We start from the raw sequence: 57671 nt of genomic DNA on the forward strand, positions 1-57671 counted from the left end.
CCTAAAATAAAAATTGACGTTTCACGTTGTTTGTTTCGTTTAGTTTTCAAAGTTCAACATCGCGTTTCAGCGACTTTTATAATATAACACAGTATATTATTTTCGTCAACAAGTTTTTTCGATAACTTGTATCTCTCATTTGCTGACTCTGCCTATTATATAGACTTTCCCATCTCTATGCAAGTATTATTCTAAAAAAAATAAGAGAGGGAAAATCCCCACTCTTATTCTTCAGAAGCCTCTTCGCTTCCATCTTCTTCTTCATCTTTTTGCGCTTTTGCTACTGTTGCTACTTCTTGTTCATTTTCCAAACGGATTAATCGTACACCTTGCGTATTACGACCCATTTGAGAAATTTGATCAACTGGCATACGGATAATAATACCCGCAGCTGTAATTAGCATAATATCTTCTTCGCCAGTTACAGACTTAACTGCTACTAATTTACCGTTTTTATCTGTGATATTACATGTTTTTAAACCTTTACCACCGCGACTTTGTAGACGATATTCATCAACCGGTGTACGTTTTCCGTAACCATTTTTGGTTACAATTAAAACGTTCATATCCTCTTCAACAATTTCCATACCTACAACTTGGTCTTCATCACCTAGTGTAATAGCTTTTACACCTGCCGCATTACGTCCCATTGAACGAACATCTTGCTCATTGAAACGGATTAACATACCGTTACTTGTTCCAACAATAATATCCTTATCACCAGATGTTAAGCGTACAGAGATTACTTCGTCCTCTTCACGAAGGGAAATTGCAATTAAACCATTCGTACGTATATTGGCAAATGACGAAAGAGGCGTTCTCTTAGAAATACCTTGTTTTGTTGTGAAGAATAAGAATTGATCATCACCAAATTCACGGATTGGAATAATAGCGTTAACCCACTCACCTTTATCTACTCCTAACAAATTAATAATTGGTATACCTTTTGCCGTACGGCTATACTCTGGAATTTCATATCCTTTTGTACGGTATACTTTACCTTTGTTTGTGAAGAATAGAATATGATCATGTGTAGACGTTGTCAATAAATGCTCAACAAAGTCATCATCATTCGTACCCATTCCTTGTACACCACGTCCCCCACGGTTCTGTGTTTTGTACGTAGAAGCTGGTAACCTTTTGATATAACCATTATGAGTAAGTGTGATAGCTATATTTTGCTCTGGGATTAAATCCTCGTCTTCAATTGATTCCATACCACCAATTGTAATTTCTGTTCTTCTTTTATCATTAAAGCGTTCTTTTACTTCTATTAATTCTTCACGAATAATTTCAAGAACCTTTTCTTCATCCGCTAAGATGGCCTTTAATTCAGCAATTAACTTCATTAGGTCTTGATATTCTTGTTCAATTTTTTCACGTTCTAGTCCTGTTAAGCGTTGCAGACGCATATCTAAAATTGCTTGCGCTTGTTTTTCACTTAAACCGAAACGTTCCATCAATCCTTGTTTTGCAATATCAGCAGTCTTTGAACTACGAATTAAAGTAATTACTTCATCAAGGTGATCTAATGCAATTCGTAACCCCTCTAAAATATGAGCCCGAGCTTCCGCTTTCTCTAATTCATAAGCAGTACGCCTACGAATAACTACCTGTTGATGCTCTAAATAATAATATAAAGTTTGTTTTAAGTTTAATACTTGTGGCTCCCCATTCACGAGCGATAACATATTAATACCGAAGCTTGTTTGAAGCGCCGTATGTTTATATAAATTATTTAATAGTACGTTTGCATTTGCATCACGGCGTACTTCCATGACAATACGCATACCATTTCGATCTGACTCATCGCGTAAATCTGTAATACCTTCGATTTTTTTATCGCGAACTAACTCTGCAATTTTTTCAATTAATCGAGCTTTATTCACTTGATAAGGCAGCTCTGTTACAATAATTGCTTGTTTTCCATTTGCCTTTTCTTCAATTTCAACTTTAGCACGAAGTATAATAGAACCGCGACCTGTTTCATACGCTCTTCGAATTCCACTTCTCCCTAAGATTAGACCCGCCGTTGGAAAATCTGGTCCCGGAATAAATTCCATTAATTCCGCAATAGTAATGTCAGGATTATGACTCAATGCTAGCACGCCATCAATTACTTCTCCAAGTTGATGAGGCGGAATATTTGTTGCCATACCAACCGCGATACCTGTCGTACCGTTTACTAATAAGTTAGGAAAGCGTGCTGGTAATACAATTGGTTCTCTTTCAGAACCATCATAGTTATCTTGATAGTCAATTGTATTCTTTGTAATATCACGTATTAATTCCATGGAGATTTTAGACATTCTTGCTTCTGTATAACGCATCGCTGCCGCCGAATCACCATCAACAGAACCGAAGTTACCATGTCCATCAACAAGCATATAACGTTGACTAAAATCTTGTGCCATACGTACCATTGTTTCGTAAACGGCTGAATCACCATGCGGGTGATACTTACCAATTACTTCACCAACAATACGCGCTGATTTTTTATATGCTTTATCAGCAGTAATCCCTAAATCATTCATTGCGTATAAAACCCTGCGATGCACAGGTTTTAACCCATCACGAACATCTGGTAGTGCACGAGATACGATAACACTCATTGCGTAATCTAAAAATGAGGTACGCATTTCATGACTAATATTAATTTCTCGAATTCGTGCTTGTTGTTGATTGTCTGACATCAACGAGCACCTCCTCTTACATTTCCGTTACATATACATTGATTTATATGTAGAAGACAGGAATGCTTAGATTCCTGTCATTACTTACTTAAATATCAAGGTTTTTCACGTATTTTGCATTTTCTTGGATAAAATTACGGCGTGGCTCTACTTTATCACCCATTAAAATTTCAAACGTTTCATCTGCTTCAATTGCATCTTGCAGAGAAACTTGAAGTAATGAACGTACTTCTGGATCCATTGTCGTTTCCCATAATTGAGTCGGATTCATTTCCCCAAGACCTTTGTAACGCTGAATACCAGGTTTTGGCTGAGCTGGTAACTCTGCTAATATCTTTTCAAGCTCTTTATCGTTATAAGCATATTGAATTTTTTTCCCTTGTTGCACTTTAAACAATGGTGGTTGTGCAATATATATATAACCATGTTCAATGATTTGACGCATATAACGATAGAAGAACGTTAATAATAGAGTACGAATATGCGCACCATCAACATCGGCATCGGTCATAATAATAACTTTATGATAGCGGGCTTTTTCAATATCAAAATCCCCACCGATATTTGTACCAATCGCTGTGATAATCGTACGTACTTCATCATTAGATAAAATCTTATCTAAGCGTGCCTTTTCAACGTTAATAATTTTACCCTTAAGTGGTAAAATCGCTTGAAAGTGGCGATCGCGTCCTTGTTTTGCAGAACCTCCTGCAGAATCTCCCTCTACGATGTAAATTTCACTAATCGAAGGATCTTTAGAAGAACAGTCTGCAAGCTTCCCTGGCAAACTAGATACTTCCAGCGCACTCTTTCGACGCGTTAATTCACGTGCCTTCTTCGCTGCTACACGTGCACGTGCCGCCATTGTTCCTTTATCCACAATCTTACGAGCAACATTTGGATTCTCAAGTAAAAACTTTTCGAACGCTTCTGAGAAAACAGACTCTGTAATCGTTCTCGCTTCACTATTTCCAAGTTTTGTTTTCGTTTGTCCCTCAAACTGTGGATTCGGATGTTTGATGGAAACAATCGCTGTTAGTCCTTCACGTACATCTTCACCTGTTAGGTTACTATCAGCATCTTTTAAGATGTTATTTTTTCGTCCATAATCATTTATTACACGCGTTAGGGCCGTCTTGAAACCAACCTCATGTGTACCGCCTTCATACGTATGAATATTATTCGTAAATGAATAAATATTGTTTGTATAACCTTCGTTATATTGAAGAGAAACTTCAACTTGAATTCCATCTTTCGAACCCTCTACATATACAGGTTCTTCATGAATCGGTTGCTTCGAGCGGTTTAAATGCTCAACATAAGATTTAATTCCACCTTCATAATGGAACTCTTTCTTCTGCTTATTTTCGCGTTTATCTTCAATTATTAATTTAATATTACGATTTAAAAATGCTAGTTCACGCATACGTGTTGCTAATGTATCAAAATCGTATTCCGTAGTTTCTTTAAAAATTTCTGGATCTGGCTTAAAACGAGTTATTGTTCCTGTATGATCTGTTTCACCAATTACCTTTAAATCTGCGGCTGGGATACCTCGTTCATACTTTTGATAATGAATTTTACCTTCACGATGTACAAATACTTCTAACTCTGTTGATAGAGCATTTACAACAGATGCACCCACACCATGTAAACCACCGGAAACTTTATAACCGCCACCGCCAAATTTACCACCTGCGTGGAGTACAGTCATAATAACCTCTACAGCAGGACGTCCCATTTTTTCTTGTATACCAACTGGAATACCACGACCATCATCCGTCACACGAATACTATTATCTTCTTCGATGCTAACATTAATTTCATCACAGTATCCTGCTAACGCTTCATCAATACTATTATCTACAATTTCCCATACAAGGTGATGAAGACCCTTCCCACTTGTAGATCCAATATACATACCTGGTCGTTTTCGAACTGCTTCCAGTCCCTCAAGTACCTGTATTTGACTTTCATCATATGAATTTTCCTGCATTTGCTTTTGTTCCATTGACACAAAGATCACCTACTTTTCCATTTAAACAGAAATTATGTTCTGTCTATTTCACAATCTACCGTGCCGTTCGTTACATGAATTGTTTTCGCTTGCTTTAACGTTTCGTGTTCAATTCCGTCGACACTCGTCGTTGTCACAAATGTTTGCACTTTTCCTTGAATTGTATTTAAAAGATGTGATTGACGATAATCATCTAACTCTGATAATACATCATCTAATAAGAGGATTGGATATTCTCTAACCTCTGAATAAATCAATTCAATTTCAGCTAACTTTAGGGAAAGTGCGGTTGTTCGTTGTTGCCCTTGTGAACCAAAGACCTGAACATTTTTATCATTAACGAAGAATTGTAAATCGTCACGATGAGGACCAATTAAAGTTGTACCACGAAAAATTTCACGTTGTTTCACAGATTGAAAACTTTCATAGTATACTTCTTTTATTTTCGACAAATCCATTGATTCTGATACATCTACGCTCGGTCTATAGACTATTTCTAGTTCCTCTAATCCTCTACTAATGCCGCGATGGATTGGAGCAGCCCATTCTTGTAATAAATGCAGAAACTCAAAACGTTTTTGCAAAATTTTCGCACCATGTTCAATGAGTTGCAGTGTAAATACATCCAACATCGTTTCCTCATTTTTACTATTCCCTTGCATTTTTTTTAGCAAGTGATTTCGCTGCGTGAGCACTTTTTGATATTGACTTAACTCATACAAATAGACAGGAGCTATTTGTCCAAGTTCCATATCTAAAAAGCGTCTTCGTACTTGAGGGCTTCCTTTTACAAGATTTAAATCTTCTGGGGCAAACATAACAACATTCATTTCACCAATATATTGGCTTAACCTTTGTTGTTCTAGTTGATTTAATTTTGCCTTCTTCCCTTTTTTAGAAATATTTAATTCTAAAGACAAGGAACTGTTTCGCTTTTGTAATCTACCTTTTATTTTACCATAATCCTCATCCCACCGGATAAGTTCACGATCGTTCGAAGTTCGATGAGACTTGGCCATCGCTAATACATAAATAGCTTCCATCAAATTCGTTTTCCCTTGAGCATTTTCACCAATAATTACATTCACTTTATCCTCAAAGGAGAGATCCAGATATTCATAATTGCGATAATTTTTTAATTGTAATTCTTTAATATACAAAGGGCTCCCCCTTTATGCTTGAACTTGAAATGTTCCGTTCCCCGGAATTTCAACAATATCATTTGCATATAACTTTCGGCCTCTTCTATTTTCAAGCTCTTGATTGACATACACTTCGTACTCTTGTAAGAACCATTTAACAGCACCGCCTGTATCAATTACATCAGCTAACTTTAAAAATTGTCCCAGTGTAATGTACTCAGTTGAAATCTTAATACGTTTCATAAAATCGCTCACTTTCTGAAAGTGTTCATTCTTTCATTGTACTAAATAAACCTGCATTAGGAAAGTAATACCCCGAAAATCAAATAAGGGCCACTAGCATATTCAAACTAGTAACCCTCACTCTCGCTTAGTAAGTACGAACTGGTAAAATTAATTGGATGATAGAATCATCATTTACTGTACGAATTAAGAATGGTCTCATCGCTCCAGTAAAACTAATTTTAATTTCTGTACTGTCTAACGCTTTTAATGCATCCATCATATATTTTGCACTAAAGGAGATTTTTAATTCTTCCCCTTCTATTTTTTCACATTGAACTTCCTCTACTACTTTTCCGATTTCTGGTGAATTTGAAGAAAGTTCTAGCATTTGTTGTTCTAATGTCGATAATTTTACAACATTATTGCGACCATCCCTTGCTAGTAAAGAAGCACGATCAATTGCTTGTAAAAACTCTTTTGTATTTACAAATATGTCGGTTTTACTTTCTGCCGGAATTAAACGTGTTGTATCCGGGTAATTCCCTTCTAACAACCTTGAGAAGAATAATAAATGTTTAGTTCGGAATAATACTTGATACTCCGTAATGACAATATCCACCATTTCTTCAGACTCATCTAGAATTTTGCTCAATTCATTTAAACTTTTACCAGGGATAACAACATTCGCTTGAAATTCATCAGAAATTGTATGACCTTCAATCTTTGCTTTACGAAGTGCTAACCTGTGACTATCTGTTGCAATACAAGTCAATTTGCTGTTATATACTTTCCAGTTTACACCTGTCAAGATCGGACGAGTTTCAGAACTTGAAACCGCAAATACAGTTTGACGAATCATATGTTTTAGTAAATCTGTCGGGATTTTAAATACATGATGTTCTTCAATTTGCGGTAATAATGGGTATTCAGCGGCATCTAAACCATTTAGATTAAACTCTGACTTTCCAGATTTTATTTTTGTCATAAAATGATTTTCCACAGAGATTTCTACTGTTTCTTTTGGTAATTTTTTTACGATCTCACTAAAATATTTTGCTTGTAAAACAATGCTCCCCGATTGTGCAATTTCAACAATTTCTTTTCCATTTTCTTCAACTGGAATAAAAGATTCAATCGAAATATCAGCATCGCTTCCTGTTAATGTAACACCTTCTTCAGTTGCTACAACTTTAATTCCTGTAAGTATGGGAATAGTTGTACGAGAGGAAACTGCCTTCATTACATCTTGTACACTTCTTACAAGATAGTCTTTTTGAATTGTAAAACGCATAGCGAAAACCTCCGGCAAGTATAAGATTTTATTTATTTAATAAATATAAAAAAATAGTAGTAATAGTAATAGGGCTTGTGGATATGTGGATAACTCCATTTAGAGACGGAAAAACAGTCTATCTACATGTGGATAGACTGTGTGTAAAACAAGGGAAGTTATTCACACTATTCAGCTACTACTTTAAAATATCATTGATTTCCTCAACTTGTTTTTGTAGTTGTGTATCAGTTTTTAATAGTTTTGAAATTTTTTCGTGCGCATGGATGACTGTTGTGTGATCACGTCCACCAAATTCTTCACCAATTTTAGGTAAAGATGAATCTGTTAACTCACGTGATAGATACATTGCAATTTGGCGAGGGAATGCGACTGATTTTGTGCGTTTTTTTGCTTTAAAGTCTTCTAGTTTAACTTGAAAAACATCTCCAACGGCTTTTTGAATATCATAAATAGAAATAATCTTTGGTTTAGAATTTGGAATAATATCTTTAAGTGCTTCGGCAGCTAAATCCGCATTAATATCTTTATTAATTAAAGATGAATAAGCAACAACTCGAATAAGTGCACCTTCTAGTTCACGAATGTTCGAGTCGATTTGATTTGCGATATAGAGCATGACTTCATTTGGGATATCAAGGCCTTCTGCTTTCGCTTTTTTTCGTAAAATCGCAATTCTCGTCTCTAAATCTGGCGGTGTAATATCTGTAATAAGTCCCCACTCAAAACGGGAGCGAAGGCGATCTTCTAATGTCGGGATCTCTTTTGGCGGTCGGTCGCTTGAGATTACAATTTGCTTGCTTTCTTCATGTAGCGCATTAAATGTATGGAAGAACTCTTCTTGTGTTTGTTCTTTTCCAGCAAGAAATTGAATATCATCTATAAGCAAGACATCGACATTACGGTATTTATTACGAAAATCGACAGCTTTATTATCACGAATAGAGTTAATAAATTCATTTGTAAATTTTTCTGATGACAGATAAACAACCTTAGCATTCGGATTATGTTCAATGACATAATGACCAATTGCATGCATTAAGTGTGTTTTTCCAAGCCCGACTCCCCCATAAATAAATAGCGGGTTATATGCTTTTGCCGGTGCTTCAGCAACTGCTAATGAAGCTGCATGAGCAAAACGGTTCCCAGAGCCAATAACAAATGTATCAAACGTGTATTTTGGATTTAACATGCTCTGTGGTAAGTGATTAGACTCATCATTTATTCTTTTCTTTTTAGCAGGAGGATAGTCAATCTCCTCTTCAGTTTGACTTTGGGGAATAATAAAGCGAATTTCTAGCTTTGCTCCTGTTAAATCATAAAGTGTTTCTGAAATTAGCTCTGAATAATGAGATTCTAGCCAGTCACGAGCAAATTCATTTGGAGCTGTAATCGTTAATATATCTTTTTTCAAAGCATGTGCTTTGGTTGATTTCAACCATGTCTCATAACTTGGTTTACTGACCTTTTTTTCTAGTTCTTTCAAAGCACTATTCCATAAATCAGAGATATTTTCCAAAGGTGTCCCTCCTTTACAAAGATGGTAAAAGAATAAGGTTGTGCAACAATTGTACAACCCTGAAATAACAAAAATGTATATTTATACGAAACGTATTTTAAAACCTAAAAACGTCGTTTGTATACGAGATAGAGTTTTCGACAAAAAACACAAATGTGGACAACTATTTACCCACATGTGATTATAACTGTCCACATGTTATGCACAATTTGTGGATAAATTAAACTTGTGGAAAACTTGTCCAAGGTGAAAACACAACTATAATATCAAAAAAAGATAGCGATAGCAATGAATTTCAGAAAGTTATCCACAAAATCAATACCTTGTGGAATAAACTTGTCCACAATACGATATACTGTGTAAAAGTGAAAAAAAAATTTGTGGATACAAAAAAATGAAAAATACATTATCCACAAAGAAATAAAACAGCTGTGAAATAAATTGTGAATAGGTTCAAAATGAATATTTGATGAAAATTTGGAGAACCATTGACATTTTCCTAGTTGATTAACTATAATTTATAAGACTGTCTTTAACAGATATTCCTCAGGGAGGTGTCATATAATGAAAAGAACTTACCAACCAAATAAACGTAAGCGCAGCAAAGTACATGGTTTCCGCAGCCGTATGAGCACAGCGAACGGACGTAAAGTGCTAGCAGCTCGTCGTCGTAAAGGAAGAAAAGTATTATCTGCGTAGACCACTGATCGTTCAGTGGTCTTTTTTTCTAGTAATAATGAATTTCCACTGATGAAATACAGGAGTGTCAATTGATATGAAGAAAAAAAATCGTATAAAGAAAAATGATGAATTTCAGGCTGTTTTTCAAAATGGAAAATCAAATGCAAATCGTCAGTTTGTGGTCTATCAGCTTGAAAAAGCGGAGCAATCATACTTTCGCATTGGTCTTTCCGTTAGCAAAAAGTTAGGAAATGCAGTAGTACGTAATCGAATTAAGCGTATGATTCGCCAATCGATTGCAGAATTAAAAGATGAGATAGATTCTGGAAAAGATTTTGTTATAATAGCAAGGAAGCCTTGTGCAGATATGACATACGAACAATTGAAGAAAAGCTTAATTCATGCCTTTAAGCGCTCTGGTATTAAAATAACAAACAAGTAGCGTAGGAAAAGGAAAATGAATTACACTATATACATACCGAAACAAGGAGGAGCAGGCTGTGAAAAAAAAGATAGGATTACTAGTCATGGTTATTGCTTTAATGGCAATTGCTACTGGCTGTAATGAAACGAATCAGCCGATTACACCGAAAAGTACAGGGATCTGGAATGAATATTTCGTATACCCGCTTTCTCAGTTAATCACATATTTTGCAAACTTATTTGGTAGTAATTATGGTTTAGCGATTGTTGTCACAACTCTTATCATTCGTTTTGCATTGTTACCATTAATGATTAAGCAGACGAAGAGTACGAAGGCAATGCAAGCATTGCAACCAGAAATGGCGAAGTTAAAAGAGAAATATAGTTCTAAAGACCAAGCAACGCAGCAAAAGTTACAACAAGAAATGATGCAGTTGTATAAAACACACGGTGTAAATCCATTAGCGGGTTGTTTACCAATTTTTATTCAAATGCCAATTTTATTCGCATTTTACCATGCAATTATGAGAACGGCAGAGATTAAGCAACATAGCTTCTTATGGTTTGATTTAGGACATGCGGATCCGTACTATATCCTTCCAATTGTTGCGGCAATCACAACATTTATTCAGCAAAAACTTGCAATGGCAGGTACTGCTGGACAAAATCCACAAATGGCAATGATGATTTGGCTTATGCCAATCATGATTTTAGTCTTTGCAATTAACTTCCCAGCAGCATTATCACTATATTGGGTAGTTGGTAACATCTTTGGTATCGCTCAAATGTATATGATCAAAGGGCCTGAAATTAAGGCTAGTAAGGCAAGAGGATCAAGCAAGTGAGTATAATTACTGCTAAAGGACAAACAGTCGAGCTGGCAGTACAAGATGCTTTAAGACAATTAAAAGTTTCAAGGGATCAAGTAGACGTGAATGTGATTGATGAGGGAAAGAGAGGATTTCTAGGTTTTATAGGGAATCGTCCAGCTATCGTGGAAGTTGTAATGAAGAAAGATCCCATTCAAGAAGCTGAGCAATACTTACAAAGTGTTGTTCAGGAAATGGGTGTGGATGTGATGATTACGAAAAATGTAAAGGGGCGAGAAATTGAGTTTACACTTTTTGGAAAAGATGTAGGGGTATTGATCGGAAAAAGAGGACATACATTAAATTCTTTACAATATTTAACAAAACTTGTTGCGAATCGCACTACAAAGCAATATATTGGTATCACAATTGATGCTGAAAACTATCGTAGTAAGAGGAAAGATACGTTAGAATCGCTTTCTTATCGATTAGCAAAACAGGTAACGGTAACTAAAAAAAATGTTGTGTTAGAACCAATGCCTTCTTTTGAGAGAAAAATTATTCATCAAGCATTGTCCAATCATCCAAATGTAATTACAACTTCCGAAGGGAAAGAACCACATCGACATGTTGTAATATCTTCCAAATAACCGGTTACTCATTCGAGTACCGGTTTTTTTTTCTTGTTAATTTATGAAAAATAGATTGTGGATAACTAAAAAACACTAAACTTATCCACTGTGAATAAGTTTAGTGTTTTTTACATGAGGACATAATAAAATGAGTTATTATTCTTTTGTAGATAGGTTCGTTATGGTATCCTAATAGTTTAGTGAAGGAAAAAATCATGTTGAAATAGAGAGAAATAAGCAAGTGAGGTGAAAGGACATGGATTTTGATACAATTGCTGCAATTTCCACGGCACTTGGGGAAGGGGCAATTGCCATTGTTCGAGTAAGTGGAGAGGATGCGATTGAAAAGGTCAATCGCATTTTTAAAGGGAAAGATTTAACGGCAGTTTCTTCTCATACGATTCACTACGGTCATATTGTTGATTTAGATACAGATCAAGTTATCGAAGAGGTAATGGTATCAATTATGCGAGCGCCAAGGACATTTACGCGTGAAAATATTGTAGAAATCAATTGTCACGGTGGTCTTGTTTCTGTAAATAAAGTATTACAACTTATTTTGGCTCAAGGAGTGCGTTTGGCAGAACCGGGTGAATTTACAAAGCGTGCATTTTTAAATGGGCGTATTGACTTATCGCAAGCAGAAGCTGTAATGGATTTGATTCGTGCGAAAACAGATCGAGCGATGAACGTAGCAATGAATCAAATGGAAGGGCGATTATCTAAATTAATCGGTCGCCTTCGTCAGGAAATTTTAGAAACATTAGCTCATGTAGAAGTAAATATAGATTATCCAGAATACGATGATGTCGAAGAAATGACGCACAATATTTTAATTGAAAAAGCCACACATGTTCGCGGTGAAATTAAAACAATATTGGAGACATCTAAGCAAGGGAAAATTTTACGAGAAGGAATTGCAACGGCAATTATCGGAAGACCGAACGTTGGGAAATCCTCGTTATTAAATAGTCTCGTGCAAGAGAAAAAGGCGATTGTGACAGATATAGCAGGAACAACACGCGATGTAATTGAAGAGTATGTCAATGTGCGTGGTGTGCCACTTAAACTTATTGATACGGCGGGAATCCGTGAAACTGAAGATATTGTTGAACGAATCGGTGTAGAACGATCAAAAGAAATGATGGGACAGGCTGATTTAGTTCTAATTGTAGTAAACTATAGTGAAGCATTAACAAATGAAGATGAAGGCTTATTCCGTGCAGTGCAAGGAAAAGACTTTATTGTCATTGTAAATAAAACAGATTTACCAAAGCAAATTGATATGAAACGTGTTACAGAATTAGCAGGTAAAAATCGTATGATCACAACGTCGCTAATTGAAGAAAAAGGTGTAGATGAGCTAGAAAAAGCGATAGCAGATCTATTCTTTGAAGGAACAATTGAGTCAGCAGATATGACGTATGTTTCTAATGCGAGACATATCGGTTTATTAACACAAGCGGAAAAGACAATTGGAGATGCTATTGAGGCAATAGAGAACGGTGTGCCAATTGATATGGTTCAAATCGATCTAACAAGAACGTGGGAAATCCTTGGTGAAATTACTGGTGATACTGTTCATGAAAGCTTAATCGACCAATTATTTTCTCAATTTTGTTTAGGAAAATAACATATAGTTGTTTTAGAAGGATAGATAATTTTAGGAGGAATAATAATGGGATACAATGCCGGTTCTTACGATGTCATAGTAATCGGTGCAGGTCATGCAGGATGTGAAGCTGGGCTTGCAGCAGCACGAATGGGCTCAAAAACATTAATGTTAACAATTAATTTAGATATGGTTGCTTTTATGCCATGTAACCCTTCTGTTGGTGGACCAGCGAAAGGGATTGTTGTACGTGAGATTGATGCATTAGGCGGTGAGATGGGACGAAACATTGATAAAACTCACATCCAAATGCGTATGTTAAATACGGGAAAAGGTCCGGCTGTACGTGCTCTTCGTGCACAAGCGGATAAATTTTCATATCAACATGAATTAAAGAAAACAATTGAAGAAACGCCAAATTTAACATTATGTCAAGGAATGGTAGAGCGTCTAATTGTTGAGGATGATGTATGTAAAGGTGTAATTACACAATCAGGTGCTGAATATACAGCAAAAACAGTTGTAATTACAACGGGTACATTCCTACGTGGTGAGATTATCATGGGCGATTTAAAATACTCAAGTGGTCCGAATAATCAGCAACCATCTATCACATTATCTGAGCATCTAGAGGAACTTGGCTTTGATCTTGTCAGATTTAAAACAGGTACGCCTCCTCGTGTGAATAGCAATACAATTGATTATAGTAAAACGGAAATTCAACCGGGTGATGAAAAACCACGTGCATTTTCTTTTGAAACTACAAAATTTATTATGGATCAAATTCCATGTTGGTTAACATATACAAGTGAAGAGACACATCGTTTAATTGATCGAAACTTGCATCGTTCAGCTATGTATTCTGGTATGATTAAAGGAACAGGTCCACGTTACTGTCCTTCAATTGAAGATAAAGTGGTGCGATTTAACGATAAACCGCGTCATCAAATTTTTTTAGAGCCGGAAGGTCGTAATACACAGGAAGTATATGTACAAGGTTTGTCAACAAGTTTACCGGAAGATGTCCAGCGTGAAATGCTTAAAACGATTCCTGGTTTAGAGAATGTTGAGATGATGCGTACAGGTTATGCGATCGAATATGATGCAATTGTGCCAACTCAGTTGTGGCCGACACTGGAGACGAAAAAAATTAAAAATTTATATACAGCAGGTCAAATTAACGGTACGTCTGGTTACGAAGAAGCAGCAGGACAAGGAATTATGGCCGGAATTAACGCAGCATGCCGCTCTCTAGGGAAGAAAGAGGTTATTTTAGGTCGTTCAGATGCTTATATTGGTGTTTTAATTGATGATCTTGTGACAAAAGGGACAAACGAACCATATCGTCTTTTAACATCCCGTGCTGAATACCGTCTATTATTGCGTCATGATAATGCCGATCTTCGTTTAACAGAAATTGGCCACGAAATTGGCTTAATTCCAGAAGAGCGTTACGGGCGTTTTACTGTGAAAAAGGAACAGATTGAACAAGAAAAATTACGTTTAGAAAGCATTATTATTAAACCACGTCCTGAAGTGCAAGAATTAATTCGCAGTATTGGTGGAAGTGAATTAAAGGATGGAATACGTGCAAGTGACTTACTACGTCGTCCGGAAATGACGTATGAACATATTCGTATTCTTGCGCCAAGTGAAGTGGAAATACACGATGAAATTGCAGAGCAGGTAGAAATTCAAATTAAGTATGAAGGATATATCGAAAAATCCTTACAACAAGTAGAGCGTATGAAGAAAATGGAAAGCAAAAGGATTCCTGTTGATATTGATTATGATGCGATTTCTGGAATCGCTTCTGAAGCAAGACAAAAATTAAAAGATGTTCGTCCTCTTTCTATGGGGCAAGCATCCCGTATTTCCGGAGTAAATCCAGCTGATATTTCCATTTTACTTGTGTATATTGAACAAGGAAAAATTGCGCGAGTATCGAACCAATAAATAATAAGGAGATATGGCAAGATGAACATAGAACAATTTCAATCTATGCTAGGAGAAAGAGGAATTAACCTTTCTCCTAGGCAATTAGAGCAATTTGAAATCTACTTTGAAACATTAGTAGAATGGAATGAGAAAATGAATTTAACAGCTATTACAGAGAAAGAAGAAGTGTATTTAAAACACTTTTTCGACTCGATTACAGCTGCTTTTTATAATGATTTTTCAAAGCCGTTTTCTATTTGTGATGTCGGTGCAGGAGCAGGATTTCCAAGTATTCCATTGAAAATTTGTTTCCCGCATTTAAAAGTAACGATTGTAGATTCATTGCAAAAACGTATCAATTTTTTAAATCATTTAGCCCAAAAATTAGAGCTAAGTGATGTTGCGTTTTGTCATGATCGTGCTGAAACATTTGGGAAAAAAGAAGGTGTACGTGAATCGTTTGATATCGTGATGGCGCGTGCGGTAGCACGTCTTTCTGTATTGAGTGAGTTATGTTTACCCCTTGTAAAAGTAGGTGGGACATTTATCGCTATGAAAGGTGCAGCTGCCAATGAAGAGATTGAAAATGGTAAGTATGCTTTAGAAATACTTGGCGGTGAACTAAAAGAGATTTCTACTTTCCAATTACCATTTGAAGAAAGTGAACGTAATATTTTAGCAATCGTGAAAAAGCGCAAAACACCAAAGAAATATCCGCGTAAGCCAGGGACACCCAATAAATTACCTATTGAAAAATAAATCTTATTAGACGTAAGATTAAATTATATAAATGAAAACGTAAATGTTTCATAGGAAACATTTCTGTGTAGGACATTCAATAGGCCCAAAGGTGGTGGAATATGTATGAAAAATACGTTTTCTCGTTTATTTGGCTTTGGAGATAAAGAGAGCGAATTCGAATTACAAAACGAAAGCCATGAAGAAATAGATAAAAAGGTACATGAAGAAATACAAGAAATTCCGATAGCAAATATCATTCCCAATCGCTATCAACCACGTACAGTTTTTGATGACGCACGTATTGATGAACTTGCGTTGACCATTCGTACACATGGACTCATTCAACCAATTGTTATCAGGAAATATGAAGAAGATAAGTATGAAATTATTGCCGGGGAAAGACGTTTTCGTGCTGCAACGAAATTAGGATGGGAAAAAGTTCCGGCGATTATCAAAAACTTAAATGATACGGAAACAGCTTCTGTTGCTCTCATTGAGAACTTGCAACGTGAGGAATTAACAGCAATTGAAGAGGCTGTTGCTTATCAAAAGCTAATTGAGTTACATAATTTAACACAAGAGGCATTAGCGCAGAGGCTCGGAAAAGGACAATCAACAATCGCAAATAAGTTGCGATTATTAAAGTTGCCTGAAGAAATTAAACGAGCATTGCTAGAAAAGAATATTACAGAACGTCATGCCCGTGCCCTTATTCCTTTAAAAAATGAAGAATTACAGTTGAAAGTTTTACAAGAAATTGTAGAAAAACAATTGAATGTAAAACAGGCTGAGGAACGTATTGCTAAGCTATTGGAAGAAGTGAAACCAAAGCGTAAGGCAAAACAGAAAGCGGTAAGTCGTGATATGCGAATTGCAATGAATACAATTAGACAATCGCTACAAATGGTTACAAATAGTGGACTGAAAGTAAATTCTGAAGAAGAAGAATTTGATGAGTACTATCAGATCACAATTAAGATTCCTAAAAAAAAATAATTCATATTTGATAGAGATCTCATCCTTTGGAGAGATCTCTTTTCTTATATTTTTCTTCCTAAATGAAGAAGGAGTTTTGGAATAAATTTTGAAGTTTAATAAGGATACAAAAGAAAAATTTTTATTTCATGTTACAATAAACATAATTATTTTCAGAATAAGACAGAAAGGTTGAAAGTAGGTGACATCATGGGAAAAATCATTGCTATTGCTAATCAAAAAGGCGGTGTAGGGAAAACAACAACGTCTGTTAACCTAGGAGCTGGATTGGCACAGGTAGGAAAAAAAGTATTGCTTATTGACATTGATGCTCAAGGGAACGCAACGACAGGTGTAGGAATTGAAAAGTCGGAATTAGATCAATGTATTTATAATGTTCTTGTGGAAGATGCTGATGTTCAAGGGGTTATACAAAAAACCGCAACTGAAAATTTAGATGTTCTACCTGCTACAATTCAATTGGCAGGTGCTGAAATTGAACTGGTACCGACCATTTCCCGGGAAGTTCGTTTACAAAGGGCTTTGCAGCCAATCCGTAATGAATATGATTATATTATTATTGATTGTCCCCCATCTTTAGGCTTATTAACAATTAATGCACTAACGGCAGCAGATTCTGTTATTATTCCAGTTCAGTGTGAATACTACGCATTGGAAGGGTTGAGTCAATTACTGAATACAGTTCGACTTGTACAAAAGCATTTAAATAAAAATTTAGCAATTCAAGGTGTACTATTAACGATGCTAGATGCACGTACAAATTTAGGGATTCAGGTTATAGATGAAGTGAAGAAATATTTTCGAGATAAAGTATATCGTTCTATTATTCCGCGCAATGTTCGTTTGAGTGAAGCACCAAGTCATGGAAAACCAATTATGCAGTACGATGCTAAATCAAAGGGTGCAGAAGTGTATATAGATTTAGCAGAGGAAGTGATTGCTGGTGGCTAAAGGATTAGGAAGAGGGATTAATGCTTTTTTTCCAGATTTAGATGTGAGAGAGGAAGAAAAAATTCAGGAAATTGCACTAACTGAATTAAGGCCAAACCCCTACCAACCGCGTAAAAACTTTCAAAAAGAAGCTATTCAAGAACTGGCAGCATCTATTAAAGAACATGGTATTTTACAACCTTTAATCGTAAGGAAAAGTATTAAAGGATATGAAATCGTTGCTGGTGAACGTAGATACCGTGCTGCAAAAGAAGCATGCCTTGAAAAGGTGCCAGCTGTCGTTCGAGAATTAAATGAACAGCAAATGATGGAGTTTGCCTTGTTAGAAAATCTACAACGTGAAGATTTAAATCCAATGGAAGAAGCTTTGGCATATCAAATGCTAATGGATGAGCTGAATGTAACTCAAGAGCAATTAGCAAGGCGCCTTGGAAAAAGTAGGCCATATATTGCTAATTATGTTCGGTTGCTTACACTTCCTTCATTTGTTCAAGAAATGATTGCGAATGGAAGTCTATCCATGGCACATGGACGGACATTACTTACAATAAAAGATGAAGAACAGCTAAAGTCTTTATTAAAGCGTATTGAAAAAGAAGGATTGAATGTTAGACAGCTAGAGCAAATTGTTCAACAGATTCATCAACGCGTTTCACGTGAAACAAAGACAGTGAAGCGAGAGCGGAATATATTTTTCGAAGAGCGCGAAACATTGTTAAGAGAAAAGTTTGGAACGGGTATAAAAATTAAAGAAACAAAGAAAGAAAAAGGGAAAATTGAAATAGAATTTTTCGATAAGGAAGATTTAAATCGCATTTTAGAATTATTATCCGGGGAAAACTGAAAAGCAAACCATCTTTTTATTTATAGATGGTTTGCTTTTTTTAATACGGATAATTTTTGATCTGTTTCCTTTATACTTTGGGCAATAACGTCTGCCATTTTCATAACGAGGCTTAATCTTGTATTTTGCAAGACAAAAAATTCCATGAAACCATTTAAATTCACGATACCATGTATGTGTAGCTCACCAATCGCAGGTAACTTTTTGTTCATTGCTGCACCAGGTTTACTAGGTCCTTCACCAACAGTTATGGAACCGATACTTTGCGATTTTCCAAGACAAGCATCAATGGCAATAATAAAAGAATCGGGAATTGAAGTCTGTACATTCTGAATTTTATCTTCGAGATTTAACGCATGGATTGGTTCATCAAGTGTGCCGAATACGTGGAAATTTTGAATGTTCATTTGTTCTAGTTTAGATCCGACTAGTGGGCCAAGGGCGTCACCGGTTGAACGATCTGTTCCTATGCAAATTAGGCTGAGGGGGGTATTTTGACTAATAGGTATATGTGAGAGAAGAAAATCACTAATTGTTGTACAAGCCTCTAAATCGTGATGCATAATATTTTGTGATTCTTTTTCAAAAAAAGGCAAGCGGAAATTCCTTATATTCATGAATCATCCATCCTTCTGATAAATTTTATGATTCACTGTAAAGTTTTATTGAAAAAAATGTAATATGGAAAATTATAAGTTCTTTATTTTTGCAAGCCGTTTATAAAACAGGAAATAATAGTACTAGTATATATATATTCATTACATTTTATACCTGAATCAAAGTGAACAAATGCAAATACAGCAATAAAATTTTTTTCAGAAATGGAGAAAACTTCTGATACAATAAAGAATGAATGAAAAAGAAATTTTTATCGGAGAGGTAGAAGTATATGGATTTATTAACACAAGGATTCGAAGCTACCAAGAGATATTTATTAGATTCAGATCGTTGGGCTTATGTCGGAATGGCAACATTAAAAATATTGATAATTTTAGTACTTGGTGCAGTAGTAGTACGTATTGCTAGAGCAATTGTAAGAAATGCATTCCGTATGGGAAGTCGTTCACCAATTCAAATCTCAGAGCGTCGTACAGTTACAGTAGCGAAATTGCTTGAAAACATTGTGGCATACGTTGTTATGTTCATAATGTTAATAGCGATTTTAGGCGTATTTAACATTAATGCATCAGGTTTACTAGCTGGGGCTGGGGTAATCGGTTTAGCGGTCGGTTTTGGTGCTCAAAGCTTAGTAAAAGATGTTATTACAGGATTGTTTATTTTATTAGAAGATCAGTTTTCAGTAGGTGACCATGTTCGTATCGGCCAATTTGAAGGTGTAGTTTTAGAAATTGGATTACGCACAACAAAGATAAAAAGCTGGACAGGGGAAATTCATATTTTGCCAAATGGTGGTATTACACAAGTAACGAACTTTTCCATTAGTAATAGTGTAGCTTTTGTTGATATATCAATTTCCTATGAAGGTGATATAGCACGAGCAGAACAGGTAATTGAAGATTTATTAGAGGAATTACCTGAAAGATATGAAGAAATGGTAGCAAAACCAGAATTATTAGGAATTCAAACACTTGCTGCATCTGAAGTTGTACTACGTGTTGTCTCTGAAGTAGAACCAATGAAACATATGGCTATTGCTAGAGCCCTTCGTAAAGAGATTAAAAATCGTCTTGATTTACATGGTATTGAAATTCCATATCCACGTATGGTCTTATATAATCGTGAAGAAATGGTTAGTGAAAAAGCAAATTAGTTGTGAGAGGGGTTTAGAGAGTGGAGCAAAAGCAATATAACTTGTACGATGTTGTGGAAATGAAGAAGGCCCATCCATGTGGTGCAAATCGTTGGAAAATTATTCGTATGGGAATGGATATCCGCATTAAGTGCGAGGGATGTGGCCATTCGGTAATGATTCCTCGAAGAGAGTTTGATCGCAAGGTGAAAAAAATTCTTGTAAAGCATGAAGAATAGAGAAGAAGTAACAGCTGCTCCAGGTAGCTGTTACTTTTTTGAACTTTTAGGGAACTTGTCATTTTATTCGTTACTATCTATAATGATGGAAGATTGAGACATAGGAGTGAAAAATATGGGATTAACGGCTGGGATTGTTGGTTTACCTAACGTAGGGAAATCAACATTATTTAATGCAATTACACAAGCGGGAGCAGAATCTGCAAACTATCCATTCTGTACAATTGATCCGAACGTAGGGATTGTAGAAGTACCAGATGAACGCTTAAATAAATTAACGGAACTAGTGGAACCGAAAAAAACTGTTCCGACTGTATTTGAATTTACTGATATCGCAGGTATCGTAAAAGGTGCAAGTAAAGGTGAAGGATTAGGAAACAAATTCTTATCTCATATTCGCCAAGTAGACGCAATTTGCCAAGTTGTTCGTTGTTTTGAAGATGAAAATATTACACACGTTTCAGGAAAAGTAGATCCAATTGATGATATTGAAACAATCAATTTAGAGCTGATTTTAGCAGATTTAGAATCTGTTGATAAACGTATTGAACGTGTAGCGAAATTAGCAAGACAAAAGGATAAAGAAGCAGTATATGAGCACGAAATTTTAGTTCGCTTAAAGGAAGCATTTGAAGCGGGAAAACCAGCTCGTACTGTTGAGTTTACAGAAGAACAAATGAAAATTGTTAAAGGTCTTCATTTGCTTACGACGAAAGAGATGCTTTATGTAGCAAACGTAAGTGAAGATGATATCATGGATCCATCTGAAAATGAATATGTGCAGATGGTAAAAGAATTTGCGGCAAATGAAAATTCACAAGTAATTGTTGTTTGTGCAAAAATTGAATCAGAAATTGCTGAGTTAGATGAGGAAGAGAAAAAAGTATTCCTTGAAGAGTTAGGCATCGAAGAATCAGGTTTAGATCAGCTGATTCGTGCTGCATACGATTTATTAGGCTTAGCTACTTATTTCACAGCTGGTGTACAAGAAGTACGTGCATGGACGTTTAAGAAAGGTATGAAGGCACCACAATGTGCTGGTGTTATCCATACAGACTTTGAACGTGGATTTATTCGTGCTGAAACAGTTTCATATGATGATCTAATGGAGAACGGCTCTATGACAGCAGCTAAAGAAGCTGGAAAAGTACGTTTAGAAGGAAAAGAGTATATCGTAAAAGATGGAGATGTTATGCACTTCCGCTTTAACGTGTAATTTTATATTTCCTAGGAAAAATAGGGATATAAACTTGGCAAATGTATCATATGTTTGCCAAGTTTTTTATTTATTGGTTAGTTGATTCATCTAACTTACTATGATATAATCTAAACTCGTGAGTAATTACTATATAATTAATTGCTCCTTGCCCATTATGGGCCGTTTAGACCAAAAGGAGGTGAAAGTGTAATGAAAAAGTACGAAATCATGTACATCATCCGTCCAAACATGGAGGAAGAAGCTCAAAAAGCTTTAGTTGAGCGCTTCGCAGGCGTTTTAACTAATAATGGTGCAGAAATCATTAACACGAAAGAGTGGGGTAAGCGTCGTTTAGCTTACGAAATCAACGACTTACGTGACGGTTTCTACATGATCTTAAACGTAAATTCTGATGCAGAAGCTGTTAAGGAATTCGATCGTTTAGCTAAGATCAACGAAGATATCCTTCGTCACATCGTTGTTAAAGAAGAAGAAAAATAATTAAGATATATAGGGAGAGTGGTTCGATTGATGAATCGTGTTATCCTCGTTGGTCGTTTAACTAAGGACCCTGACTTACGTTACACGCCCAATGGTGTTGCGGTAGCTACTTTCACGTTAGCTGTAAATCGCGCATTTGCAAATCAACAAGGTGAGCGTGAAGCTGACTTTATTAATTGTGTAATATGGCGTAAACAAGCAGAAAACGTGGCGAATTATTTGAAAAAAGGTAGCTTAGCAGGCGTAGATGGACGTCTTCAAACTCGTAATTATGAGGGACAAGATGGTAAACGTGTATATGTAACAGAGGTTCTTGCGGAGAGCGTACAATTTTTAGAGCCGCGTAATGGCGGTGGGGAGCAACGTGGTTCATTCAATCAGCAACCATCAGGAGCTGGTTACGGTAACCAAGGCTCTAACCCATTTGGTCAATCTGGTAACTCAGGTAACTCAGGTAACTCTGGATTTACGAAGAATGACGATCCATTTTCAAATGTAGGTCAACCGATTGATATTTCGGACGACGATTTACCATTCTAATGGTATAAATCGGTTATTTTTAACAAAGAATGGAGGGAAATAGACATGGCAGGACGCAAAGGTGGACGTGCGAAACGTCGTAAGGTGTGTTTCTTCACATCTAACGGCATCACTCGCATTGACTATAAAGATGTTGATTTATTGAAACGTTTCGTTTCTGAGCGTGGTAAAATTTTACCTCGTCGTGTAACAGGAACAAGCGCAAAATACCAACGCAAACTTACAGTTGCAATTAAACGTGCTCGTCAAATGGCACTTTTACCATATGTTGGTGAATAATAGCGTATGAAATGCACAGTAGAGTCCGACTCTACTGTGCATTTTGCTATGCTTTTCTTTTTAGAAATAGGAGGTAAAAGATGAAACGTACAAGGCTTATTACAGAAGGGGCAGTTTTGTTAGCTGTATATGCAGTTTTACTTTTAACATTCTTGTATGTACCTGTTATAAGTATGATTGCAATATTTGCACTTCCATTGCCTTTTCTATTGTTTATGGTAAGGTATCCGTTTTCTAGTACATGTATGCTGTTTGGAGCATCGATTCTTGTTACTATCATTATTAGTTCGCCACTTAGTCTTGTGAATACATTCATGTCAGGCATAATAGGCATCTCTTTAGGATATATGTATAAGAAGAAAAAAGGACCAGCAGAAATATTATTGGTAGGAACGCTTGTATATTTGCTTAATTTTGTACTAGTTTATGTAGCGAGTATACAATTTTTCAACATAGATTTTCTTAAGGAAATGCAAGATATGTTCAAACAAGGAATGGAACAAAGTGAAAAAATAATGAAGGCAGCAGGTGCGCCAATTAGCCAAGAGCAAAAAGATTTATTAGGGCAATTTAGTGATATGCTTCGAATTCTTCTGCCAAGTTTGCTTGTAATGGTTTCTTTAATATATTCTTGGATTACAGTATTAATAGCGGGGAATGTTTTAAAGAGATTAAAGTATACGATAGAGCCATGGCCTAAGTTTAGGGATATGCGATTGCCAAAAAGCATTGTCTGGTATTATGTAGTATGTATTTTACTTTCAACATTTATGAAGGTGGAATCAGATTCATATGTATATATGGCATTTTCTAATCTATATGCCATCTTTTCATTGCTGCTCCTATTCCAAGGTTTTTCATTTATAGCCTTCTTTGCGCATGTAAAAGGTTATGCAAAAGCGATCCCTATTCTCAGTTTTATCATATGTATGATTATTCCAATGTTGTTTCCACTAGTAACAATCTTAGGTATAATTGATTTAGGCTTTTCGTTACGTTCTAAAATACAACCAAAATAAGTGACAACGAGAGATGAGATCAGATCAATGAAACTTCCATCACCAATCGTACTTTTAGGTTTTTGGCATATAAGTCACTGCTATGAAAACTGTACTCATTATCTCGCTTTGTTTTCACTTGGCATGGGGCGGGGAGAGGATCTGACCGCTACTATGCATGGGCGGAGGCGCTCTTCCACCTAAAAAGAAGGATTTTATGCCGGTTTTTCAATTTGTATTTATATAAAAGTTTATTATGTGACGGAAGCTTTTAATGGGAGCTTAACTTGGAGGCTTTTAATCTGTTCAACTAACCGCTAATGGAAATTGAATGATTTCCTATTTGTGTTAGTTTTACTTTATAGGAGTTGGGTACATGCCTGAATTTTATAAGAGACAGCGGTTTTTATATCCTGTTTATGTATTAGCTTTTTTTATGCTTGTGCTTATTACCATTCTCGGTTATTTGCATTGGATAATGGGAATGGCCGCTTTTTTTATTTTTTGTATTGTTCTCTTTTTTGTAATTCGATTTGAGCTAGCCTTTCAGAGGAATTTTGAAAAGTATACAACGGATATGATTACAAGAGTAAAGAAAGTGAGTAATGAAGCGTTTAATCAAATGCCAATTGGTATTTTGTTATACAATAAGGATTATGGAATTGATTGGGCAAATCCTTATTTGTCTTCTTGCTTGGGGCAACACTCTTTAGCGGGATGGCATTTGTATGATGTATCAGAAACATTACTCCTCTTTATTAAAGGAGAAACTGCGGATGATATTGTATCTTTAAATAATCGTAAGTTTCGTGTGTTTGTAAGGAAAGAAGAAAAGTTAATTTATTTCTTCGATGTAACAGAGCAAACAGAAATTGAAAAAATGTATGAGGATCAGCGTACAGTTCTCGCGATTATTTATTTGGACAACTATGATGAAGTTACACAAGGTTTGGATGACCAATTGCGTACGAACATCACGAGTCTTGTGACATCACGTCTAAATGAGTGGGCTATCAAATACGGTGCATATTTAAAACGAGCTTCTTCAGAGAGATTCTTTGTTGTGTTAAATGAAAGTATTCTGGCACAAATGGAGAAAGGAAAGTTTGATATTTTAGATCAAGTGCGTGAAGAAACATCAAAACGAAATATTCCACTTACATTAAGTATTGGCGTAGGATCAGGCGACTTATCTTTATCAGAGCTTGGTGCGATGGCACAATCGGGTTTAGATCTTGCTTTAGGGCGAGGTGGAGATCAAGTTGCGATTAAACAAGCGACAGGTAAAGTGAAATTTTATGGTGGCAAGACAAATCCAGTGGAAAAACGCACGCGTGTACGTGCACGGGTTATCTCTCATGCATTAAAAGATTTAGTATTAGAGAGCAGTAATGTTATTATAATGGGTCATAGAGCTCCTGATATGGATGCGATTGGGGCGGCCATTGGAATTTTAAAAGTAGCACAGTTGAATGAGCGTGAAGGGTACATTGTACTAGACGAGAATGATTCTGATAAGGGTATTAAACGTTTAATGGATAAGGTAAAGCAAAATGAGGATTTATGGTCTCGTTTTATTACACCACAGCAGGCTATGGAATTTGTAACAGACGATTCATTGCTTGTCGTTGTTGATACGCACAAACCATCAATGGTGATGGAAGAAAAGCTTTTGCATAAGATTGAAAATGTAGTTGTGATTGATCATCATCGCCGCGGTGAGGAATTTATTGAGGATCCTCTTCTTGTGTACATGGAGCCATATGCGTCTTCGACAGCTGAACTTGTCACGGAACTTCTTGAATATCAGCCGAAACGTTTGAAAATGACAATGTTAGAAGCTACAGCATTACTTGCAGGGATTATAGTCGATACGAAAAGCTTTACATTCCGGACAGGCGCCCGTACATTTGATGCGGCTTCTTATCTGCGTTCGCATGGAGCGGATACGGTTCTTGTACAAGAATTGTTAAAAGAAGATATGAGGCAATATTTACGAGTTGCAAAAACGATTCAAAATGCGTACATTTATAAAAATGGAATTGCAATTGCCAAAGTAGACGGCGATGAATATTATGATCAAGTATTAATCGCACAATCAGCTGATACGTTGCTGACAATGACAGGAGTAATCGCATCTTTTGTCATTGCAAAACGTGGGGAAAGCTTCATCGGGATTAGTGGGCGTTCTTTAGGTGAAGTGAACGTGCAACTAATTATGGAAAATCTAGGTGGCGGCGGACATTTAACGAATGCAGCTACACAAATGAAAAATGTAACAGTAGATGAAGCTCAAGATAAACTTCAATTTGTTATTGATGACTATTTACAGGGAGGCACACAATCATGAAGGTAATTTTTCTAAAAGACGTAAAAGGTAAAGGGAAAAAAGGAGAAATAAAGAACGTACCAGATGGTTATGCAAATAACTTCTTACTAAAACAAGGATTAGCTGCGGAAGCAACAAATAGCAGCATGAAAACGTTAGAAGCACAAAAACGTAAAGAAGAAAAAGATGCAGCGGCTGAACTTGAGAATGCGAAAGAGTTAAAAGAAACTCTAGAGAAATTAACTGTAGAATTAAAAGCGAAGTCTGGTGAAGGTGGTCGTTTATTTGGTTCTATTACAAGTAAACAAATTGTAGATGCGATGCAAAAAGCACATAATATTAAGCTTGATAAACGTAAGTTTGAAATGGACGATGCAATTCGTACATTAGGATATACAAATGTAATTGTAAAATTACATCCACAAGTAACAGCGACAGTAAAAGTTCATGTTAGTGAACAATAAAAATAAGTTAGGCAAGGAGGATTGCGCATGAGTGATGTATTTGCTGATCGTACCCCTCCGCATAATATAGAGGCTGAGCAAGCGGTTTTAGGGGCGATATTTCTTGATCAGGATGCGTTAACTGCAGCTTCAGAACTGCTAATGCCTGAATCTTTCTATCGAACAGCACACCAAAAGATTTTTGAAGTTATGCTTAAGCTATCTGATAAAGGAGAACCTATTGATTTAGTTACCGCAACATCAGCGCTTGCTGATCAAGGGTTGTTAGAAGAAGTTGGTGGTGTTTCTTATTTAGCTGAATTAGCGGAAGCTGTTCCGACAGCTGCTAACGTAGAGTATTATGCACGTATTATTGCAGAAAAAGCACTTTTGCGTCGTTTGATTCGAACAGCAACTCACATTGTATCAGATGGTTATGAACGCGAAGATGATGTAGAAGGCTTGCTAAATGAAGCGGAGAAAAAAATATTAGAAGTATCACATCAAACAAATGCAAAAGCATTCCAAAATATTAAGGATGTTCTTGTAGATGCTTATGATAAAATTGAACTTTTGCATAATCAAAAAGGTGAAGTTACAGGGATACCAACTGGGTTTACTGAATTAGATAAGATGACAGCGGGATTTCAGCGTAACGATTTAATCATTGTGGCAGCCCGTCCTTCGGTGGGAAAAACGGCATTTTCACTGAATATCGCGCAGAATGTGGCAACTAAAACAGATGAAAATGTAGCAATTTTTAGTTTGGAGATGGGTGCTGATCAGCTTGTTATGCGTATGCTTTGTGCAGAAGGAAATATTGATGCACAAAGGCTTCGTACTGGCTCGTTAACTTCAGATGATTGGGCAAAGTTGACAATGGCGATGGGAAGTCTTTCGAATGCTGGAATATATATTGATGATACGCCGGGAATTCGAGTTAGTGAAATTCGTGCGAAATGCCGCAGATTAAAGCAAGAACAGGGACTTGGAATGATTTTAATCGATTACTTACAGCTTATTCAAGGTAGTGGGAAATCTGGTGAAAACCGTCAGCAGGAAGTATCTGAAATTTCCCGTACATTAAAAGGAATCGCACGTGAGCTACAAGTGCCTGTTATTGCCTTATCTCAGCTGTCTCGTGGTGTTGAATCCCGTCAAGATAAACGTCCGATGATGTCTGATATTCGTGAATCAGGAAGTATTGAGCAGGATGCCGACATTGTGGCGTTCTTGTATCGTGAAGATTACTATGATCGTGAAACGGAAAATAAAAACACGATTGAAATTATCATTGCAAAGCAACGTAATGGCCCGGTAGGTTCTGTAGAGCTCGCATTTGTGAAGGAATTTAATAAATTCGTAAACTTAGAGCGTCGTTTTGACGATGGACATGCACCACCGGCATAGCGGAAGTATAAAAAAGAAACACATTTCTTATAATAAGATGTGTTTCTTTTTTTATGAACAAAAGATAAGGTTTTCATCATGTGAATAAAGAATTCTTACGAACGAAAAAGATAAAAGATAAAAAAATGTTCGTTTTTAAATTGACTTCTCTTTTCATTTTGGTACAATTATATTGTTTGAAAAGTTCGTTTGAAAATTGCGGAGGTGCTTGAATAATGTCTTCAGTAGTAGTTGTAGGAACACAGTGGGGCGATGAAGGAAAAGGTAAAATTACTGATTTCCTTTCTGAACATGCGGAAGTAGTTGCAAGATATCAAGGTGGGAACAACGCAGGACATACAATTGTTTTCGGCGGTGTTAAGTATAAACTACACTTAATTCCATCTGGTATTTTCTATAAAGAAAAAATTTGTGTTATCGGAAACGGTATGGTAGTAGATCCAAAAGCATTACTTGTAGAATTAAAATACTTACATGATCGTGGTGTAAGCACTGATAATTTACGTATTAGTAACCGTGCGCACGTTATTTTACCTTATCACTTAAAACAAGATGAGTTAGAAGAAGAGCGTAAAGGTGATAACAAAATCGGTACAACGAAAAAAGGTATTGGTCCAGCATACATGGATAAAGCTGCTCGCGTTGGTATTCGTATGGCTGATCTTTTAGATCGTGAAGCATTTAAAGAAAAGCTTGAACGCAATTTAGCAGAAAAAAATCGTCTATTTGAAAAAATGTATGATGCAGAAGGCTTTAACGCAGATGAAATCTTTGAAGAGTACTTTGAATATGGTCAAAGAATCGCGCAACACGTATGCGATACATCTGTTGTATTAAATGATGCGTTAGATGAAGGACGCCGCGTATTATTTGAAGGTGCACAAGGCGTAATGCTTGATATTGATCAAGGTACGTATCCATTCGTTACATCTTCTAACCCAGTTGCTGGTGGTGTAACAATCGGTTCTGGAGTTGGTCCTTCTAAAATCAATCGTGTAGTAGGTGTATGTAAAGCATATACAAGCCGTGTTGGTGACGGTCCATTCCCTACTGAACTTCATGATGAAACTGGTCATCAAATTCGTGAAGTTGGTCGTGAATATGGTACAACAACTGGTCGTCCACGTCGCGTAGGTTGGTTTGATAGTGTTGTTGTAAGACACGCACGCCGCGTTAGTGGTTTAACAGATTTATCTTTAAATTCTATCGACGTATTAACAGGTATTCCAACTGTGAAAATCTGTATCGCATATAAATATAATGGAGAAGTTCTGGATGAAGTTCCAGCAAACTTAAACATTTTAGCAAAATGTGAACCAGTATATGAAGAACTTCCAGGCTGGACAGAAGATATTACAGGTGTAAAAACATTAGCTGAACTTCCTGAAAATGCAAGACATTATGTAGAGCGTGTGTCTCAATTAACAGGTATCCAATTATCTATGTTCTCTGTTGGTCCAGATCGTAATCAAACAAACATCGTTCGTAACGTATACGGTGGTTAATTGATATAAAATTGGTTTATTTAAGAAAAAACTCATGTAAACATGAGTTTTTTCTTATCTTGTATAAAAAAATATAAAAAGGTATTGCAAAAACAAAAGCCATTATGTTATGATAACTCTTGTCGTCACGAAAATATGACGTTGGTGAGTATGAGCCATTAGCTCAGTTGGTAGAGCATCTGACTTTTAATCAGAGGGTCGAAGGTTCGAGTCCTTCATGGCTCACCATTTTATTTTTCGTGGCCCGTTGGTCAAGTGGTTAAGACACCGCCCTTTCACGGCGGTAACACGGGTTCGAATCCCGTACGGGTCATGTCTTTTATATATGTTTTGTGGTCCCGTGGTGTAGTGGTTAACATGCCTGCCTGTCACGCAGGAGATCGCCGGTTCGACCCCGGTCGGGACCGCCACTTTTGTTTATACCACCATTAGTGGTTTTATATATATGTTTTGGCTCGGTAGCTCAGTCGGTAGAGCAGAGGACTGAAAATCCTCGTGTCGGCGGTTCGATTCCGTCCCGAGCCACTCTCAGGATATTAAGTGGGCCCACTTAATATCCTTTTTATATTGTTCAATTTTACAAATGAGAGTAGTTATTTTACAATAGAATGAGGAGCCTCTAGCAGTTGAAGCTAGAGGTTTTTCTATAGATTGTATAGTGTTCCACTTATATGTGGATCATACGTGATTCTATGAGAATAGAGGAGAAAATACTCAAACAAAGGCTGTGAATGTTTGATTATACGCTATACAGATAGCTGTGCACGTTTGAGGATGATTGACCATATTTTTATTAGGAGGAAACAAATAATGATGGGAAAGAAAATCTTAGTCGTTGATGATGAGAAACCGATTGCAGATATTTTGAAATTTAACTTAGAAAAAGAAGGTTTTGAAATTGTGATGGCGCATGATGGTGACGAAGCTATTGAGAAGGCAAATGAGGAACAACCAGATATGGTTTTATTGGATATTATGTTACCAGGGAAAGATGGGTTAGAGGTTTGTCGTGAAATACGAAAAAGCTCTGAAATGCCAATCATTATGCTAACTGCAAAAGATTCTGAAATCGATAAAGTATTGGGATTAGAGCTTGGAGCAGATGATTATGTAACAAAACCATTTAGTACGCGTGAATTATTAGCACGTGTAAAAGCAAACTTGCGTCGTCATCAACAAGGTGGCTCAGCTGAAAAAGAAGAAAATACAGAAATGGTTATTGGGCCAATTGTGATTAATCCAAATGCGTACAGTGTAACGAAAAGAGAAGAAAGCATTGAACTTACACATCGTGAATTTGAATTACTTCATTATTTGGCGAAGCATTTAGGACAAGTTATGACGCGTGAGCATTTATTACAAACGGTTTGGGGCTACGATTATTTTGGAGATGTACGTACAGTAGATGTAACAGTACGCCGTTTACGTGAAAAAATTGAAGATAACCCAAGTCACCCAACTTTAATTGTAACAAGACGTGGGGTGGGGTATTACTTGCGTGATCCAGAGCAGGAATAGTATATGAAGAAAGTTGGTTTTTTTCAATCGATTCATTTAAAGTTTGTGCTCATCTATATGCTATTAATTTTGATAGCAATGCAGGTTATTGGTGTATATTTTGTTCGTGAACTTGAGAAGAGTCTCGTACAAAGTTTTAAGGATTCATTAACACAACAAACGAATTTACTGTCTTATAATTTGAAGCAAGAGTTTGCAAAAGAGCGTGAAAAAACAGATCCCCCTTTAGAAAATGCGATTAAAACATCAATTACTGACTTTGCATCAGACCGGAAAAAGGATATTCAAGAAGTACGTGTGATTGACCCAAACAGGCGTTTATTAGCAATATCTAATTCATCTAAGCAAGGTATGGTAGGGAAAACAATAACAGACATAACAGTGCAAAGGGCTATTGTACAAAAAAAGGCTGAAGGAAAGATTGAGAAAGATGGAAATACTGGTCGTCGTGTCCAAGTTATGGCTACCCCAATTGAAGGAGAGAAGGGGAAAATAATTGGTGTCATTCACATCGTTGCTTCTATGGAAGATGTTTATAAGCAGATGAAGGATATCAATCAAATTTTTGCAACGGGGACAGTGATTGCTTTATTAGTAACAGCAGTTCTAGGAATTTTATTAGCTCAAACAATTACAAGACCAATTTCAGATATGCGAAGACAAGCAATTGAAATGGCGAAGGGAAATTACTCCCGTAAGGTAAAAGTACACAGTCATGATGAAATTGGTCAATTAGCACTAGCGTTTAATAATTTATCAAAAAAATTACAACAAGCACGTTCTTCGACTGAAAGTGAAAGACGTAAGCTTTCGTCTGTTTTATCTCATATGACAGATGGTGTAATTGCTACTGATCGAAAAGGGGACATTATTTTATTAAATGATCCGGCAGAAAAGATGTTAAACGTTTCACGTGAAACGGCATTAGATCAGTCTGTTTTAGAAGTGCTAGGCATTCAAGAGGAATTTACACTCGATCATCTATATGAAGAACCAGATTCTGTTTTATTAGATTTCAGTACGCGAAATGAACCGTATATCTTGAGAGCTAGTTTTTCTGTTATTCAAAAGGAAACAGGTAAAGCAAATGGTTTAATCGCTGTGTTGTATGATGTAACAGAACAAGAGCGAATTGACCGTGAGCGCCGTGAGTTTGTAGCAAATGTATCACATGAACTACGGACGCCGTTAACAACGATGCGTAGTTATTTAGAGGCACTTAGTGATGGTGCATGGCAAGATCCGAATATCGCACCGCAATTTTTAACAGTTACACAAGAAGAAACGGAAAGAATGATTCGACTTGTGAATGCCTTGTTACAATTATCTAAATTAGATAGTACAGAACATCGTTTAATGAAAGAATGGGTAGATTTTACAGATTTCTTTAACAATGTTATCGATCGCTTTGAAATGTCGAAGGACCAAAATGTAATTTTCAAGCGTTCATTCTCTAAGAAATCTCGATTCATTGATATGGATGCTGATAAAATTACACAGGTTTTATATAACATTATTTCGAATGCTTTAAAATATTCCCCTGAAGGTGGAACAGTAACATATCGCCTGCGCGATCGAGAGGATATGTTAGAAATTAGTGTGAGTGACCAAGGAATGGGTATTCCAAAAGAAAATGTAGAGAAGATTTTCGAACGTTTTTATCGTGTGGATAAGGCGCGTTCTAGACAGATGGGTGGAACAGGTCTAGGTTTAGCTATCGCTAAGGAAATGATTGAGGCGCATGGTGGATCTATTTGGGCGAAAAGTGAAGAAGGGAAAGGGACAACCATTTATTTCACCCTTCCAATGGCGAAGGAAGAAGAGGACGATTGGGAATGAATATGGAAAACTTTAAAACCATTGTTCTCATTAACTTAGTTGTCATTAGTCTGTTTCTTACTTTTAATTTATGGACTTATGTACCTGATTCGAATTCATTGCAGAGTACAAAATTTGTTCAAGGTAACGCAGCAGCACTGAAAAAAGATATTTCAAATGTAATTGTCCCATCTTCTATGATTGTTCATAAGGATAACAAGCATTTTGTAAGTGAAAAGAAAAATAATATTAATTTATTATATACTTTTATTCAAAAAGGGGAATTGCACGATTTTAAGGATATCACGAACTCTATCTCTAAAAGTGATTTCCTCACTTATGTGCATGGGGAAGGCAAGATTGAAATTGTCTTTCCAACAGAGATTCCATTTGATGCGATTAGGGGCGTATTAACAATTAAAGATAAGAAATTGGACATGTTTAATTTTGATCGTATTGTTGTCGATCCTTCTAAAAGTCGTGATCAAAATATTGATGTGAATTTCGTTTCTTATAGCACTCCTCGTAAAGTGTACAAAATGACATTAACAGGTGTGAATCTAAGGGACATTATAAATGCACAAAATCAATTTTTAGCTGTAGCAAGACCGTATTTTGCTTATGAAATAAATGATACGAAAAATGATACGAAAAAAATATTTTTACCAGATGGTTCAACAGAAGTGCAAGATTTATTATATATGACACAAGACCTGCCTGTAGAATCATTTAAAAATGCACTATTTAGTGATCCGCGTTATGTACAGCCCATTTCTAATGAAAGGGAGGATACATATACAGATGGCATTCGTCTTATGCAAATAAACAAACAGGATCGGATGCTAGAGTATACTAATTCATCTGTATCTGGTGGTGCACCTATGAATGGGGGTGCACCTATGAATGGTACCCTTCTTATGCAGCGGAGTTTTGAATTTGTTAATAGTCATACTGGATTAACTGATGCTTATCGATTTGACTATATAAATTCTAAAGGGACAACCAAATTCCGTTTGTATGAAGAAGATTTGCCAGTATTTAACCGAGAAGGAATGACCGAATTAAAGCAAGTATGGGGATCAGAAGAATTAATTAATTATAGACGCCCGTTATTTGAGTTGAGAATTTTTCCAGGTGAAGATATAAAAACAACTCTTCCAGCGGGTTGGACGGTTATACAATCTCTAGAAAAAAATTCAAATATAAATAAAAAATTAATCCAGAACATTGGAATAGGCTATAAAATAGTACCAGAGATTGAGCTGAATGGAACAAACGGACAAGTTACAAATAGAGACTTAAGAAACTTAAAGCCAATTTGGTATGTAATTTATGGTGAAGATCATCAAGTATTTGAGTGGAATGAAGAGAAGGAGGGAGAGCTGATTGGACTGGAATCGGATTAAAACAATATTTATTGTTACCTTTTTTATTTTAGACCTCTTTCTCGTTTTTCAATTCATTCACAAACAAGATAGTAACCAATTAGAGCTCATGGCAGAAACAAAGGTTGATCAGCAGTTAAAAGATGATAAAATTACCATTGGTGATTTCCCAAAAGAACCAAAGAAAGATTCCTTTATTACAGCGAAAAATAAGGAATTTAAAGAAGAAGATATCCGCTCTTTAAAAAACCAAACAGTTACTTTACGAGATTTAAACACAATTGGAAGTAAATTAAAGGAACCATTGTTAAATGCAAAAACACTTTCTAAAGATAAATATAGTGAGTTCTTGAAAAACTATGTGCTAGATGGTCAGAAATATGAGTTTGGTAAAGCGGAAGGAACGAAAATCTATTTCTTTCAAAAGTATAAAGATAAACCTATCTTTTATAATGATCATGGGATGATTGTTGTGGATGTAAATGAGAAAGGTGAATTTATTTCGTATACACAAACAATGTTAACTGATTTAAAAGAGATGAGTGAGAATGAAAAAGCAAAAGAGCAAGAGATTATTACCGCTCAAACAGCTTTAGAAAATTTATACTTTAAGACTGGAATAAAACAAAATACACATTTTAAAGAAGCACAGATTGGATATGCAACTCTTGTAGCATCTTCTGCTTCTAATATACAGGTGCTTGCTCCGACATGGAATTTAAAAACAGATCGAAAAGTAGATTATTTTGTGAATGCCATTGAGGGACAAGTTATTAAGTTAGGGAAAGAAAAGGAAAATGAAAAAGAAAAAATAATGGAGTGAGCAGAAATGAGTTTGCATTTTAGTGTACTTGCAAGCGGCAGTACAGGAAATGCGCTATATGTAGGGACCGAGAAACAAAAATTGCTCATTGATGCAGGCTTGAGTGGAAAAGCGACAGAAGCCCTATTTCAGCAAGCTGAATTGGATATCCAAGATATATCAGGTATTCTTGTCACACATGAGCATAGTGATCATATTAAAGGTCTCGGCGTTTTAGCACGTAAATATCAGTTACCTGTGTATGCAAATGAAAAAACGTGGAGCGCTATGGAACATTTAATTGGTAACATTCCAACTGATCAAAAATTTGTTTTCTCAATTGGTGATGTGAAAACATTTGGAGATATTGAAGTGGAATCATTTGGCGTTTCTCATGATGCGGCAGAGCCAATGTTTTATGCATTTCATCATAATGGTAGAAAATTGGCCCTTATTACAGATACAGGTTATGTAAGTGATCGTATGAAAGGTATCATTAAAGGAGCAAACGCATTTGTGTTTGAAAGTAATCACGATGTTGAAATGCTTCGTATGGGACGTTATCCATGGAGTATAAAACGACGCATTTTAAGCGATGTGGGTCATGTTTCTAATGAAGATGCAGCACTTGCAATGGCTGATGTTATTACAGATGAGACGAAACACATTTATTTAGCGCATTTGAGCTTAGATAATAATATGAAAGAACTAGCACATATGTCTGTTGCACAGGTGCTAGAGGAAAAAGGTTTTGCAGTTGGAGAAGCGTTTGAGGTACATGATACGGATCCAAAGGCACCAACGAAAATTCAATACGTATAATTCTCGATTTTAGTAAACAATAAAGGGGAATATAGTTGTTTTCGGGAGGATTGGTGAACAAGTATGTCCTTTATTGATGAAGAGAAATTTCGTATGAAACGAACAGGTAAAAAGAAGCACAAAGGTATCGTTATTTCTAGCATAGCAGGAACAATCGTAGGGGCTTCATTGTTTGCATTTGGAGCTCCTTTATTTTCTGAATCTGAAACTGGCCCCCTGCAGCAAGCTGAGGCAAGTGGAGAGAATATGGTAGTAAAGCAATCACAAACAGCGAATCATTCTGGTTTTGTAGATGCTGTTGATCGTGCATCGGAAGCCGTTGTTGGTGTAATAAACATCCAACGTGATAATTTTTCAGAAGCAGATTCAGAAGCTGGAACAGGATCAGGCGTCATTTATAAGAAAATAAATGGTCATGCTTACATTGTAACAAACCATCATGTTGTTTCAGGAGCGAATCGTATTGAGGTGAGCTTAAGTGATGGAAAAAAGGTTCCTGGTAAAATATTAGGTAGCGATGTAGTTACAGATTTAGCTGTTCTAGAAATAGATGCAAAACCAGTTAAGAAAGTAATTGAAATTGGTGATTCTAATACAGTTCGTCGAGGTGAAGCAGTCATTGCAATTGGAAACCCACTTGGATTACAATTCTCAGGAACTGTTACACAAGGAATTATTTCTGCAAATGAGAGAATTGTTCCTGTAGACTTAGATCAAGATGGGCATTATGATTGGCAAGTAGAAGTACTGCAAACAGATGCAGCTATTAACCCAGGGAATAGTGGCGGTGCACTTGTAAATGTAGCAGGACAACTTGTTGGAATTAATTCGATGAAAATTGCGGCGAAAGAAGTAGAAGGAATTGGGCTTGCCATCCCTGTTACGAGAGCAGTTCCTGTTATGAATGAACTTGAAAAGTATGGGAAAGTAAAACGTCCTTATGTTGGAATTGAACTGAGATCTCTAAATGAAATTCCGAATTATTACTGGTCTAAAACGCTGCATTTACCAGGAAATGTAACAGATGGTGTCTGCATTTTAGATGTGAAAAGCCCATCGCCTGGTGCAGATGCAGGACTTAGGGAACATGATGTAATTATAGCTGTTGATGGAAAACCAATACATGATATTATTGGATTCCGAACGGTATTATATAATAAAAAGATTGACGATAAAATGACTTTGACATTTTATCGTGGTACAAAACGAGCAACAACAACGGTGAAATTAAGCAGTCAAAATTATTAAGAAAACAGGAGGACAGCCCTCCTGTTTTCTATTGTGAAAAAGTGAGGTGAAAAATATGAAGTTACCTTGTTGTTTAGAACATGTAGAATTAGCGTTGGATATCATTGTGGATGAGTGTGAAGTAGCACCGGCTATCAACAGTGTGGATAACTCAGAAAAAGAACAAAAAACATGTGAATTTTGTCAAAACAAGGCGACATATGTTGTATCGAACACAGATTCTCACACAATATGTGGATGATGATTGTGGATATGTGGATAAGTTTTGTGGATAACGTGTTTGTAAGGTGGGGAATACGTGTGAATATCTCGATTATTTCAATCGGAAAATTAAAAGAAAAATATTTAAAACAAGGTATTGCAGAATACTTAAAACGATTATCTGCGTATGCAAAAGTAGAAGTTATTGAATTGCCGGATGAAAAAGCACCGGAAAATTTAAGTGAAGCAGAAATGCTAATTGTAAAAGAGAAAGAAGGAATACGAATACTAGATAAAATTTCAGATGATACACATGTTATTGCATTAGCAATCGAAGGAAAACAAAAGTCATCAGAAGAATTTGCAGCGAGTCTTGATCATCTTGCTACATATGGAAAAAGTAAAGTGGCATTTATCATTGGGGGATCACTCGGGCTTAGCTCGGAAGTGATGAAGCGCTCTAACGAATCACTTTCATTCTCAAAAATGACATTACCGCATCAGCTGATGAGATTAGTACTTTTAGAGCAAGTATATCGGGCTTTTCGGATTAATCGTGGTGAACCTTACCATAAGTGAATAAGATATATATGAATTAAAAAATGTGGATTTTGAAATTTTATGTTGTAATAATCGTATAGTATCTAGTATGCGAATAGTAGAAGGCCATCAGAGATAAGGTTCTGGTGGTCTTCTACATATTTTCTAAATAAAAATGGTAACAATTGTTTCCTTGAATAAGTATGTTTTCATTTATGAGAAATTATGCTGTAATAGTGATAGAACGATATTTCATCCTGTTCTAAGTAGTCAAAGAAGTGGGGAATTGAGGTTGAAAAAGTTTAAGAAGTTTTATTTAGAGATTACTAGTGTATGTAATCTTGCATGTAGCTTTTGTCCGCCAACAGAACGACAGAAGCAATTTCTTTCTGTGGAGGATTTTTCTAAGAGATTAGACCAAATTAAACCTCACACGGACTACATTTATTTACATGTAAAAGGTGAGCCGTTGCTCCATCCTAAAATAGATCAATTGTTAGACTTAAGTCATGAAAAAGGGTTTAAGGTTAATATTACAACCAACGGAACGTTAATTAATAAAAAGAGGCATAAATTATTAAATAAACCTGCACTAAGACAGATGAATTTTTCACTTCATAGTTTCGATGGTCATCCAGGATCTGAAGATAAAGAAGGGTATGTAAGAAGCATACTTTCCTTTATTAAAGAAGCAACGAATCAATCGGAATTAATTGTTTCGCTGAGACTATGGAATCTTACGCAAGACAATAAGACAAATCTTGAAATACAGCGAAACAGAAATTTATTAGAAATTATTGAGAAAGAATTTGATTTACCATATAAAATTGAAGAGAAGATTACACCAGGAAGTGGTGTGAAGATTGCGGATCGCATCTTTATTAACCAAGATTACGAATTTCAGTGGCCGGCATTGCATGAAGAAGAAGACGACGGGAAAGGCTTCTGTCATGGTCTTCGAAATCAAGCAGGTATTTTAGCAAACGGGACTGTTATTCCTTGTTGTTTAGATGGTGAGGGAATCATTAACCTTGGAAATATTAATGAGGCATCATTCTCCGAGATTATCGAAAGGGATAGAGCCCAAAATCTTGTAGATGGATTTTCACGTAGAGTGGCTGTAGAGGAACTATGTAGAAAGTGCGGATATCGTAAGAGGTTTGGAAAATAGAGAGATAATAAAAAAATGAGCAAGTACGAAATAAAGTACCTTGCTCATTTTTTATATAATAATCAATACTTATTACATTTAAAGGGTAAATAAAGCTTAATATACTTTATCACCATTAAAGATTGAGTTTTTCACGATAACATAATCTACAGTACGAATTGCATCTAATTTCGTTCCACCAGCATAAGAAATAGAGGACTGAAGATCTTGTTCCATTTCGATCAATGTATCTTCTAAAGACCCTTTATGTTCGACAAACATTTTTTTGCCTTCCACGTTTTTCTTTTCGCCTTTTTGGAATTCGGAAGCTGACCCAAAGTATTCTTTATAGAGCTTCCCATCTCTTTCAATTGTTTCTCCTGGAGATTCTTCATGGCCAGCAAATAATGAACCAATCATAACCATAGTTGCCCCAAATCTAATTGATTTAGCTACATCACCATGGGTACGGATGCCTCCGTCAGCAATAATCGGTTTGCTTGCTGCTTTTGCACACCAACGAAGTGCAGCTAATTGCCAGCCACCAGTTCCAAATCCTGTTTTAATTTTTGTAATACATACTTTACCAGGTCCGATTCCTACTTTTGTTGCGTCAGCACCAGCATTTTCTAGCTCTCTTACTGCTTCTGGAGTTCCAACATTTCCTGCAATAACAAAGCTTTCAGGTAAATGTTTTTTAATATGTTGAATCATTTTTATTACCGCATTGGAATGCCCATGTGCGATATCTATCGTAATATATTCAGGAGAAAGCTGTTCAGCAGCTAATTGTTGTACAAATTCATACTCTTCTTCTTTCACACCAACACTAATAGATGCGATTAATCCACGAGAGTGCATATCTTTAATGAAAGAGATACGCTTTTCTGGCTCAAAACGATGCATTATATAGAAATATTTATTTTCCGCTAAATATACAGCAATTTTTTCATCTATAATTGTTTGCATATTTGCAGGTACGACAGGTAATTTAAATGTATGTTTTCCTAAAGTTACACTTGTATCACACTCAGAACGGCTATTTACTATACATTTTGCCGGAATTAATTGAATATCTTCATAGTCGAATACGTTTTCCATCGTTTACACCTCTAAATACGAATATTTTATATACCAGTTTAAAAAATGTTCGCCCAAAAGATAATGTACATTATTTTTTTCATTAAGTCAAAGATTTTAGTTGATATTTAGCAAATGTAGGGACGAAATTCAAAGGAATAACAAGTAATGCCGAATTAAATAGTTTATATATATCTATATTGTTCGTTTTTTGGACAAGTATATTATAAAAATTTAATCGATAGTAATGAAATAATATTTCGGAATATCATAGTGAAATAACAAAAAAGCAGGGTGCTAAAAATACCCTGCTTTTTTGTTATTTATTATCTTCAAGAAATTGATATTTCTTTTTCAATTTTTTTAAATCATTTACCAAATTCTCTCCGATTGTGGGGGCAAGATCTTCGTATATAGGAGAGAGTACCCGTTCCCATTCTTTCCTTTGTGCATCAGTTAGCTCATGAATTTGGATGGATGAATTTTGTTTAATAAGCTCAAGTTGTTTTTCGTTCATTTGGATGGACTGACGATTATTCCAGTCAGTCGTTTCTTTCATTGCTTCAAGTAATATTTTCTTCGTTTTTTCGGTTTGTTGATTCCAAGTTTTTTGATCCATCATGACAACATAGCCTAAGTACCCATGATTACTAATTGTCAAATAGTTTTGAACGTTATAAAATTTCTTGGAGTAGATATTTGAAATAGTATTTTCTTCGCCATCAACTTTACCTGTTTCAATTAATTTATATGTAGAATTAAATGAATCTTGATGTGCACCAACTTTTAATAAATCAAATTGAGATTGGATAACATCACTTTGCATAATGCGAAAGGATTGTCCTTTTATATCTTCAGGTGTATAGATAGGCCCCTTATTCGAAGTAATTTGCTTAAAGCCATTTGACCAATGGGCAAGCCCTTTAATGTTGTCTTTTTGTAAGGACTGAAGTAATTGTTCGCCAATTTTTCCGTTTAAGCCTTCTTGAATGGCTTCATAATTTGGAAAGGCAAATGGAAGGTCTAATACACCCCATTCGTGAGATAGCATTCCAAGCTTTGAGGTAGAGGGAGCAATAAAATGAACTTGCCCAGCTTTTAAAGCGCGGATTTCTTCTATATCAGAATACAGGCTCCCGTTTGGGAAAATTTCTATTTTTATAGTTCCGTTTGATTTCTCATTAACAAGCTCGGCAAATTTGCTAGCAGCAAGCCCTTTAGGTGTATTTTCTGCTACAACATGACTAAATTTGAAAACAATTTGTTTTTTCAACCCTTCTTGGTCATCGTCATAAGCAAGTTCACCTTGAGAAAAAAGACTTTGAAAACCTATAAATAAAGCATTAGTAATTAAAAAGATGAAAAGGAGTATAAAAGTAACTATTTTTTTCATCTTAAACCTCCTCTTGGGTTGTTAATGTAAGCATACCGAGAAGATTTTTATTCGTAAAGATGCTTTTAGAGGAAAGGGGAACAAACAGTGAAACAATTGCCCATCCGCTGGAAAATTACGATTTTATCCTATGCAGTAGTTATTTTTTCATTACTGATAGGTGGAATTGTTATCATCGCAAATATTCAACAAAAAGAAGAAAAAGAATTAAGAATTAGATCTATGAATACGGCGCGGACAGTGGCAGAATTATCAGATGTAAAGAGATCCCTTCAGGAAACAACAGGGTGGTTTACATTGAATCCAGCTATTGAAAATATCCGGGTTATTAATGAAACAGACTATATAGTAGTAATGAATATGGAGCGAATTCGATATTCTCATCCCGTAAAAGAAATGATTGGGAGGCCATCAAAAGGGACGGATGAAGAACCGGCATTTGCAGAACATATTTATTTTTCAAAAGCCAAAGGAGAGATAGGTACTGTAATTCGTGCCTTTATGCCTATTAAAGATCAAAACTTAAATCAAATTGGTGTTGTTGTTGTTGGAAATAAAGTCCCGAATTTTTGGGAGATTATGCTGGGATTAGCAGAAGAGATTATTTTTATTGTCATATTAACTTTAATTTTTGGATTGATTGGTTCATTGATGCTTGCCAATCATATTAAAAAACAGATGTTTCAGTTAGAACCTTATGAAATTAAACGAATGTTAGAAGAACGAACAGCAACCTTTCATTCGATTAATGAGGGTGTGATTGCAATTGATAATCAAGAGATTATTACCATTTTTAATGAAAAAGCAAAGCAGGTTTTTCATGTAGATGGAAATGTTGTAGGGAGTCCCATTCGTGCAGTTTTAAAGGATACGAGACTTCCAGAAATCGTGGAGAGGAATCAGCCAGTATACAATGAAGAGATAAAAGTAAGTGGAAAGGTAATTTTAAGTAATCGTATACCAATCAAGAAAGATAATGAATTAATTGGAGCTGTGGCAATCTTTCAAGATCGTACAGAGGTTACAAAGCTCGCAGAGGAATTAACAGGAGTGAAAACATTTGTAGAGGCACTTCGTGTACAAAGCCACGAGCATATGAACAAACTTCATACAATAGCAGGTTTAATTCAGCTAGGTAAAGCTGATAAAGCATTACAACTTGCTTTCCACACTTCAGAAGAACAGGGGAGTGTAACAAACTTTTTAAATGAAACGATTAAAAATGATGCGATTGCCGGTCTCCTCCTGAGCAAAGTAAGCCGGGGTAAGGAATTAGGGATACAAGTTATAATTGACCAAAATAGTTATTTAGAAGTATTTCCTTATCAACTGGATCAACATGATTTCGTTGTATTACTAGGTAACTTAATCGAAAATGCGTTTGGATCATTTGAGCAAACTGAGATAGAGAATAAAAGAATTGATATTAGTATTGAGCAGTCAGAAGATGTATGTGCAATATTGATTGAGGATAATGGATGCGGCATAAAAGAGGAGCATTTACCAAGAGTGTATGAGAAAGGATTTACTGTGAATAAAATGAGTGGGACAGGTTATGGACTTTTTCTAGTAAAGCAAATTGTTGAAAAGGGGAGAGGGGAAATTAGTGTTTCATCTTTTCAAGGTGAAGGAACTTCTTTTATCATTACTTTTCCAATGGAGATGGAGGCGGAATTGTATGAAATATAAAGAGGAAATCAAAGTACTATTGGTTGAAGACGATCCGATGGTTCAAGAAGTAAATAAAGAATTCATTAGAAGTGTAAAGGGATTTCAAGTAGTAGCCGTCGCTAACAATGGCGAGGAGGGGATTAACCTTGTCCAAAAAATGAATCCAGATCTCGTTATTTTAGATATTTTTATGCCGAAAAAGGACGGTATTAAGGTATTACAGGAATTTAGAAAACAAGAGTTAGAAGCAGATGTAATCGTTGTTTCTGCTGCAAAAGATAGGGAAACAATTAAACTCATGCTTCAAAACGGAGCGATGGATTATATTATTAAGCCATTTAAGTTATACCGAATTCAGCAAGCTTTAGAAAAATATCGACAATATAGAATGAGTCTGAAGGAATCTGGGGCGATTTCACAGGAACAGCTGGATTTATTATTATATTCTGGGCGTTCTAAAAAAGCAGCAAACAATTTGCCAAAGGGATTAAATGAATTTACATTGAATGAAATTGAAGAGTATGTAAAAAAACAAGATGAACCTCGTTCTGCAGAAGAGGTAGCCAGTGCAATTGGGATAGCCAGAGTTACCGCGCGGCGATACTTAGATTATTTAGAAAAAAAGGGGTTGATTCATTTAGCAGTTCAATATGGAGGGGTTGGAAGACCAATTAATCGCTATGTGTACCGTGAAGTAAAAAAGTAAGACCAAAATGACCAAAATATTCGTTATGACCATAAACTTCTCACCTTTGATTGAAAACGCTATCATTATATAAAACATAGGGATGGTAAAGTTTTCAAAAATGAAACAGTGGGAGGAGAAGTGAAGGTGAAACGACTGTTCAAAAATTTAACTTTTCAAGTATTAACGGCCATTGCACTCGGCGTATTAGTTGGGCTTATGTGGCCAAGTGTTGGGAAAGAAATGAAGCCGATAGGCGATACGTTTATTAATGCTGTAAAAATGGTCATCGCACCAATTATTTTCTTAACAATTGTACTTGGTATTGCCAAAATGGGAGATATGAAGAAGGTTGGTAAGGTCGGTGGAAAAGCTTTTATTTATTTTGAGGTTGTGACAACATTTGCACTTATTGTTGGGTTAATCGTTGTAAATGTTATGAAGCCAGGTTCAGGCCTTAATTTTAATGAACTTGCAAAAGGAGATGTATCTAAATATACACAAGGTGGGGGACAGGGTATTAATTGGATTGATTTTGTTACTCATATTGTTCCTTCTAATATGGTTGATGCGTTTGCAAAGGGTGATATTTTACAAGTATTATTCTTTTCTATTTTATTTGGGATTGGGCTAGCTGCTCTTGGAGAAAAAGGAAATTCGGTGATTGATTTCTTAGACAAACTTTCACACGTATTCTTTAAAATTATTGGTTATGTAATGAAGGCAGCGCCGCTTGGGGCATTTGGTGCTATGGCATATACAATCGGTCATTTTGGGCTTGCTTCACTTGTACCACTTGGAAAATTGATGATGTCAGTGTATATAACGATGTTCCTATTCGTATTTGTTGTCTTAAATATTGTTTGTAAGATATATGGGTTTAGCTTATGGAATTATTTGAAGTTTATTCGAGATGAAATACTAATCGTATTAGGAACAAGTTCTTCGGAATCCGTACTTCCGAGAATGATGAATAAGATGGAGCGATATGGCTGTTCAAAATCTGTTGTTGGCCTTGTTATTCCGACGGGCTATTCTTTTAACCTTGATGGTACATCCATTTATTTATCCATGGCAGTTGTCTTTTTAGCACAAGTATTTGGTGTTGATTTAACAATCGGACAGCAAATTACTATTATTTTAGTACTTATGTTAACGTCTAAAGGAGCTGCTGGTGTAACAGGAAGCGGATTTATCGTGTTAGCTTCTACGTTAGCGGCACTAAAGGTTATTCCTTTAGAAGGATTAGCATTACTTCTTGGTGTCGATCGTTTTATGAGTGAGGGAAGAGCAATTGTAAACTTAATTGGAAATGGAATTGCTACAATCGTTGTTGCAAAGAGCGAAAATGAGTTTGATGAAATGAAGCATGCAGAAGCAGTTTCCGGTATGAAGGTGTTAAAAGAGACAAAGGCAGGGGAAGCTGTATAAATATCGGAATTATTCTAATGCAAGATAAAGTTTCTTATCTGGATATAATGTATGGGAATTTAAAGGGACATAAATCGATAAATAAAAAGGGTCTATCTACTCTAGGGGGGAGAAAAGCCCTTTTTTATTTATTTTTCTATTTTTGGATAGTAAGACCCTTGCCTCAAGATTCAGAGGAAACACGAGGAAGGTAGGGGGAAGGAGGAATATCTATAAAAATCTGATTGGTTCAACTAATAATTAGCGGGAAATGAAACCCCTATTGGTTAGTATTTCAATCTATAAGAATTATTAAATATAAATAACAGGATATTGATAATTCCATTATTTATTTCGATTGGCAAAAATTGACGTTATTTGCATCGTATGATATCATTTGAAATTGTGATTTTAATTAATAATATTGAGATGAAATATAAAAAATGAGGAGGGGAAATATGGATTCATTAAGCAGTAGAAAAAGTGGCTTTCGCTTAAAAAATTTAAGCTGGCTTCATTTCTATTTCCTTATATTAATTGTGTTTTCGTTTTTAATACGTATATATTTAGCTTCAAACTTACCAGGGTTTCTTGGTGATCAAAACTTTTTTGTTAACTGGATGGAAACTGTTGGAAAGTATGGGTTAGCCGATGTTTATGCATACGGTGACGGTGTAAATTATCCACCATTCTTTTTAGCACTTTTAGGTATATATGGAAAAGTGCTAGCTGCTTTTAATTTACAAGCAGTAGCTGGTGATGTTTTAGTTCGTTTACCACCTATTTTATTTGATATAGTGGCTATAATTATCTTGGCTATAGCTTCTAAAAAAATAGCAAATCCTTTTATAAGAGCGATATTGGTAACATTTTTGGCATTAAATCCTGCAGTATTACTAGATGGACCTATTTGGGGTCAAATAGACATGTTACATGCTATACTAATGGTTTGCTCAATATTATTACTTGTTTCTAATCCGCTATTATCTGGTGCTATTTTTGCTATAGCATTACTAGCAAAATTTCAATCTATTGTAATTGCTCCTGTTTTTGCTATTTATTTCCTAAAGGTAATGTGGGAAAAAAGGGAATTTAAACAACTGTTTAAATATATACTTGGATTTTGTATACCGCTCGTAATAATCGGGGCCTATTTTGCAGTTCATGGTACATTGTATGCTATGTTACAGCACGGATATTTAAGTGCAGTAGGAACTTTTCCAACTGTAACTTTAAATGCAATGAATATTTGGTATTATATAATTGGAACTACACCTGATGTAAGTGACTCAATTATTATCTTGCCACATTTAAGTTTAAAGAGGGTTGGAGTATTGATTCTAGCCGCAGCAGTATTGTTGGCATGGCTGTATGTTTTCTTTAACCGTAAATGCAGTACAGTGGTGCTATTGAAAGCTTCAACATTCATATGTTTTGCATTTTATATGTTACCTACTCAAATGCATGAGAGATATAGTTTCCCAACGCTAATTTTTGTGATATTTGTATTATTATATGATATAAAATGGACAGGCATAACCCTTGGATTAACCTTTGCAATCTCTTTAAATTTAATGTTTGTTCTTTATTCACGTGAGAATAATATGGCAATGTTCATAGCAACATTAAACTGTTTTGTATTTTATTCTATGGGTAAAGCATTATTAAAAGATTATAGTGATGACATAGAATCCTTAGTGAGCAAATACAACAAAGAGTAATTTTATATTTTTGCTACTGTATTTTTAAATATCGAGTACGGTAATGGGTGTAAGAAGGGGAGTAGAGAATCTGAAGGGATTCTCTTTTTTTGATGCGCCCAGTATGCGTCTATTCTCTAGAGTTCAAGTCTCGAATCGCGAAGGCAGTAAGTAGTAGCAGTTAGCTTAAGACAAGGGTATCCATGGTGACGCGGTGGTAAATCTCCGGTCCGAGGAACATGAATTTCCACTGAATGGGATTTCCAAACAAATCAAAGTCCATACTGCCAAAGGTGATACAAAGTAAATGAAGCCGATTTTTAATTTAATGATGAACATAGATTTCGATTAGGGAAATAATTTTAGTATAATGAAGTATAGGCAATGACAAATATAATATTTAGGTTATGGTTAAATAATAAAAAAATTAAAATACATAACAAAATGAGGTTAGTATATGAGCAAAAAAAGCTTTAAAGAGTATGCATTAAGTAAGGAAATTGTAAGAGCACTTACTAGTTTAAAATATGAGCAGCCAACAGAAGTACAAGAAAAAGTAATTCCAGTTGCACTGGAAAAGAAAGACCTTGTCGTGAAATCACAAACAGGAAGCGGTAAGACAGCTTCTTTTGGGATTCCGCTTTGTGAAATGGTTGAGTGGGAAGAAAATAAGCCACAGGCGTTAATCCTTACACCGACAAGGGAACTTGCTGTGCAGGTAAAAGAGGATATTACGAATATAGGAAGATTTAAACGTATTAAAGCGACTGCGGTTTACGGTAAATCCCCATTTGCACGTCAAAAATTAGAGTTAAAGCAAAAAACACATATTGTGGTTGGAACCCCTGGGCGTGTGTTAGATCATATTGAAAAAGGTACTCTGTCCTTAGAGCGGTTGAAGTATTTAGTGATTGATGAGGCAGATGAAATGTTAAATATGGGCTTTATCGATCAAGTAGAAGCAATTATTGATGAATTACCTACAGATCGAATGACAATGCTATTTTCTGCGACGTTACCAGAAGACGTTGAAAATTTATCTCGTACATATATGAAGTCGCCAATTAACATTGAGATTAAAGCTACTGGGATTACGACAGATAAAATTGAACACGCCCTTTTAGAAGTGAGAGAAGAAGAGAAGTTTTCACTTCTTAAAGATATAACAACTGTTGAAAATCCAGATAGCTGTATTATTTTCTGTCGTACGCAAGAAAATGTGGATGATGTATTTAGACAGTTAAAACGTTCTGGCTATCCGTGTGATAAAATCCATGGCGGTATGGTACAAGAAGACCGTTTCGCAGTAATGAATGACTTTAGAAGAGGGGAATTTCGTTATTTAGTCGCGACGGATGTAGCGGCTAGAGGAATTGATATTGAAAATATTACCCATGTCATTAACTATGACATTCCATTAGAAAAAGAAAGTTATGTACACCGGACGGGAAGAACAGGGCGCGCTGGTAATAGCGGAAAAGCAATTACATTCGTAACGCCGTATGAAGAGAGATTCTTGGTAGAAATTGAAGAGTATATCGGTTTTGAAATTCAAAAAATAGAAGCTCCGTCAAAAGAGGAGCTTGCAAAGGGAAAGGCAGCCTTTGAAGATAAAATAAATGCGAAACCAATTATGAAAAAAGAGAAAAGTGCAGGATTAAATAAAGATATTATGAAGCTGTACTTTAACGGTGGGAAGAAAAAGAAGATTCGAGCGGTAGATTTCGTTGGTACAATTGCTAAAATCCCAGGTGTCACAGCGGATGATATAGGAATTATTACGATACAAGATAATGTTTCTTATGTTGATATATTAAACGGAAAAGGCCCGCTTGTTTTAAAAGTAATGAAAAACACAACGATAAAAGGTAAGCAGTTAAAGGTTCATGAGGCTATTAAGTAAAAGGAACTACCCACTCTAACAGGTGGGTATTTTTTTTATGAAAAATAAGGAAATTATGTAAGGATAAACTTGTTGTATTCGTATATATAAGTGAAGGGGGAGAAGATATGAATGATAGGGAATTAGTAGATGAAATAAAAAAACAAAATACGGAAGCATTGGATCAATTGATTCTTCAATATAGTAAATTGATTTATGGAGTGATCGGAAGTGTACTTGGAGAGAACCATGAAAGAGCAGAAATTGAAGAGTGCTATAACGATGTTCTTCTCATACTTTGGTATAAAATAGACAGTTTTCAAATAGAAAAGGGACAACTTAAAAACTGGATTATTTCTATTGCGAAGTTTAAGGCACTAGATTATAAAAGAAGGCTGAAGAGAAAAAGAATTGAACAAACAATAGAACAACTTATTTTACAAGATGATGAAGATGTAGAAAAAGGATTGCTCAAAGAAGAGGAAAAAGAGTTCGTTTTGAAAGCAATTCATCAGTTAGATGGTGTAGATCATAGTATCTTTTATCGAAGGTATATTGTGGATGAAAGCATAGAGGATATTTCAAGGAGACTACATATGAGTACAGGTTCAGTTTATACCAGATTATCAAGGGGAAAGGAGAAATTAAAAAGGATAATGGAGGGATATTATGAATTGTGAAAGCTATAATATAGATCAAATTGTTTTCGAGCAGTGGGATGAACAAGAAATATCCCGATTTGAAGCAATAGGGGAGCGCCTTGTTGGGAGCTTGGAGAAGAAGAAAAAAGATATCAGAAAACGAATTGCTGAAGAAAATTTTCAAGAGATAGAAGTAAAGGCAAATAATGAGTTAACAGAAAATGAATTTATTGAATTACAATTTCAAGCAAGGGCTACAGGTGGCTACTATTTGGGTGCAATTATGTGTTCAGCAGACTATGCCGTAATGCCATTAGCGCTTATGGATGTAGGAAATCGATTTGTTGTTTTTGGAACAAGACATAAAGTTATGATTTATGAAGTAAAGGAACTTTATCAAATTCAAAGAGCATACATTATAGATTATGATGATATTTTTAAATATTATTACAAAATAAAAAAGAACGATACGATATTATGTTTTAAAGCCAAGAAAGATAAGTATGGGCAGCTAAGAGAATGCTCAAACTGGATGTTATATGGGTATTTGCAAGGGAGAATTAACATGATTATTAATAGTTCAGATAGAGATATCATAGCTAAGTACCTTGATAGAGAGATTCATTCGAAAAGAGGTCATTAAAAAGGAAAAAGTACATTCTTTTGGTGTAAGATGTACTTTTTTGATCAATAGGGATATGAAAAAGTTATTTGGTATTTATTTTTGAATTTTCCATTCGCATATCATATGAAGCTGCCCGTCTTTTAATTTTGCTTGAAGTGAACCACCCATTTTCAGTTCGTTTTTTATCGACATTCGCTTGTACAATGTGTTCAATTAAATGATTGATTTCAAAAGCCAGTTCTTCGATATTCTTGTCTAAAAGTATGATATCTAATTTCTGATTTGTTTTTTGGCTATTGTAATTTTTGAGTGCATTTGTCATGCTTCGTACTTCTTTTTTTATAAAAAGTAAACGTGTGAGAAAAATTACTGCCAGTATGATGGATAGAGTTGTTATAAAGAACAATATTCTCACCCTTATATCTAAATACTCTGTATATTTTATATGATAGTTATGGAAGGGAATTTATTCAAGTAAGGGGAGTTAATTATTCATATATTATTTGAAAACAATAGGATGATAATAGAAAGAATAAGCATAGTAAACACATTAAGTGACTTAACTAAGGGAGATATGATCCGTAGAATAGCTCCTCGTAAACCGATACAAATTCATTTGGTGAAATTAATGAGGGGGTTAGAAAGCGATGAAAAAACAAAAATAAGTAAAAGCCACCTAGAAGAGGTGGCTTTATTCATGGTTAAGATTCTTTCAAATCGTCAACTAATTTTTCTGCTAAACGTCTATACATATTGCTCATTGTTACAAATGAAGTTAGCAATAAGAGTTTTTCTAATTCTTTATCCTCAAATGAAGCAGCAGCTTTTACCTCAGTCACCCGATTATCTACATCCCTTTTAAAGTTCTCAACATTTGTTTCTGTAAGTTCAAGATAATCTTTGTAGAAGGTGTCCAGTTCGAAAGTATCCTCGTTTATGAGTCTTTCATTGAGAGTTGCTAAAGAACTTTTAATATCATTAATCGAGAGGGCACCCTTTAATTGATAAATTAAACTAATTAAAATCATATGCTCTTTTGAGTATTTTTTATTTTTTATGGGGATGAATAATTTTCCTTTTGCGTAGTTATTAATCATTGTTTTTGTAAGTACTTTTTCATCTTCTGTTCTTGTTGTATCACCGTAGTTATTTTCAAATAGTTGAACAACTTGATCTACGTATAAATCTACAGTAGGGATATCTTCAAGTTTAATATTTTTTTCTAAATGTAATGTTTCGAGTAAGTTCTTTATGTTTTCCATATAAACCCTCACCTTTGTAGGAATAATGTACACTATATCTTTAAATATGGTATTACGAAACAAATAAATTGTAAATGTTGACCCTTAGACGAATTGTGTATATAATTACATGTAGTTATTGAAACTACATGTAATTATATAAGGGGTTGTTAATGTGAATGCTTATGTGAGAGAACCAGTTAATGCGTTTACCCATCTAGGAGGCGCCGTGTTATCATTCGTTGCACTTTTAGCTATGCTTGTGAAGGTTTCTGTAAAAATGCCATCCGTTTCTACAATTTCAGCGGTGATTCTATTTGGAGTAGGGATGATGATTCTTTATGCAGCTTCGTCGGTGTATCACAGCATTGTAGCAAGTGAACGGGTTATTTATTTCTTTAGGAAGCTTGATCATTCGATGATTTTCCTCTTAATTGCAGGTACATATGCACCTTTTTGCTTAATTACATTACAGGCTGCAAATGGTTTACTATTGTTTGTGCTAGTTTATGCTACAGCTATATGTGGTATTGTTTTTAAAATGTTTTGGTTTAACTGTCCGAGATGGTTATCAACAGCAATCTACCTTATGATGGGATGGTTAATTGTTTTATTTTTTGCACCGCTATCAGAAAATCTAAGCATAGAGGGTATTTTGTTTTTAGTACTTGGTGGTGTTTTTTATACGATTGGTGGATTTATTTACGGAGCAAAACCGAAATGGCTGGAATTTAAATATATAGGGCATCATGAAATTTTTCATATTTTTGTGTTATTGGGAAGCCTTGCCCATTTTTTATGTGTATATTGTTATGTGATTTAATAAGTTTTATGTAAGGGTTACATATCACGAGGTATGTGGCCTTTTTAATGGGAATAATTTAAAGTGAAAATTTAATCTCACTATATTATAGATAGGAAGAGTGAGGGGGACGGCAAAATTAGAATCAACCTAAGATTGGGCGATTCTAATTTTGCTCAATTACGTGCATATTCATTAAAGGATTTGATTAGGAATATATCCTTGATGAACTCGAACGACTTGTTTAGGCATATAATCTCACCTTTCATAAAACATAAATTTTAATTTGCGATATTTTATGATAGAAGTGCTAGTTTGGTATATGGCAAATGCTTGATTCTACTTGTTTCTAAAAGAAATGGGCAGGGAACAATATAGATTTCGAATTTTATTCCAGAATTTTCGGCGTTTATTTTTAGATATAATGCTGTTATGATAATGTTATCGTTTTCAGATTGTGTTATATGAGATTGACTTTATCTACTGTTGGAAAGAAATATACTATTTTGAAAGCGCTTTAATGATATAGTACAGTGATTGCATTCTTTGGATTTCTTTTTGTTTTGAGGTAGGAAGTCTGACTTATTTTGAATAAAAAGTGCTAGTACGCATGAAATGATAGTTGTTTCTTGTGTATGCAATTTGAAATGGGTAGGACAATATCACTAGTATGATTTTATGTTACGAGGAGGTTAAGGTGTGAAAAAATATGATTTTCACACGAACATATATGGGTTACGTTGGGTTATTGCTTTCAGGCGCAGCTTTGTTTTTAAATAGTCTTGTCATATTAGGAAAAGCAGAGGAAAAAAGTGCAGGTGTTTTTAATTTATTTGTAGGGATGCTGCAAATTGTCATTCCGTTTTACCTCATTATGATTTCTGATCAAAGTAATTGGACTGTATATTCATATGCAGCTACTTTTTTATTTGGTTTAACGTATTTGTATGTAGGTATCACCTTTATTACGGGAATGAGTGGAAATGGGCTAGGGTGGTTTTGCCTCTGGGTGGCTCTTGTTGCACTATTTTATATGGTTGTATCGTTCGTTCAATTTCAAGATATCGTTAATGCACTGACTTGGTTTATGTGGGCGCTTCTTTGGTATTTATTCTTTGTGTTAAATGTACAAAAAAAGAATATAAACCAATACCTTGGTAGGGTAGCGTTTGTACAATCATGGGTAACGCTCACGTTGCCATCGCTTCTTTATTTTATGGGGATATGGGGAACACCAGTAGTTTATCAGGCATGGATTTATGTATCGGTAGTTTCTATTTTATATTTCTGTTATTGCATTTTTAAATATCGAGTACGTTAATAGTAGTAAGATGAGGGAAAGAGAATCTGGCTGGATTCTCTTTTTTTATGTGGAAATAAATTCAAGTATAATGAAGTAACAAATACTTATTCAGTCACCATAGAACATTAAAATAACTAAGGGAATGATACATATGACGAAAATATTAGTGTTAGGCGGAACAAGATTTTTCGGAAAACGATTAGTTGAAAGCCTTCTGCAAGCTGGGCACGATGTAACAATTGCAACGCGGGGACTTAAGACAGACTCGTTTGGTAGTGCTGTTAAAAGAGTCGTTGTAGATCGAGAAGATGAAGAGATGCTAAAGGAAATATTAGCAGGTGCAAGTTATGACGTTGTGTATGATAATCTATGCTATAGTCCGAATGCAGCGAAGGTTATATGCAAAGTACTTCATAGTAAAGTGAAGAAATATATTGTTACATCCTCAATGGCTGTATATGAGTCAGCACTATCTTTAAAAGAAGATGATTTCAATCCGTATCAGTACCCGATTGTTTATGGAGATAGGCAAGATTTTTCTTATAGTGAGGGAAAAAGATTAGCAGAGGCCGTTTTGTTTAAACATGCAACATTTCCTGTAATTGCAGTGCGCTTCCCAGTTGTTATTGGTGAAAATGATTATACAAAGCGATTGCAGTTTTATGTTGAAAATATCGTGAAGAGAAAGCCTTTTGTAGTAGAAGATATAGAAGGAAAAATGTCTTTTATCCATGAAAAAGAAGCAGGTGGTTTTCTAGCATATCTTAGTACGATGAATATAGATGGTCCAATTAATGCATGTAGTAATGGTGTGATTTCTATGCGGGAAGTTATTCACTTTGTAGAAAAAAATACAGGCATAAAAGCTTGTATTGAAGCAAAAGGTGAGAACATGGCCCCGTATAATGGGATGGCAAATTGTACGATAAATAATACGAAAGCAAAAGAATTAGGATTTCAGTTTAGAAATTTAGAGACGGATGTGAACAATATATTGAAATGCTATATTGAAGTAATGTAATGATTATTCATAAATCCCCCGGTGGCAATCCGGGGGATTTTTCCTTCTTGCAAGGGTGTATCTTGATTTGGTGTACTCATGACAGAGAGTTGCTTTACATCATCAAGTACAAGCCAGTCATATCCACTTCCGAAACGACTAATTGCCGCTTTGGAAAGCTGGTCTTTTAAGTTGTCAAAGGTATTGAAATAATAATCAATTACTTTTGCAATGTCTCCATTAGGTTAGCCACCACCTTTCGGACTCATCACTTCCGAAAAAAGGCTATGGCAGTAATGTCCACCACCGTTATTTCTTACAGCGGTAACAATGTCTGATGGAAGTGTGTTTAAATTACATAATAATTCTTCTAAAGGTTTATTCTGCAATTCTTTATGATCTTCTAAAGCTGAATTTAAATTCTTTACATATGTCGCATGATGTTGTCCGTGATGAAGTGCCAAAGTATCACCATCAATATATGGTTCTAACTCATCATAGTCATATGAAAGCGCGGGCAAATGAAATAAAGACATATAATTAACCTGCTTCCCCCTGAAGTTGCACGCGGTAAAAAAATTCACCTGAACCAAAAGTACACCTGTTTTTTTTATAAGTCGACAATAAAAAAATAATTCTATTAATTTTCTGGAAATATAAGTTGTAATGAAGAAGAAAGGGTGACCAGCACTTGTTTTCTCTCTCTGTTTTCACTTGGCATGGGACAGGAAGAGGATTTGACCGCTTCTATGCATGGCTGGATGCTCTATTCCGTCTAAAAAGAAGGGATTTATGTTGGTTTTTCAATTTGCATTTATATAGCCATTTTATTTGATTTGTTACTACACTCTTTTTTGCTTATACTGTAAAGTAATAGTGTCTTGTTGAAGTAGAAGGAGATTGTTTATGGATAAAATGAAAGAATTAATAGATGAAGCAAGGAAGTTTATTACAACTTGTTATCAAGAGCTTGCTAGAGAGCAGCAAATAGAAGAGCGTCTCAGCCAAATTGTGTCGGAAATAGAGCGGACAGGAACATATGAACACACCTTTGAGGAACTTGTTCATGGTGCACGTATGGCCTGGAGAAATAGTAACCGATGTATTGGAAGATTATTTTGGAATAAAATGCATATATTAGATGCTCGTGAAGTGAATGATGAGGAAGGGGTATATAATGCACTTATTCATCATATTCGATATGCAACGAATAACGGGAAAATTAAACCGACAATTACAATTTTTAAGCAGTATAACGGTGAACAAAATAACATTCGAATTTATAACCATCAGTTGATTCGTTATGCGGGATTTGAAACAGAAATGGGAGTGATAGGTGATTCTCATTCGATTCCATTTACAGCGTTTTGTCAGAAACTTGGCTGGAATGGAGAAGGTACGAATTTTGATGTATTGCCACTCGTATTTTCTGTTGATGGACGAGAACCTGTATATAGGGAAATTCCGAAAGAAGAGGTAAAAGAGGTTGAGATTGAGCACCCAGAATATCCATTTGTATCCTTAGGTGCAAAATGGTATGGGGTACCAATGATTTCAGATATGCGTCTAGAGATTGGTGGCATTTCTTATACAGCTGCTCCTTTTAATGGTTGGTATATGGAAACAGAAATTGGGGCTCGTAATTTGGCAGATCATGATCGTTATAATTTACTTCCAGCTGTTGCAGAAATAATGAATTTGGATACTTTGAGAAACAGTACATTATGGAAAGATAAGGCGTTAGTTGAATTAAATGTAGCTGTTTTGCATTCTTTCAAAAAGCAAGGAGTAAGTATTGTAGATCATCACACAGCAGCACAGCAGTTTGGACAATTTGAAAAGCAAGAGGCGGCTTGTGGCCGTGTCGTGACGGGAAATTGGGTATGGCTCATTCCACCATTATCGCCAGCTACTACCCACATCTATCATAAACCTTATCCGAATAATATTCTGACTCCAAATTTCTTTCATAAATAAAAACAAAAGCATTGAAATGTAGAATTTCAATGCTTTTTGATTAACTTTAATCTAGCACTTTTCCTTTCGTTTCGTTTCCGGTACACACACTAGCATTGTAATTAATCCAATTGGATAGATAATGAAAATAAGTGATAGAGCTCCGAATAAATTACCACCTGTAGCAAGTAAACCGATAATAACAGGGCCAACTCCTGCGAGATACATATCATTCTTCTTGACGATACCTTCACTATTTTCCGATAATAAAACTAACTAAACAAATAAAGGATGAATCACAGATGCTAGATTTAGTGCTTATGATGATTGAACGAGTTGGGTTAATTGTCATATTAGGTTTTTTACTTTCGCATATTAAAACATTTAGGCGCCTTCTTCATAAACAAGATGGATATACAGATAAGCTCATGCTTATTTGTATTTTTTCGTTATTTACAATTATAAGCAATTACACAGGAATTGAAATTGCAGGGAATACAATTATGAACGAAAATTGGCTGCAAGGGGTCTCCTCATCGAGTACGATTGCCAATACACGTATTATGGGAGTTGGAATTAGTGGTTTACTAGGTGGACCGATTGTCGGGATTGGCGTTGGATTTATTGCTGGTATTCATCGTTATATGCTTGGGGGAACAACAGCCCTTAGTTGTGCGATTTCATCTATTTTAGCAGGAATTATTACCGGTTATATTGGCCGTATTTTTCAAAAGCATAACCGTGTGATTACACCTAAATTCTCAGCTGTTTTAAGTGTTTTTATTGTATCTTTGGAAATGGTTATGATCTTATTTATTGTAAAAGATGGATTTCACGTTGTAAAAAAAATCGCAATACCGATGATTCTTGTGAATAGCTTCGGTAGTTTTATTTTACTTTCTATGGTACAAGCTATTTTGCGCCAAGAAGAAAATGCAAAGGCTTTGCAAACTCATAAAGTACTTCGGATTGCTGATAAGACATTACCTTATTTTCGCCAGGGATTAACGGAGGAATCTTGTAAACATGTGGCACAAATTATCCATCGTTTTACAGGGACAGATGCGGTATCTTTAACAGATACAGAAAAAA

The 57671-nt window shown here is 35.5% G+C and carries 53 protein-coding genes, 4 tRNA genes and 2 pseudogenes (1 of these 59 running past the window's edge); 46 read left to right on the forward strand and 13 right to left on the reverse strand.

All coding sequences use genetic code 11. The features are described 5' to 3' along the window. Positions 1 to 224: 224 nt before the first annotated feature. From gyrA to dnaA, 6 genes are all read right to left on the reverse strand, one after another. The gene (gene gyrA / locus ACM6HU_RS13685) at positions 225 to 2693 is read right to left on the reverse strand and encodes a DNA gyrase subunit A (protein ID WP_016112835.1); all 2469 of its coding nucleotides are present in this window, start codon (positions 2691 to 2693) and stop codon (positions 225 to 227) included. A gap of 88 nt (positions 2694 to 2781) precedes the next feature. Next, positions 2782 to 4704 carry a DNA topoisomerase (ATP-hydrolyzing) subunit B gene (gyrB, locus tag ACM6HU_RS13690; RefSeq protein WP_088094030.1) on the reverse strand — a complete coding sequence of 641 codons (1923 nt, stop codon included), beginning with the start codon at positions 4702 to 4704 and terminating at the stop codon, positions 2782 to 2784. Positions 4705 to 4742: 38 nt separating this feature from the next. Next, positions 4743 to 5870, reverse strand: coding sequence for a DNA replication/repair protein RecF (gene recF / locus ACM6HU_RS13695; RefSeq protein WP_016112833.1), 1128 nt, complete (start codon positions 5868 to 5870; stop codon positions 4743 to 4745). Between the two features lie 12 nt (positions 5871 to 5882). Next, positions 5883 to 6095 carry a S4 domain-containing protein YaaA gene (gene yaaA / locus ACM6HU_RS13700; RefSeq protein ID WP_003194149.1) on the reverse strand — a complete coding sequence of 71 codons (213 nt, stop codon included), beginning with the start codon at positions 6093 to 6095 and terminating at the stop codon, positions 5883 to 5885. Between the two features lie 127 nt (positions 6096 to 6222). Further along, positions 6223 to 7368 (reverse strand): DNA polymerase III subunit beta, encoded by a 1146-nt coding sequence (gene dnaN / locus ACM6HU_RS13705; protein ID WP_016112832.1) that lies wholly within the window; start codon positions 7366 to 7368, stop codon positions 6223 to 6225. Positions 7369 to 7546: 178 nt separating this feature from the next. Then, positions 7547 to 8887, reverse strand: a complete 1341-nt coding sequence (gene dnaA, locus ACM6HU_RS13710; protein WP_016112831.1) for a chromosomal replication initiator protein DnaA — start codon at positions 8885 to 8887, stop codon at positions 7547 to 7549. 564 nt (positions 8888 to 9451) lie between these two features. On the opposite strand from dnaA, the gene rpmH reads away from it, so the two are divergent. The 10 genes from rpmH to ACM6HU_RS13760 all read left to right on the forward strand — a co-directional run bounded on the left by rpmH (position 9452) and on the right by ACM6HU_RS13760 (position 18514). Next, a complete protein-coding gene (rpmH, locus tag ACM6HU_RS13715; RefSeq protein WP_000831901.1) occupies positions 9452 to 9586 on the forward strand; it encodes a 50S ribosomal protein L34 in 135 nt (44 codons plus the stop codon). A 76-nt stretch (positions 9587 to 9662) separates the two neighbouring features. Continuing rightward, complete coding sequence (rnpA, locus tag ACM6HU_RS13720; protein ID WP_016112830.1) at positions 9663 to 10010, forward strand: ribonuclease P protein component; 348 nt, start codon at positions 9663 to 9665, stop codon at positions 10008 to 10010. 58 nt (positions 10011 to 10068) lie between these two features. Continuing rightward, on the forward strand, positions 10069 to 10836 hold the full coding sequence (spoIIIJ, locus tag ACM6HU_RS13725; RefSeq protein ID WP_016112829.1) for a YidC family membrane integrase SpoIIIJ: 768 nt from the start codon (positions 10069 to 10071) through the stop codon (positions 10834 to 10836). Continuing rightward, positions 10833 to 11450 carry an RNA-binding cell elongation regulator Jag/EloR gene (gene jag / locus ACM6HU_RS13730; RefSeq protein WP_016112828.1) on the forward strand — a complete coding sequence of 206 codons (618 nt, stop codon included), beginning with the start codon at positions 10833 to 10835 and terminating at the stop codon, positions 11448 to 11450. The genes spoIIIJ and jag overlap by 4 nt, the downstream gene beginning before the upstream one ends. Before the next feature lie 238 nt (positions 11451 to 11688). Further along, on the forward strand, positions 11689 to 13065 hold the full coding sequence (gene mnmE, locus ACM6HU_RS13735) for a tRNA uridine-5-carboxymethylaminomethyl(34) synthesis GTPase MnmE (RefSeq protein ID WP_016112827.1): 1377 nt from the start codon (positions 11689 to 11691) through the stop codon (positions 13063 to 13065). Positions 13066 to 13110: 45 nt separating this feature from the next. After that, positions 13111 to 15000, forward strand: a complete 1890-nt coding sequence (gene mnmG / locus ACM6HU_RS13740; protein WP_016112826.1) for a tRNA uridine-5-carboxymethylaminomethyl(34) synthesis enzyme MnmG — start codon at positions 13111 to 13113, stop codon at positions 14998 to 15000. Positions 15001 to 15021: 21 nt separating this feature from the next. After that, positions 15022 to 15741: a 16S rRNA (guanine(527)-N(7))-methyltransferase RsmG gene (gene rsmG, locus ACM6HU_RS13745; RefSeq protein WP_003202571.1), complete on the forward strand. Its 720-nt coding sequence runs from the start codon at positions 15022 to 15024 to the stop codon at positions 15739 to 15741. Between the two features lie 105 nt (positions 15742 to 15846). Continuing rightward, positions 15847 to 16719, forward strand: a complete 873-nt coding sequence (noc, locus tag ACM6HU_RS13750; RefSeq protein ID WP_016112825.1) for a nucleoid occlusion protein — start codon at positions 15847 to 15849, stop codon at positions 16717 to 16719. 189 nt (positions 16720 to 16908) lie between these two features. Next, complete coding sequence (gene soj / locus ACM6HU_RS13755; protein WP_016112824.1) at positions 16909 to 17670, forward strand: sporulation initiation inhibitor protein Soj; 762 nt, start codon at positions 16909 to 16911, stop codon at positions 17668 to 17670. Beyond that, a complete protein-coding gene (locus tag ACM6HU_RS13760; protein WP_077294292.1) occupies positions 17663 to 18514 on the forward strand; it encodes a ParB/RepB/Spo0J family partition protein in 852 nt (283 codons plus the stop codon). The genes soj and ACM6HU_RS13760 overlap by 8 nt, the downstream gene beginning before the upstream one ends. Before the next feature lie 20 nt (positions 18515 to 18534). On the opposite strand, the gene yyaC is transcribed toward ACM6HU_RS13760, so the two are convergent. Continuing rightward, positions 18535 to 19131: a spore protease YyaC gene (gene yyaC / locus ACM6HU_RS13765; RefSeq protein WP_016112822.1), complete on the reverse strand. Its 597-nt coding sequence runs from the start codon at positions 19129 to 19131 to the stop codon at positions 18535 to 18537. A 272-nt stretch (positions 19132 to 19403) separates the two neighbouring features. Between yyaC and ACM6HU_RS13770 the strand changes: the two genes are divergently transcribed. From ACM6HU_RS13770 to ACM6HU_RS13885, 24 genes are all read left to right on the forward strand, one after another. Further along, complete coding sequence (locus ACM6HU_RS13770) at positions 19404 to 20285, forward strand: mechanosensitive ion channel family protein (RefSeq protein ID WP_016112821.1); 882 nt, start codon at positions 19404 to 19406, stop codon at positions 20283 to 20285. 20 nt (positions 20286 to 20305) lie between these two features. After that, complete coding sequence (locus tag ACM6HU_RS13775) at positions 20306 to 20503, forward strand: DUF951 domain-containing protein (RefSeq protein ID WP_016112820.1); 198 nt, start codon at positions 20306 to 20308, stop codon at positions 20501 to 20503. A gap of 115 nt (positions 20504 to 20618) precedes the next feature. Continuing rightward, positions 20619 to 21719, forward strand: coding sequence for a redox-regulated ATPase YchF (ychF, locus tag ACM6HU_RS13780; RefSeq protein WP_006096782.1), 1101 nt, complete (start codon positions 20619 to 20621; stop codon positions 21717 to 21719). Between the two features lie 192 nt (positions 21720 to 21911). Beyond that, the gene (gene rpsF / locus ACM6HU_RS13785) at positions 21912 to 22202 is read left to right on the forward strand and encodes a 30S ribosomal protein S6 (protein ID WP_003209337.1); all 291 of its coding nucleotides are present in this window, start codon (positions 21912 to 21914) and stop codon (positions 22200 to 22202) included. A 27-nt stretch (positions 22203 to 22229) separates the two neighbouring features. Then, on the forward strand, positions 22230 to 22742 hold the full coding sequence (gene ssb / locus ACM6HU_RS13790; protein ID WP_016112819.1) for a single-stranded DNA-binding protein: 513 nt from the start codon (positions 22230 to 22232) through the stop codon (positions 22740 to 22742). Positions 22743 to 22787: 45 nt separating this feature from the next. Beyond that, on the forward strand, positions 22788 to 23021 hold the full coding sequence (gene rpsR / locus ACM6HU_RS13795; RefSeq protein ID WP_000918874.1) for a 30S ribosomal protein S18: 234 nt from the start codon (positions 22788 to 22790) through the stop codon (positions 23019 to 23021). An 80-nt stretch (positions 23022 to 23101) separates the two neighbouring features. Then, positions 23102 to 24040 (forward strand): YybS family protein, encoded by a 939-nt coding sequence (locus ACM6HU_RS13800; RefSeq protein ID WP_088094027.1) that lies wholly within the window; start codon positions 23102 to 23104, stop codon positions 24038 to 24040. 355 nt (positions 24041 to 24395) lie between these two features. Then, positions 24396 to 26369, forward strand: coding sequence for a DHH family phosphoesterase (locus tag ACM6HU_RS13805; protein WP_016112817.1), 1974 nt, complete (start codon positions 24396 to 24398; stop codon positions 26367 to 26369). Further along, on the forward strand, positions 26366 to 26812 hold the full coding sequence (gene rplI / locus ACM6HU_RS13810) for a 50S ribosomal protein L9 (RefSeq protein ID WP_016112816.1): 447 nt from the start codon (positions 26366 to 26368) through the stop codon (positions 26810 to 26812). The genes ACM6HU_RS13805 and rplI overlap by 4 nt, the downstream gene beginning before the upstream one ends. Before the next feature lie 27 nt (positions 26813 to 26839). Then, the gene (dnaB, locus tag ACM6HU_RS13815; protein ID WP_016112815.1) at positions 26840 to 28201 is read left to right on the forward strand and encodes a replicative DNA helicase; all 1362 of its coding nucleotides are present in this window, start codon (positions 26840 to 26842) and stop codon (positions 28199 to 28201) included. Between the two features lie 215 nt (positions 28202 to 28416). Continuing rightward, positions 28417 to 29706, forward strand: a complete 1290-nt coding sequence (locus ACM6HU_RS13820; RefSeq protein ID WP_016112814.1) for an adenylosuccinate synthase — start codon at positions 28417 to 28419, stop codon at positions 29704 to 29706. Between the two features lie 152 nt (positions 29707 to 29858). After that, positions 29859 to 29934, forward strand: a tRNA-Lys gene (locus ACM6HU_RS13825). Positions 29935 to 29947: 13 nt separating this feature from the next. After that, a tRNA-Glu gene (locus ACM6HU_RS13830) sits at positions 29948 to 30019 on the forward strand. A gap of 21 nt (positions 30020 to 30040) precedes the next feature. Beyond that, positions 30041 to 30116: transfer RNA gene (locus ACM6HU_RS13835), tRNA-Asp, on the forward strand. Positions 30117 to 30158: 42 nt separating this feature from the next. Continuing rightward, positions 30159 to 30231: transfer RNA gene (locus ACM6HU_RS13840), tRNA-Phe, on the forward strand. A gap of 285 nt (positions 30232 to 30516) precedes the next feature. Next, positions 30517 to 31224, forward strand: a complete 708-nt coding sequence (walR, locus tag ACM6HU_RS13845) for a cell wall metabolism DNA-binding response regulator WalR (protein ID WP_000971870.1) — start codon at positions 30517 to 30519, stop codon at positions 31222 to 31224. Between the two features lie 3 nt (positions 31225 to 31227). Further along, positions 31228 to 33063: a cell wall metabolism sensor histidine kinase WalK gene (gene walK / locus ACM6HU_RS13850; RefSeq protein WP_016112813.1), complete on the forward strand. Its 1836-nt coding sequence runs from the start codon at positions 31228 to 31230 to the stop codon at positions 33061 to 33063. Continuing rightward, positions 33060 to 34448: a YycH family regulatory protein gene (locus ACM6HU_RS13855; RefSeq protein ID WP_414848226.1), complete on the forward strand. Its 1389-nt coding sequence runs from the start codon at positions 33060 to 33062 to the stop codon at positions 34446 to 34448. The genes walK and ACM6HU_RS13855 overlap by 4 nt, the downstream gene beginning before the upstream one ends. After that, positions 34429 to 35250 (forward strand): two-component system regulatory protein YycI, encoded by an 822-nt coding sequence (locus ACM6HU_RS13860; protein ID WP_016112811.1) that lies wholly within the window; start codon positions 34429 to 34431, stop codon positions 35248 to 35250. The genes ACM6HU_RS13855 and ACM6HU_RS13860 overlap by 20 nt, the downstream gene beginning before the upstream one ends. 6 nt (positions 35251 to 35256) lie before the next feature. After that, positions 35257 to 36051 carry an MBL fold metallo-hydrolase gene (locus ACM6HU_RS13865; RefSeq protein WP_003202558.1) on the forward strand — a complete coding sequence of 265 codons (795 nt, stop codon included), beginning with the start codon at positions 35257 to 35259 and terminating at the stop codon, positions 36049 to 36051. Positions 36052 to 36114: 63 nt separating this feature from the next. Beyond that, positions 36115 to 37299 carry a S1C family serine protease gene (locus ACM6HU_RS13870; protein WP_016112810.1) on the forward strand — a complete coding sequence of 395 codons (1185 nt, stop codon included), beginning with the start codon at positions 36115 to 36117 and terminating at the stop codon, positions 37297 to 37299. A gap of 55 nt (positions 37300 to 37354) precedes the next feature. Next, positions 37355 to 37540, forward strand: a complete 186-nt coding sequence (locus ACM6HU_RS13875) for a CxxH/CxxC protein (RefSeq protein WP_016112809.1) — start codon at positions 37355 to 37357, stop codon at positions 37538 to 37540. 59 nt (positions 37541 to 37599) lie between these two features. Further along, the gene (gene rlmH / locus ACM6HU_RS13880; RefSeq protein WP_077294286.1) at positions 37600 to 38079 is read left to right on the forward strand and encodes a 23S rRNA (pseudouridine(1915)-N(3))-methyltransferase RlmH; all 480 of its coding nucleotides are present in this window, start codon (positions 37600 to 37602) and stop codon (positions 38077 to 38079) included. Between the two features lie 253 nt (positions 38080 to 38332). Then, a complete protein-coding gene (locus ACM6HU_RS13885; RefSeq protein WP_016112807.1) occupies positions 38333 to 39211 on the forward strand; it encodes a radical SAM/SPASM domain-containing protein in 879 nt (292 codons plus the stop codon). A 96-nt stretch (positions 39212 to 39307) separates the two neighbouring features. On the opposite strand, the gene guaC is transcribed toward ACM6HU_RS13885, so the two are convergent. Both guaC and ACM6HU_RS13895 read right to left on the reverse strand, forming a co-directional pair. Beyond that, on the reverse strand, positions 39308 to 40291 hold the full coding sequence (gene guaC, locus ACM6HU_RS13890) for a GMP reductase (protein ID WP_016112806.1): 984 nt from the start codon (positions 40289 to 40291) through the stop codon (positions 39308 to 39310). A gap of 298 nt (positions 40292 to 40589) precedes the next feature. Further along, positions 40590 to 41663, reverse strand: a complete 1074-nt coding sequence (locus ACM6HU_RS13895; RefSeq protein WP_016112805.1) for a DctP family TRAP transporter solute-binding subunit — start codon at positions 41661 to 41663, stop codon at positions 40590 to 40592. 87 nt (positions 41664 to 41750) lie between these two features. Here ACM6HU_RS13895 and ACM6HU_RS13900 point away from each other — a divergent pair, with 87 nt between their 5' ends. From ACM6HU_RS13900 to ACM6HU_RS13930, 7 genes are all read left to right on the forward strand, one after another. Further along, positions 41751 to 43352 (forward strand): sensor histidine kinase, encoded by a 1602-nt coding sequence (locus ACM6HU_RS13900; RefSeq protein ID WP_016112804.1) that lies wholly within the window; start codon positions 41751 to 41753, stop codon positions 43350 to 43352. After that, positions 43342 to 44040 carry a response regulator gene (locus ACM6HU_RS13905; RefSeq protein ID WP_016112803.1) on the forward strand — a complete coding sequence of 233 codons (699 nt, stop codon included), beginning with the start codon at positions 43342 to 43344 and terminating at the stop codon, positions 44038 to 44040. Before ACM6HU_RS13900 ends, ACM6HU_RS13905 begins: the two co-directional genes overlap by 11 nt. A 126-nt stretch (positions 44041 to 44166) precedes the next feature. Then, on the forward strand, positions 44167 to 45450 hold the full coding sequence (dctP, locus tag ACM6HU_RS13910; RefSeq protein ID WP_016112802.1) for a C4-dicarboxylate transporter DctP: 1284 nt from the start codon (positions 44167 to 44169) through the stop codon (positions 45448 to 45450). Between the two features lie 437 nt (positions 45451 to 45887). Then, positions 45888 to 47150, forward strand: coding sequence for a hypothetical protein (locus tag ACM6HU_RS13915; RefSeq protein ID WP_016112800.1), 1263 nt, complete (start codon positions 45888 to 45890; stop codon positions 47148 to 47150). Between the two features lie 436 nt (positions 47151 to 47586). Continuing rightward, positions 47587 to 49032, forward strand: a complete 1446-nt coding sequence (locus ACM6HU_RS13920; RefSeq protein ID WP_016112799.1) for a DEAD/DEAH box helicase — start codon at positions 47587 to 47589, stop codon at positions 49030 to 49032. Positions 49033 to 49139: 107 nt separating this feature from the next. Then, the gene (locus ACM6HU_RS13925) at positions 49140 to 49691 is read left to right on the forward strand and encodes a sigma-70 family RNA polymerase sigma factor (protein WP_003202459.1); all 552 of its coding nucleotides are present in this window, start codon (positions 49140 to 49142) and stop codon (positions 49689 to 49691) included. Beyond that, positions 49681 to 50295, forward strand: a complete 615-nt coding sequence (locus ACM6HU_RS13930) for a hypothetical protein (protein WP_016132484.1) — start codon at positions 49681 to 49683, stop codon at positions 50293 to 50295. Before ACM6HU_RS13925 ends, ACM6HU_RS13930 begins: the two co-directional genes overlap by 11 nt. A gap of 64 nt (positions 50296 to 50359) precedes the next feature. Here ACM6HU_RS13930 and ACM6HU_RS13935 read toward each other — a convergent pair whose 3' ends face one another. Next, entirely contained in the window at positions 50360 to 50599 is a 240-nt protein-coding gene (locus tag ACM6HU_RS13935; RefSeq protein WP_229161407.1) for a hypothetical protein, read from the reverse strand. Between the two features lie 379 nt (positions 50600 to 50978). After that, complete coding sequence (locus ACM6HU_RS13940; RefSeq protein WP_088094021.1) at positions 50979 to 51539, reverse strand: DUF1836 domain-containing protein; 561 nt, start codon at positions 51537 to 51539, stop codon at positions 50979 to 50981. Positions 51540 to 51693: 154 nt separating this feature from the next. Here ACM6HU_RS13940 and trhA point away from each other — a divergent pair, with 154 nt between their 5' ends. The 3 genes from trhA (at position 51694) to ACM6HU_RS13955 (ending at position 54644) form a co-directional block, all read left to right on the forward strand. Further along, a complete protein-coding gene (gene trhA, locus ACM6HU_RS13945) occupies positions 51694 to 52341 on the forward strand; it encodes a PAQR family membrane homeostasis protein TrhA (RefSeq protein WP_275856927.1) in 648 nt (215 codons plus the stop codon). A 709-nt stretch (positions 52342 to 53050) separates the two neighbouring features. Beyond that, positions 53051 to 53641: an AmiS/UreI family transporter gene (locus ACM6HU_RS13950; RefSeq protein ID WP_033670912.1), complete on the forward strand. Its 591-nt coding sequence runs from the start codon at positions 53051 to 53053 to the stop codon at positions 53639 to 53641. Positions 53642 to 53774: 133 nt separating this feature from the next. Further along, entirely contained in the window at positions 53775 to 54644 is an 870-nt protein-coding gene (locus ACM6HU_RS13955; protein ID WP_275856929.1) for an NAD-dependent epimerase/dehydratase family protein, read from the forward strand. Here ACM6HU_RS13955 and ACM6HU_RS13960 read toward each other — a convergent pair. Further along, positions 54638 to 55159: pseudogene (locus ACM6HU_RS13960) on the reverse strand (superoxide dismutase); the annotation flags it as partial. The gene ACM6HU_RS13955 and the pseudogene ACM6HU_RS13960 sit on opposite strands and share 7 nt — an antisense overlap. Positions 55160 to 55529: 370 nt before the next feature. On the opposite strand from ACM6HU_RS13960, the gene ACM6HU_RS13965 reads away from it, so the two are divergent. Continuing rightward, a complete protein-coding gene (locus ACM6HU_RS13965) occupies positions 55530 to 56600 on the forward strand; it encodes a nitric oxide synthase oxygenase (protein ID WP_016112793.1) in 1071 nt (356 codons plus the stop codon). A 51-nt stretch (positions 56601 to 56651) separates the two neighbouring features. On the opposite strand, the pseudogene ACM6HU_RS13970 reads toward ACM6HU_RS13965, so the two are convergent. After that, positions 56652 to 56801, reverse strand: a pseudogene (locus ACM6HU_RS13970) (MFS transporter); the annotation flags it as partial. 80 nt (positions 56802 to 56881) lie between these two features. Here ACM6HU_RS13970 and ACM6HU_RS13975 point away from each other — a divergent pair. Further along, positions 56882 to 57671, forward strand: the 5' end (the start) of a protein-coding gene (locus ACM6HU_RS13975) for a sensor histidine kinase (protein ID WP_275856933.1). 983 nt of this gene lie beyond the right edge of the window; 790 of the gene's 1773 nt are visible here — the first part of the coding sequence; it begins with the start codon at positions 56882 to 56884; the stop codon falls past the right edge of the window.

The sequence above is a fragment of the Bacillus sp. IT-79MI2 genome (assembly GCF_949768135.1).
GTDB lineage: Bacteria > Bacillota > Bacilli > Bacillales > Bacillaceae_G > Bacillus_A > Bacillus_A pseudomycoides.

Bases quoted from the DNA above. Each gene is read 5' to 3' on its own strand.
- dnaB (WP_016112815.1), top strand. From the start codon at position 26,840: ATGAGTGATGTATTTGCTGATCGTACCCCTCCGCATAATATAGAGGCT.
- ACM6HU_RS13955 (WP_275856929.1), top strand. From the start codon at position 53,775: ATGACGAAAATATTAGTGTTAGGCGGAACAAGATTTTTCGGAAAACGA.
- yyaC (WP_016112822.1), bottom strand. From the start codon at position 19,131: ATGAATATAAGGAATTTCCGCTTGCCTTTTTTTGAAAAAGAATCACAA.
- ACM6HU_RS13875 (WP_016112809.1), top strand. From the start codon at position 37,355: ATGAAGTTACCTTGTTGTTTAGAACATGTAGAATTAGCGTTGGATATC.
- mnmG (WP_016112826.1), top strand. From the start codon at position 13,111: ATGGGATACAATGCCGGTTCTTACGATGTCATAGTAATCGGTGCAGGT.
- ACM6HU_RS13930 (WP_016132484.1), top strand. From the start codon at position 49,681: ATGAATTGTGAAAGCTATAATATAGATCAAATTGTTTTCGAGCAGTGG.
- ACM6HU_RS13965 (WP_016112793.1), top strand. From the start codon at position 55,530: ATGGATAAAATGAAAGAATTAATAGATGAAGCAAGGAAGTTTATTACA.
- ACM6HU_RS13940 (WP_088094021.1), bottom strand. From the start codon at position 51,539: ATGGAAAACATAAAGAACTTACTCGAAACATTACATTTAGAAAAAAAT.
- ACM6HU_RS13950 (WP_033670912.1), top strand. From the start codon at position 53,051: ATGGGTTACGTTGGGTTATTGCTTTCAGGCGCAGCTTTGTTTTTAAAT.
- rsmG (WP_003202571.1), top strand. From the start codon at position 15,022: ATGAACATAGAACAATTTCAATCTATGCTAGGAGAAAGAGGAATTAAC.
- ACM6HU_RS13800 (WP_088094027.1), top strand. From the start codon at position 23,102: ATGAAACGTACAAGGCTTATTACAGAAGGGGCAGTTTTGTTAGCTGTA.
- ACM6HU_RS13820 (WP_016112814.1), top strand. From the start codon at position 28,417: ATGTCTTCAGTAGTAGTTGTAGGAACACAGTGGGGCGATGAAGGAAAA.
- yaaA (WP_003194149.1), bottom strand. From the start codon at position 6,095: ATGAAACGTATTAAGATTTCAACTGAGTACATTACACTGGGACAATTT.
- ACM6HU_RS13925 (WP_003202459.1), top strand. From the start codon at position 49,140: ATGAATGATAGGGAATTAGTAGATGAAATAAAAAAACAAAATACGGAA.
- ACM6HU_RS13855 (WP_414848226.1), top strand. From the start codon at position 33,060: ATGAATATGGAAAACTTTAAAACCATTGTTCTCATTAACTTAGTTGTC.
- gyrB (WP_088094030.1), bottom strand. From the start codon at position 4,704: ATGGAACAAAAGCAAATGCAGGAAAATTCATATGATGAAAGTCAAATA.
- ACM6HU_RS13905 (WP_016112803.1), top strand. From the start codon at position 43,342: ATGAAATATAAAGAGGAAATCAAAGTACTATTGGTTGAAGACGATCCG.
- ACM6HU_RS13805 (WP_016112817.1), top strand. From the start codon at position 24,396: ATGCCTGAATTTTATAAGAGACAGCGGTTTTTATATCCTGTTTATGTA.
- ACM6HU_RS13870 (WP_016112810.1), top strand. From the start codon at position 36,115: ATGTCCTTTATTGATGAAGAGAAATTTCGTATGAAACGAACAGGTAAA.
- gyrA (WP_016112835.1), bottom strand. From the start codon at position 2,693: ATGTCAGACAATCAACAACAAGCACGAATTCGAGAAATTAATATTAGT.
- walR (WP_000971870.1), top strand. From the start codon at position 30,517: ATGATGGGAAAGAAAATCTTAGTCGTTGATGATGAGAAACCGATTGCA.
- rpsR (WP_000918874.1), top strand. From the start codon at position 22,788: ATGGCAGGACGCAAAGGTGGACGTGCGAAACGTCGTAAGGTGTGTTTC.
- rnpA (WP_016112830.1), top strand. From the start codon at position 9,663: ATGAAGAAAAAAAATCGTATAAAGAAAAATGATGAATTTCAGGCTGTT.
- rpsF (WP_003209337.1), top strand. From the start codon at position 21,912: ATGAAAAAGTACGAAATCATGTACATCATCCGTCCAAACATGGAGGAA.
- dnaN (WP_016112832.1), bottom strand. From the start codon at position 7,368: ATGCGTTTTACAATTCAAAAAGACTATCTTGTAAGAAGTGTACAAGAT.
- guaC (WP_016112806.1), bottom strand. From the start codon at position 40,291: ATGGAAAACGTATTCGACTATGAAGATATTCAATTAATTCCGGCAAAA.
- ACM6HU_RS13770 (WP_016112821.1), top strand. From the start codon at position 19,404: ATGGATTTATTAACACAAGGATTCGAAGCTACCAAGAGATATTTATTA.
- noc (WP_016112825.1), top strand. From the start codon at position 15,847: ATGAAAAATACGTTTTCTCGTTTATTTGGCTTTGGAGATAAAGAGAGC.
- mnmE (WP_016112827.1), top strand. From the start codon at position 11,689: ATGGATTTTGATACAATTGCTGCAATTTCCACGGCACTTGGGGAAGGG.
- ACM6HU_RS13915 (WP_016112800.1), top strand. From the start codon at position 45,888: ATGGATTCATTAAGCAGTAGAAAAAGTGGCTTTCGCTTAAAAAATTTA.
- ACM6HU_RS13895 (WP_016112805.1), bottom strand. From the start codon at position 41,663: ATGAAAAAAATAGTTACTTTTATACTCCTTTTCATCTTTTTAATTACT.
- ACM6HU_RS13935 (WP_229161407.1), bottom strand. From the start codon at position 50,599: ATGACAAATGCACTCAAAAATTACAATAGCCAAAAAACAAATCAGAAA.
- ACM6HU_RS13865 (WP_003202558.1), top strand. From the start codon at position 35,257: ATGAGTTTGCATTTTAGTGTACTTGCAAGCGGCAGTACAGGAAATGCG.
- ychF (WP_006096782.1), top strand. From the start codon at position 20,619: ATGGGATTAACGGCTGGGATTGTTGGTTTACCTAACGTAGGGAAATCA.
- walK (WP_016112813.1), top strand. From the start codon at position 31,228: ATGAAGAAAGTTGGTTTTTTTCAATCGATTCATTTAAAGTTTGTGCTC.
- soj (WP_016112824.1), top strand. From the start codon at position 16,909: ATGGGAAAAATCATTGCTATTGCTAATCAAAAAGGCGGTGTAGGGAAA.
- ACM6HU_RS13920 (WP_016112799.1), top strand. From the start codon at position 47,587: ATGAGCAAAAAAAGCTTTAAAGAGTATGCATTAAGTAAGGAAATTGTA.
- rplI (WP_016112816.1), top strand. From the start codon at position 26,366: ATGAAGGTAATTTTTCTAAAAGACGTAAAAGGTAAAGGGAAAAAAGGA.
- rpmH (WP_000831901.1), top strand. From the start codon at position 9,452: ATGAAAAGAACTTACCAACCAAATAAACGTAAGCGCAGCAAAGTACAT.